The organism is Mesorhizobium sp. GW821-FHT07A06 (genome assembly GCF_059419085.1).
Genome location: NZ_JBWKRC010000007.1, coordinates 228,395 through 283,793, shown reverse-complemented (window position 1 = coordinate 283,793; position 55,399 = coordinate 228,395). Strand labels below are relative to the sequence as shown.

Below are 55,399 nucleotides of genomic sequence, written 5' to 3'. Positions count from 1 at the left end.
AATTGCGTGAGTCGGTGGGCGATTGCGCTTGTGCAGGCGTCGACCGGCGAATATATAGGCGCCAAATTTGGGGCAGTTTGGGTGAGTCGAATGAACGACATCGTTACCGCCGATTACGTACCCTCCGAAGACGAGCCGTTCATGAACGAACGGCAGAAATCCTACTTCCGCCTAAAGCTCGTCACCTGGAAAAATGACATACTGCGCGAAGCGCGCGAAACTCTCGAAATCCTTCAGCAAGAAAACGCCAACCACCCTGACCTCGCCGACCGCGCCTCTTCGGAAACCGACCGCGCCATCGAGCTCAGGGCCCGCGATCGCCAGCGCAAGTTGATCTCAAAGATCGATTCGGCGCTGCAGCGCATCGATGAAGGCACTTACGGCTATTGCGAGGAAACCGGCGAGCCTATCGCGCTGAAGCGGCTTGATGCGCGTCCGATCGCCACCTTGTCGATCGAGGCGCAGGAACGACATGAGCGCCGCGAAAAAGTCTATCGCGACGACTGACATATTGTTTCGGGGCTGCGGTTCCGGGCAGTTACAACGAAGTTGAAAATCAAAATGGCCGGGTTTCCCGGCCATTTTTCGTTGGTGCTTGGCTGGGCCAAAACCGGGCGACAGCGTACTCGAACTCGGCCAGGTGGCCGGCCGGCTCAGGCGCTTGTCATCTCTTCTGGCTTGAAAGTTCGCCCAGAAGCTTGGTCATTTCATCGTCGAGCGATTGCGGCGCCTTGGCTGCCGGTTTGCCCGCCGGGCCGCCGGAGCGGGGCTGGTCCAGCGAAACCTCGAGTTCCTTCATCAGCGTGTCATCGATGCTGTCCTGCCTTGGCGGCGGCGGCGGTGGCACGTGCCTGACGGCGTTGGCGGAGCCGTAGGCAGGCAGTGGCGTGACGTTGGCCGACTGATAGGTTTGCGCCGCCGGCTTCGGTGCGGGCGTCTGGGCTGGCGGTGGCGCCGCCGGGCGCTGGCGGGCAGGCGGTGCGGCAGTCATCGGCGGCGGAGGCGGTGTGGGACGTGCCGGTGCGGGAGCCGGCTTAGGCGGATGCGATTTTGTTGCCGGGGCCGTGGCGGCCGGGACGGGCTGCAGGCCGCCATCTCCGGTCAGCGCCGGGCGGCGAGGCGCAGCCAAGCGGATGTCGCGTTCGACGACGACATCGGTCGGGCCGCCGATCAGCAGCAGATGCTCGATGTCGTCGCGGCGCACCAACACCAGCCGTCGATGGCTGTCGACAGCCGTGGCGTCCATGACGGCAAGCCGGGTCTTGCGGTTCCGTCCACCGGCGACAAACGTACCGAAGGTCAGGTTGCGCACGAGCCTGATGATGACGAGTACGATGACCAGCAGGATGAGCGCCGCGAAAGTCCATAGGAGTGCCGCCGCATAACCAGGGCCCGCCACGCTATCCAGCCACTGCATTGGTTTCCCCTGATCGGTTTGGAAAGTGACGCGACACTAGACCGTTGCGGCTGGCCACCGCAAGTTGCCTTTCACGCATCGTGAACAGCTTGAAACACTCTACGGCCGGCAGGCATCATTTTTATCTGACATTTGCCGCCCGGGCCTTTTCCGGACTAGGAGAATGTGATTCAACCGGCTAAAGCGCGTCGCGCTGAAACGGATTCATGCGACGCGCTTCAGGTCCTTGTGTTTCATGCGTGTCGTTTTCCCAAAACCGAAGTCATTTTTGGGCGACATGCATTAGGGGCGGGTGTCGGAACAGCGGACTTCACGAGCAGGGGGCATATGGCCAAGGAAGCGCGCGGCGATTTCTATCCGGTACCGATCGTCGACCAGAACACGCGACCGGGCGCGGTCACCCGGCTCATCATCTTCATCGTCGTTCTGACGGGGGCGGCGATCGTCTTCGGGCTGTTCCGCGAGCGCCTCGGCGATCCGTTCCTGCTCGGCATGCTGGGCGTGCTGGCAATGATCGGCGTCGGCTTCCTGTTCGCGACGGCGATCGGCTTCGTACAGGTCACGCCGCGCTCGACCGGCGATGAGCTGTCCAAGGCTTTCGTCGATTCCATGTCGCAAGGCCTGCTGGTGACGGACACCAAGGGCCGCGTCGTCTACGCCAACCGGGCCTATGCCGACATGACCGGAGCCTCCTCGGCCGCCGACCTGAAGACGGTCGAAGGGCTGCTTTCGGATGTTCCCGAGGCTTCGGTGACCATTTACCGACTGGCCTCCGGCCTGCGTGACGGCCAGCCCGGCGACGGCGAGTTCCGGCTCGCGCAATCGATCCGGCCCGGCGCCGAACCGGGTGCCCGCTGGTACAGGGCGCGCGCCCGAACCTTCAGCGTTCCGGGCCAGCGGCTGCCGATGCTGGCCTGGCAACTCGCCGATATTTCGCAGGAACGGGCCGAGCAGGAGCGTTTCTTCCTCGACCTGCAGAAGGCCATCGACCATCTCGATCATGCCCCGGCCGGCTTCTTTTCCGCCGACCAGGACGGCCGCGTCACCTATATCAACGCCACGCTCGCGGAGTGGCTCGGCATTGATCTCGCCAGTTTCACGCCGGGCGCCGTGACCTTGCCGGATATCGTTGCCGGTGATGGCATGGCGCTGGTGCGCTCGGTCAAGGCCGATCCCGGCACGACGCGCAACGCGGTCATCGATCTCGACCTGACAACGATGACGGGAGAGGCGCTCCCGGTGCGTTTCATGCATCGCGTTTCGGCCAGCCGCGAAGGTGTCGGCGGCCCGACGCGCACGATCGTGCTTAACCGCACGCAAGGCGAGGATGCGTCGGCCGATCTGCGCGCTTCGGAAGTGCGCTTCACCCGCTTCTTCAATTCTACGCCGATGGCCATCGCGGGTGTCGATGCCAGCGGGCGCATCCTGCGCACCAATGCGCCCTTCCTGTCGCTGTTTTCCTCGGTCGTCGACCGGGACGCCGTGGATCGCCGCGTGCGGCTCGATACGGTGATCCATGAGCGCGACCGGCCGGCCTTTGCCGCCGCATTCGAGAAAGCCCGCCAGCGGCAGGCCGACATCGAGCCGATCGACACCGTGCTGCCCGGCAACGAAGAGCGGCATATCCGGTTTTACGTCAACGCCGTCGCCGACGGCACCGGCGGCGAGGGCGCCGAGGAATCGGCCATCGTCTACGCCGTCGAGACGACCGAGCAGAAGGCACTCGAAGGGCAGATGGCGCAGAGCCAGAAGATGCAGGCGGTTGGCCAGCTCGCCGGCGGTATCGCCCACGATTTCAACAATGTGCTGACCGCCATCATCATGGCGTCGGACCTGCTCCTGACCAATCACCGGCCGTCGGATCCGTCCTTCCCCGACATCATGAACATCAAGCAGAACGCCAACCGGGCCGCTTCGCTGGTCAGGCAGTTGCTGGCCTTCTCGCGCAAGCAGACGCTGCGGCCGGAGGTGCTGAACCTGACTGACGTGCTTGCCGATCTCAGGATGCTGCTTGCCCGCCTCGTCGGCAATGACATCAAGCTGAAGGTCGACCACGGCCGCGACCTGTGGCCGGTCAAGGTCGATATCGGCCAGTTCGAGCAGGTGGTGGTCAATTTGGCGGTCAATGCGCGCGACGCGATGCCGGCCGGCGGCGATCTCACCGTGCGCACCCGCAACGTGACCGCCGAGGAGTGCAAGACCTTCTCCTACCGCGAACTCGCCGCGGCCGACTACGTCGTGGTCGAAGTCGAGGATACCGGCAGCGGCATCGCGCCTGATGTGCTGAAGAAGATCTTCGAGCCGTTCTTCACCACCAAGGAGGTCGGCAAGGGCACGGGCCTTGGCTTGTCCATGGTCTACGGCATCATCAAGCAGACCGGCGGCTTCATTTTCTGCGATTCCGAAGTCGGCAAGGGGTCGACCTTCCGCATCTTCCTGCCGCGTCACATCGCGGAGGCAAAAAAAGCAGCCGAGCCCGGGGAGGCGCCGAGCGCCGCGCCGGTCAAGCCGGTCGACAGCACCAAGGACCTGTCCGGGTCGGCCACGGTGCTGCTGGTCGAGGACGAGGACGCCGTGCGCATGGGCGGCGTGCGGGCCCTGACCTCGCGCGGCTATACCGTGCACGAGGCATCATCCGGCGTCGAGGCGCTGGAAGTGTTCGAAGCGCTGGGCGGCAAGGTCGACATCGTCGTCTCGGACGTGGTGATGCCCGAAATGGACGGGCCGACCCTGCTTGGTGAATTGCGCAAGCGCCAGCCCGACATCAAGTTCGTCTTCGTGTCGGGATATGCCGAGGACGCATTCGCCAGGAACCTGCCGGCCGAGGCGCATTTCGGCTTCCTGCCGAAGCCGTTCTCGCTCAAGCAACTGGCAACGATCGTCAAGGACATGCTTGAGTCCTAGAACGCGTCTGTAAGGGATCCGTGCGCCGCGCTTCTGGTCTTTGCTTTTGTGCATGGCGTTCGCCCGAACGGAGGTCGCTTTTAGGCGGCATGCATCAGGCGCTTCCGCTTCTCTGCCCTTGTGCGACGCCCTCACAACGCCATGATTGCGGGTGAAGGAGCGAGCGGGGCTTGGGGAGCAACTGTTGACGCCACACATCGAGGCACACAGCGGCGATTACGCCGATATGGTGCTGTTACCGGGTGATCCGCAGCGCGCCGAATGGATGGCGCGGACATTTCTGGAAGCACCACGCTGCGTCAATAGCAGGCGGGGTGCTCTCGGCTTTACCGGCCTGTTTCGCGGCCAGCCCATCAGCATTCAGGCGACGGGTATCGGTGTTTCATCATTCCTGATTTATGCTCAGGAATTACTTGACTATTATGGCGCCAGAACGCTGATCCGCACCGGCACCTGCGGTAGCCTGAGCGCCAAGGCAAAGCTGCGCAGTCTTGTCATTTCGCAATCGGTTCGGCCCGAAAGCGCTCAAAGCGGTCAAGTCTTCGGCCTTTACGGAACCGCTGCCGGTCCGGATCCGACGCTGCTGGCCCGTGCCTTGGCCAAGGCGGCCGAACTCGGCATCGAACATCACGCCGGCCTGACACTTTGCAGCGACATCTTCCACCACCCGGACGGGCGCACCCGATTTGCGGAGGCCCAGGCGGCAGGAGCGCTGGCGGTGGATATGGAAACCAGCGCGCTTTACCGAATAGCCAGGCATTTCGGGGCCAGTGCACTGTCGATCTGCACGGTGGTCGACAATATCGAGACCGGTGAGCTGACCGACTATTCAGAACGTCAGCAGCTTTTTACGGACATGACCCGGCTGGCGCTCGAAATCGCTGGGGAGGGCCGCTAAAGCAATTCACCATTTCACGGAAACGGCGAACTGCTCCAACTATTTGTTTTCGCGCAATTCCGGACGGAGAACCGTTTCCTGGAATTGCTCTAGGCCGCTTCTCGATTAGGCGCCATCCGCTCGTCCAGGTCGGGCCGGTGGCCGCGCAGATAGAGCGCGCAGGTGGTGCGCAGCATGGACGCGAAATTGGGGATTTCGCCGTTGATCTCGATGGCTTCGTCGTACAACTTCGAGATGAATTTGGGCGTCGTCAGGTTCTGGCTTTCGGCGATTTCGTCAAGCAGGGCCCAGAACGTCGCCTCGAGCTGGATGCTGGTCGAATGTCCATCAATGCGGATCGACCGGTTGATCTGGCGATAGCCTTCCGGATCCTGTGCGGCAAAGACTCTGCACATCGTTACCTCCCGTTTTTGTTGGTCTTGGGTGCCGACTCGGTGGCCGACGCCTTTTTTGACACTGCCTGCGGTTTCATCTTCGACCGGACGGCCGACAACGGCAATCGGACTTTCGTCCTTAGATGAAGCGACATTACCGTTTTTCCTATCCTACACGTGGTAATCGGCTGCCACCACCTTTCTTCGCCGGCGCGCATAATCACTTCTAAAGCATGAAAGCTGCGGAGTCTGATTTGGCGAAGGCGATCCACACCATGATCCGGGTTCTCGACGAGGCCCGGTCCATCGATTTCTACACCAAGGCCTTCAGCCTTGAGGTCGCCCAGCGACTGGATTTTGAGACGTTCACGCTGATCTATCTCAGCAATGCCGATACCCCCTTCGAAGTGGAATTGACCGTCAACAAGGGGCGGCAGGAGCCTTATGCGCTTGGCGACGGCTATGGTCACCTCGCGGTGTCGGTCGCCGATCTCGACGGCGAACACGATCGGCTCGGCGCGCTCGGCCTCAATCCGAAGAAGATCGTCGAGTTCAACCATGACGGGTCGCGCATCGCCCGGTTCTTCTTCATCGAGGATCCCGACGGTTACAAGATCGAGGTCCTGCAGCGTGGAGGGCGCTTCCAATAGGGGACAACCAGCCGCGCGCACCGCTCGGCGCCAGCAACGGCACCCTCAAGGGGTGCGAACAGCAAGCAGGGAGGAAACTATGGTCACGATTTATGAGAGGAAGCCCGGCCTGTCACGGCGCGAGCTTCTCAAGCGCGGCGGCGTCGGTGCGCTGCTTGTCATTTCAGGCAGCGCCATCATCAGCCCGGAGCACGCCTGGGGCCTGGAAACCTCGGCGCTGAAGCCCGAGACGATGGCGACGCTGATCCAGGTCGCTCGCGACATCTATCCGCACGACCAGGTGCCGGACAAATATTACGCCATCGCCGTCAAGGGCCATGACGAGACAGCCGCCAAGGATCCCGCTCACAAGGAACTGATCGAGAAAGGCATTGCCGAACTCGACCAGAAGGCCGGCAAGGGCGGTTATCGTGGGCTCGGCTGGGAAGAGCAGCGTGTGGCGCTGCTCACCGAAATAGAGAAGACGCCTTTCTTCCAGGCGGTGCGCGGCGGCCTCGTCGTCAGTCTCTACAACCAGAAAGAGGTGTGGCCGATCTTCGGCTATGAGGGCGAGTCCTACTCCAAGGGCGGCTACATCGCGCGCGGTTTCAACGACATCGAGTGGCTCTGAGCCACTCTGTCCGCAACCGCTTTTTGACCGATCTCATGGGAGGAAACCATGGCAGCACAATTTGATCTCAAGAACGACGGCGTGGTCGTCATCATCGGCTCTGGCGCCGGGGGCGGCACGCTCGGCAACGAACTGGCCCAGAAGGGCATAGACGTCGTCATCCTCGAGGCGGGCGCCCGTCACGAGTATGAGGACTTCATCAACGACGAATGGGATTCGTTCGCCCAACTGGCCTGGAAGGACAAGCGCACCACATCGGGCGACTGGCGCGTGGCGAAGGATTTTCCCAACCTGCCGGCCTGGATCGTCAAATCGGTCGGCGGCTCGACGACGCACTGGGCCGGAGCCTCGCTGCGTTTCCAGGAGCACGAGTTCAAGACGGCGACCACCTACGGCAAGGTGAAGGGCGCGAACCTCCTAGATTGGCCGGTGACGCTGGCCGAAATGGAGCCGTACTACGCCAAGGCGGAAGCCAAGATGGGCGTCACGGGCACCAATGACTGGCCGCGCCTGCCGGGCAACAACAACTTCAAGGTTCTCAAGGCGGGCGCCGACAAGCTCGGCTACAAGGAATGCCATACCGGCAACATGGCGATCAACTCCGTCGAGCGCGACGACCGCAATTCCTGCCAGCAGACCGGCTTCTGCTTCCAGGGCTGCAAATGGGGCGCCAAATGGTCGACGCTCTACACCGAAATCCCCAAGGGCGAGGCGACAGGCCACCTCGAAGTCCGGCCGAACGCCATGGTGATCAAGATCAACCATGATGCTTCGGGAAAGGTGACCGGCGTCGTCTACGCCGACAAGGACGGCAAGCTGCAGGAGCAGAAGGCCCGCATCGTCGCGGTGGCCGGTAACTCGATCGAAAGCCCGCGCCTGCTGCTCAATTCCGAATCGAGCAAATTCCCGCATGGCCTGGCCAACTCCTCGGGGCAGGTGGGCAAGAACTACATGCGCCACACCACGGGCTCGGTCTACGCGATCTTCGACAAACCGGTGCACATGTATCGCGGCACCACCATGGCCGGCATCATCCGCGACGAGGCGCGGCATGATCCGTCACGTGGCTTCGTCGGCGGCTATGAGTTCGAGACGCTGTCGCTCGGCCTGCCGTTCATGGCGGCGTTCCTCAACCCAGGCGGCTGGGGACGCTCCTTCACCACGGCGCTCGACCATTATGACCACATGGCCGGCTTGTGGATCGTCGGCGAAGACATGCCGCGCGAGGAAAACCGCATCACGCTGCATGCCGACGAAAAAGACGAGCATGGCATGCCGATCGCCGACGTGCATTTCGATGACCATCCCAACGACACGGCGATGCGCGACCACGCCTACAAGCAGGCCTCGGCGCTCTACGCGGCGGTCGGCGCAACGCGCACCTTCCCGACACCGCCCTATCCTTCGACGCATAATCTTGGCACCAACCGGATGAGCGAGAAGGCGGCCGATGGTGTCGTCAACAAGCACGGCCAAACGCACGACATCAAGAACCTGTTCGTGTCGGACGGCAGCCAGTTCACGACGGGTGCCGCGGAGAACCCGACCTTGACCATCGTGTCGCTGGCGATCCGCCAGGCCGACTACATCGCCGCCCAGATGTCGGCCAAGACGATCTAACCTCCCGACTGCCTGCTGGCGCGGAACCTGACTGGGTTCCGCGCCTTTTTTGGTGAGCCTGAACCTTATGCCCCGACCGGCTGGCCGTCCTTGCGGCGGATGGCGACCACCGATGGCCTCGGCGGCTGGCCGTCCCGGAAATCCGGCCACAGGGACTGCGCCTTGTCGAGCGTTTCGGCATCCTCGGAGGGATGCTGCACCGAAAGGAACAGCGTCGTGCCATCTGGCGTGAAGCAAGGGCCGGTCGCTTCCGCGCCATGCGGGCAGGTGAACAAAAGCTTCGGCAGGCCGCGCGCCGCGCCTTCCGTGTCGACGCCATAGACGCCGTCCGGCAGGCCGAAATCATTGGCGCCGTCGGTCGCCACCCAGAGCCGGCCGGCCGGGTCGAAGGTAATGTTGTCAGGGCAGACGAACCAGCCATTGTCCGACGTCTCGGGATGGAAGGTTGCGCCGACTTTGGTGTCCTTTGGATTGCCGCAGAGCACGAACAGGTCCCAGGCGTATTTGTCGGCGGTATGGTCGGCCTCGGCGCCGCGGCCCCCGGGCGGGATCAGCTCGACGATATGACCCCAGAGGTTTTCGGGCCGCGTGTTGGCCGGATTGACCTTGGATTCGTCTCGCTTCTTGTTCTTGGTCATGACGGCGTACACGCGGCCGGTGACCGGATTGGTCTCGATGTCCTCCGGCCGGTCCATCGGGGTCGCGCCGAGCGCGTCCGCCGCCAGCCGTGTCTTCAACAGCACCTCGGCCTGGTCGGCGAAGCCGTTCTCGGCGGTGAGCTTGCCCTGACCATGAACCAGCGGCAGCCATGTCAGCGAGCCATCGGCGTCGTAACGGGCGACCGAGAGCACGCCATCGTCCAGAAGGCCGTTGCCGGAGGCGGGGTTCGCCTTGTCGTAAGCCTTGTTCGAGACGTAGCGGTACATGTATTCGAAATAGTCATCGTCGCCCATGTAGACGACGATGCGGCCGTCCTTGTTGAGGACGACCGTGGAGGCCTCATGCGACATGCGGCCAAGGGCCGTGCGCTTCACCGGCTTCGATTGGGGATCATAAGGGTCGATCTCGACCACCCAGTCGAAGCGGTTCGGCTCGTTCGGCTCCTTGTCGATGTTGAAGCGGTCATGGAAACGGCCACGGCCATAGATATCGGAGCCATCAAAGCCATAGCGGTCGAGAATGTCGGCGGTCGGTGCCTTCTTCGGATCGCCGCCGAACAGGTCGGAAACGCCTTCCTCGCAAGTCAGCACGGTGCCCCAGGGGGTAAAGCCGCCGCTGCAATTGTAGCTGGTGCCGAGCACTTTCGTACCGGTCGCGTCGGCGGACGTCCTGAGTAGCGCGTGGCCGGCTGCGGGCCCGGAAACGGTCATCTCGGTGTTGGCCGTGATGCGGCGATTGAGCGGACTGTCCTCGACGGTTTGCCACTTGCCGTCCTTGAACATGACCTCGACGATCGAGTGGCCCATCGCCGCCAGGCCGAGATCGACCTGCTCCTTGCTCATCGTCTTGCCGGCGTCGTCCTCGGTCACGCCGGGAAACATGACATTGGGCGAGATGTATTCGTTGTTGACGCAAAGCAGGCCGTGATCGGAATTCACCGAGCCCTTGGGCAGCGGCAGGAAGGCGATGTAATCGCAATTGTAGCCGAAACGCTTTTCCTGCTCGGCGGCCGCGACCGTGCTGCCGTCGAAATCCGGCAGGCCGGCGACGAGCGGATCGCCCCAGCGCGCGACGATTGTTGTTTCATAGCCATCGGCGGCGGCATGGGTCTTGTCATAGACCCGCTTCAGTTCGGGAAAGCCCAGTGTGGAAAGCGCGGCGGCATGTGTTTCGCCGGCGAACAACGAGCCGACAAAGCTGCCGCCGGCGATCAACGCGCCGGAAGCGATGCCGCCTTTGAGGAGCGTGCGGCGCGAGACGCGCTCGGCGATGATTTCGCGAATGACAGGGGAGGATGAAAACGGGAAGTTGGCCATGTGTCTGCCTCTCGATGTGGATGGGTGACGGCGCACCGCTGCCTATCCAGCTTCGGCAACATCCAGATGACATGAGAAGGGCGGGCAGGGCCTGCAGACCGCACCCGCCAAGGCCTACGGATTGCCTCCCTTGGTGCAGGTCGATGCCGTGAAGGCGCCATCGGGCTGCTTCATGATGATGTCGAAGGAAGGTGGGCTCTCGCCGTCCAGCGTTGCCTGGGTCAGCGACAGCGAGTTGCCGCCCGCCGTATAGCCGCCGAGCGGACCCAGCCAGGAGATGACGCCGTTTGCATCCATCTGGTAGTTGTAGCCCTGCTGGGCGGTCCCGAAGGTGACCGGGCCTGTGTAGACATTGCCCTTGATGGTGATGTCGCCGAGGTTGAGGAACATGCCGAGCAGGTAGACCTCGCAGTGATAGGTGCCATCGGGCATCTTGCCGTCGCTGAAGTCGGCCCGTGCGATCCCGGTCGCTGCCGCCAGAAGCATCATGCCGATGAAAATGCGATAAATCAGGGACGCCATGACGTTGCTCGGTTGAGACGCGAGCTTGCCCCATTTTTGGGCCGTACCGCAACATTTGTCGTCCGCGTCCCGCGTGCGGAGATCAAAATCTAGGCATTTGCTAAAATTGGACAAAAATTAGGCAGACGCCTGGTGCGTTGCGCAAATTTCCCTCAACCAATTTTTAACCGGCTCTCTTTTGTTTGTTTCACCTAATATAATAACAATCTGATAATATTCGTCTATTTGCCGTTTTTCAGAATCCGCGCAGCGGTTGGCATGGGGGTTGCATTGTAGTGTTGCGGTGCAATCAACCAGCTTGGGAGTCTTCCGTATGAGGGGTAATTTCTCGACAATAACAAAAATGTTCTCGGCAAGCGTGGTCGCCGCAGGCCTGCTGATGTCGGCGCCCGCCAAGGCGGCGGAGGACACGATCAAGGTCGGCATTCTCCATTCGCTGTCGGGGACCATGGCGATTTCGGAGACGACGCTGAAGGATGCCATGCTGATGCTCATCGACGAGCAGAACGCCAAGGGCGGCCTGCTCGGCAAGAAGCTTGAAGCCGTTGTCGTCGATCCGGCATCCAACTGGCCGCTGTTCGCCGAAAAGGCACGCGAGCTGATTTCGAAGGACAAGGTCGCGGCTGTGTTCGGCTGCTGGACCTCGGTGTCGCGCAAGTCGGTGCTGCCGGTGTTCTCCGAACTCGACAACATCCTGTTCTATCCCGTCCAGTATGAGGGCGAGGAAAGCGAGCGCAACGTGTTCTACACCGGTGCGGCTCCGAACCAGCAGGCCATTCCGGCCGTCGACTATCTGATGAGCGCGGATGGCGGCTCGGTGAAGCGCTGGGTGCTCGAGGGCACCGACTACGTCTATCCGCGCACCACCAACAAGATCCTAGAAGCCTATCTGAAGTCCAAGGGCGTCGCGGCCGAGGACATCATGGTCAACTACACGCCGTTCGGTTTCTCGGATTGGCAGACGGAGGTCTCGGCGATCAAGAAGTTCGGTTCGGCCGGAAAGAAGACCGCCGTCGTCTCGACCGTCAACGGCGACGCCAACGTGCCGTTCTACAAGGAACTCGGCAACCAGGGCATCAAGGCCGAGGACATCCCGGTCATGGCCTTCTCGGTCGGTGAGGAAGAACTTGCCGGTCTAGACACCAAGCCGCTGGTCGGCCATCTCGCCGCTTGGAACTATTTCGAGAGCGTCAACACGCCTGAGAACAAGAAGTTCATCGCCGACTGGCACAAGTTCATCAAGAACAACAAGCGCACCACCAACGACCCGATGGAAGCACACTATATCGGCTTCAACATGTGGGTGAAGGCAGTCCAGAAGGCCGGCACCACCGATCCGGACAAGGTCATCGACGCCATGATCGGCGTTTCGGTGCCGAACCTGACCGGCGGCTATTCGACGATGATGCCGAACCACCACATCACCAAGCCGGTGCTGATCGGTGAAATCCAGGCCAATGGCCAGTTCGAAACAGTTTCGAAGACGCCGGGCCTGGTGATGGGCGACGAATGGTCCGACTACCTGCCCGACTCCAAGGACCTGATTTCCGATTGGCGCGCGCCGCTGAGCTGCGGCAACTTCAACGTCAAAACCGGCAAGTGCGGCGGCAAAGGCACGAACTGATCCTCCCGGGCTGGGCCTCCGGGTCCATGCCCAAGACCGCGCGCGTCCGGACTGTTTCCTCCACTGTCCGGACGCCCATTCAACCTTCAAGGGTCACCAAGAGCCGATGAAGATTTTCCATGCGATGGGCCTGGCGCTCTTGTTCCTGTTGGCGACGCTGTCGTCTTCGGGCGCTGCGGAAGCCGATCTGCGTGCCATTATCGCCAAGTTCGCGACAGTAACGGACTTTTCCGAGACGGGAGCCGTCGTTCAAGAGTTGACAGCCACCGGCGACCCGGCTGTAGAACGGCCGCTTGCTGCATTGGCGGACGGCAATCTTTACTTTCGCACGGCCGACTCGATGGTGTTTGTCGGCGAGGAAGGCGACGAGAACGTCAAGCTTTTCGATCCGCTGAGCGGCGAGGCAGCAGGAGAGGCCTCCGCGGACGACATCACCAAGATCAGCGTCAACAACACGTTGCGCCGCGCCATCCGTGATGCATTGGGCACGCTGACGCTTGGTTCCAAGGATCCGGCTGTGCGCATTGCCGCAGCCGACACTATGTTCAAGACACCCGATGCTGCCAACATCGAGCCGCTCGACGCGGCGATCGCCAGTGAAAGCGTGGCGAGCGTCAAGGCTTTGCTCGAGCAGGCCCGTGCCGCGTCCATACTGGTTTCAGACAAGCCCGATGCAGACAAGTTGGCGGCCATCGCGCTGATCGGCGCGCGCGGCGACCGTAACGCGGTTTCGCTTCTCACTTCCGTCGAGGCCAACGCCTCGGGAGCAGTGAAGGAAGCGGCGACGGCCGCGATCGCCAGCATCAATTCCACGCTGGCTTTCTGGGATGCCGGCCAGAACATCTGGTACGGCATTTCGCTGGGCTCGGTGCTGCTGCTCGCCGCGATCGGGCTCGCCATCACCTTCGGCGTGATGGGCGTCATCAACATGGCGCATGGCGAAATGGTGATGCTGGGTGCCTATACCACCTTCGTCGTCCAGCAGGTGATCCGCACATCCTTTCCCGGCCTGTTCGACTGGTCGCTGGTGATCGCACTGCCGCTTGCCTTCCTCGTCGCCGCACTGGTTGGTCTCGCCATAGAACGCGGCGTCATCCGCTTCCTTTACGGCCGACCGCTGGAGACGCTGCTGGCGACATGGGGCGTGTCGCTGATCCTGCAGCAGGCGGTGCGCTCGATCTTCGGGCCGACCAACCAGGAGGTCGGCACTCCATCCTGGATGTCGGGTTCGTTCTATGTCGGTCAGTTGGCCATCACCTGGAACCGTCTGTGGATCCTCGTTTTCGCGCTCACCGTGTTCGGCGTGTTGCTCTACGTGATGAAACGCACGCCCTGGGGCCTCCAGATGCGGGCCGTCACCGCCAACCGCCGCATGGCCGCCTCGATGGGCATCAGAACGCCATGGGTCGACGCGCTGACTTTCGCGCTGGGATCCGGCATTGCCGGCATCGCCGGCGTCGCGCTAAGCCAGATCGACAATGTCTCGCCCAATCTCGGCCGCGGCTACATCATCGACAGTTTCATGGTCGTCGTCTTCGGCGGTGTCGGCAATCTGTGGGGCACGCTGGTCGGCGCCTTCTCACTCGGCATCGTCAACAAGTTCCTCGAGCCCTATGCCGGCGCGGTGCTCGGCAAGATCGTCGTGCTGGTGCTGATCATCCTGTTCATCCAGAAGCGGCCGCGCGGCCTGTTCGCGCTCAAGGGCAGGGCGGTGGAAGCATGATCACGGGACGCTTCTTCGCCGCAGGCGCGGACCGCCGCATCGCCATCACCATTTTCGTCCTGTTGGCGGCGGCCATCATCGTGCCGCTGCTCAACCTGGCTGTTTCTCCGGCAAGCGCGTTCTACATTCCGCCCTATATCGTGGCGCTGACCGGCAAATATCTCTGCTATGCGCTGCTGGCGCTCTCGCTCGACCTGGTCTGGGGCTATTGCGGCATCCTCTCGCTTGGCCATGGTGCCTTCTTCGCGCTCGGCGGCTACGCGATGGGCATGTACCTGATGCGCCAGATCGGCTCGCGCGGCGTCTACGGCAACCCGATCCTGCCGGATTTCATGGTGTTCCTGAACTACAAGGAATTGCCCTGGTTCTGGCATGGCTTCGACCATTTCTGGTTCGCCGCGCTCATGGTGCTTGCCGTGCCCGGCCTGCTTGCCTTCGTCTTCGGCTGGTTCGCCTTCCGCAGCCGCGTGACCGGCGTCTATCTCTCGATCATCACCCAGGCGATGACCTATGCGCTGCTGCTGGCCTTCTTCCGCAACGATATGGGTTTCGGCGGCAATAACGGGCTGACCGATTTCAAGGATATTCTGGGCTTCAACGTGCAGGCCGATGCGACCCGTTCGGCTCTTTTCGCCGTCAGTGCGGTGATGCTGGCGCTCGCCGTGTTCGTCACCTGGGCCATCGTCGGTTCCAAATACGGCAAGCTCCTGATGGCGGTGCGCGACGCCGAGAGCCGCACGCGCTTCCTCGGCTGGCGGGCGGAGAACGTGAAACTGTTTGCCTTCACGGTCTCGGCCGTCATGGCCGGCATTGCCGGCGCGCTCTACGTGCCGCAGGTCGGCATCATCAATCCCGGCGAGTTCGAACCGTCCAATTCGATCGAGGTGGTGATCTGGGCGGCCGTCGGCGGGCGCGGCACCATCGTCGGGCCGATCATCGGCGCGCTGCTGGTCAATGCCGGCAAATCCTGGTTCACCGGCGTGCTGCCGGAACTCTGGCTGTTTGCGCTGGGCGGGCTGTTCGTCGCCGTCACGCTGCTCCTGCCGAAGGGTATCGTCGGCATGTGGGATTCCTGGCGTGGCAACGCCAGGGCGCTGCGGGCGGCGTCGCTGGCCGAGGAGGCCGGCACCGATGGCGACCCGGCGACAGCCAAGATCGGTCGCAGCGCGGCGACAAAGCCCGGCGACTGGTCGTCGTCCGGCCCCGAACCGCAGCCGGCGGAGTAAGCGATGTCGAAGTCGAACACCATCCTTTATCTCGACGGCGTCTCGGTCTCCTTCGACGGTTTTCGCGCCATCAACAACCTGTCTCTTGTGCTCGACAAGGGCGAGATGCGTGCCATCATCGGCCCCAATGGCGCCGGCAAGACGACGATGATGGACATCGTGACCGGCAAGACGCGGCCTGACGAAGGCGAAGTGTTCTTCGACGGCCAGGTGGATCTCACAAGGCATGACGAGGCCGAGATAGCCATGATGGGCATCGGCCGCAAATTCCAGAAGCCGACCGTCTTCGAGAGCCATACGATCGAGGAAAATCTGATGCTGGCGCTGAAGGGGCCGCGTTCGATCTTCCCGGCGCTGTTCCACCGCCGCTCCGCCGCCGAGGCGCGCCAGATCGATGATATTCTTGGCATCATACGGCTGGGCGACAAACGCAACGAACTGGCGGCCAACCTCAGTCACGGCCAGAAGCAGTGGCTGGAGATCGGCATGCTCTTGGCACAGGATCCGAAGCTGCTTCTGGTCGACGAACCGGTGGCCGGGATGACCGACGCCGAGACCGAGGAGACCGCGCGGCTGCTCAAGGATATTGCGCGCGACCATTCGGTCATTGTCGTCGAGCATGACATGCATTTCGTGCGCGAACTCGGCGTCAAGGTGACCTGCCTGCATGAGGGCTCCGTGCTCTCGGAAGGCACGCTCGATTTTGTCTCGGCCGACGAGCGTGTCGTCGAAGTCTATCTGGGGAGGTAAGGTAAGCATGGTCTGGCGGGTTCAATTCCATCGCTTCGATTTGGCCTTTCTGCGGTTCTGGAAAAGGCGCTGAGACATGCTCGAGGTTTCAAACGCCACGCTTCACTACGGTGCCGCCCAGGCGTTGCGTGGTGTCTCGCTGAAGGCGGGCGCCGGCAAGATCACCTGCGTGCTCGGCCGCAATGGCGTCGGCAAGACCAGTTTGATGAGATCGATCGTTGGCCATCATCGGCTGACGAGCGGAAGCGTTGCCTTCGAGGGGAAGGCGCTCGACCGGAGCGCGGCGTATGACCGCGCCCGGTCGGGCATCGCATTCGTACCGCAGGGCAGGGAGATCTTTCCCCTGCTCACGGTGCGGGAGAACCTGGAATCGGGTTTTGCGCCATTGAAGCGCGCCGACCGCAACGTGCCGGCGCATGTCTTCGAGCTGTTTCCGGTGCTGAAGCAGATGCTTGGCCGCCGTGGCGGCGATCTTTCCGGCGGCCAGCAGCAGCAACTCGCCATCGGCAGGGCGCTGGTGATGCGGCCGAAGCTTCTGGTGCTGGATGAGCCGACGGAAGGGATACAACCGTCGATCATCAAGGATATCGGCCGCGCCATACGCTACCTGCGCGACCAGGCCGGCATCGCGGTTCTGCTGGTCGAACAGTATCTCGACTTCTGTCGCGAGCTCGCCGACGAGGTCAACATCATGGATCGTGGCCTGATCGTCCACACCGGCCCGGCGGAAGATTTGGACCGGGCCGATGTCCGCAAATTTCTCACGGTCTAGAATCGGTACTGGACTTCAGTTTCTGGTCCGAATTCCTTGGCAAATCCAATATTTCTTTCATCCGGCCATTCGCGTCTCTGGTGCATCAGGGACTGCATGCTAGTCTTTTTCTTGGCTTTGTGAGTCGGCCGCTTCCGTACCAGTCTGGTTATCGCAGATCGAGGGCGCGGCGAAGGCCGGGCAAGTTCCACGCAAGCAAGGCTTCCTAGCTTCCCTCCTGCGATCTTTGTCGTTCAACGCGTTTGGGCACACAGGCTAAGGGACAGCCATGGAACGTTACGTCGAGGACTATCAGAAACGGCGGCTTACCGAACGCGTCGATATCATCGCCGCCATCAACATCCTGAGGTCGCAGGGCTGCGAATACGACGACCTGATCGAGGAGATCACCAAGGTCTTCTATGTCGACCTCGATGCCTTCAATGAGATCGTCATGGCGGCATAAGATCCGCCTTTGCCTATCCACAACCACAGGCTCGGTATTGGTACGCGCGGTCAGCCCGCGCGTCGGAGTGGCGAGGCCGTGACGCGGTTGCGGCCGCCACGCTTGGCGTCGTAGAGCGCCTTGTCGGCGGCGCTGAGCACCTTGTCGAAGCTGAGGCCTTCCTTGCTGCCGAATGCAAAGCCGGCACTGACCGTGCAGGTCAGGGAACCGTTTTCGGTCTCAATCAAGCGCGTCGCGAAAGCGGTCCGGATGCGCTCTGCGGTTTCTTCAACCGTCTCCGGCAGAGTGCGCTTCAACACCAGCGCGAATTCCTCGCCGCCCATGCGCGCCGCCACGTCGGCCTGGCGAAGATTGCCGGCGAGTTCCCCGGCGAAAACTTTCAACACCTCGTCACCCGCCGCGTGGCCGTATTCGTCGTTGATCGCCTTGAAGTTGTCGAGGTCGAAGACGACCACAGCGGTAAAGGCGCCGACCGGGACATTGCCATGCAGGTCGAACAGGGCGCGCCGGTTGAGCAGCCCGGTCAAGGGATCGGTCAGGGCATCACGGCGGTGGTGCCTCGCCAGACGACCCTGATTGAGCGCAAGCGACAGGGCACCGATCCCCGTCATGCTGGCGATGACCACGATGAGGCTCAGTTCCTCCGCCCAGTTGCTCGGCGCGTGCCCCAGGACCAGTTTTCCATCCCAGGCAAGAACCATGGCGCAGAGCGCGAAAGACGTGGCGGTGGCCGAATAGAGCGCGGTGATGCCGATCGTCAGGGCAGGAGCCTCGTTCCGGCACCTCCAATATTCGAATGCGGTAGCAAACAGAAGCAAGGCCGCGAAGGAGTTCTCGAATATGAAGCCCAGCCCGTCATAGCCCAGCGCCATGGGAGGCAGCGTCACCACCAGCGAAAGACAACCCAACAGCGTTCGCCCGACCGGTGAATCGCCCGTTCTGAACTGATAGGCAGCGCCCAGCATGGTTGAAAAGCCGATCAGCAGGAAACCCAGCGCGGCGAGGCCGAGCAGCCGCCCGGGCATGTCGATATAGGCGTCATAGAAGAAGATATCGCCGACCACGAACACGAGGCTGATTGCCCATGTCAGCAGGAAACGCTCGGAGCGAGCGGTTAGCCACATGCCGAACAATGTCAGGCTAAGGCAGGCCGCGGAGAACCCGACAGCTAGCAGAAGCGAAGTGTAGTCCAGCGACATGCCCCTCTTTCCTTGCCGGCGGCGGTTCCATCTCTGCGGCTTGGCGTCGCCGCATTCATGCAGCAAGGAAGTGTCGATAAGGTTACGATGGGGGCGAAGATGCCATCAAAAGGCGCTTTGCCAAGCGCAAAACGCATGGGTTGCGCCTACGGCATGCGGCCTGTTGCTCGTCAGTCCGCCACGCGTTTCATCAGCGCCATCGCCCCAAAAGGCGCGCGCACCTTGCCCTCGGTGATGAAGTAGACGAACACGTCGCGCGGCTGGACCGGAGCGTCGGTGGCGGGGTCGGCACGCCGCAAATCGGCCGGCTGCCTTCCTTCCGCCCAGATCCTTGCACGTGCCGTCCATTCATCGAGCGCCTTCGGCGTATAGCAGTCGGGATTGTCGTCCGAGCCGGTCTGCAGCCGGACGTAAATGAAATCGCCGGTCACATCGGCGATATCAGGATATTTGGCATGGTCGGCATAGACGATCGCCGCTTTGTATTTGCGCGCGAGCGCGGGGAATTCCGGCACGATGAAACTGTCATTGCGCACTTCGAGTGCATGGCGAAGGGCGACACCATCCTGCTTTTCCGGCAGCAGTTTCAAAAAGGCTTCGAAATCGTCCGGATCGAATTTCTTGGTTGGCGCGAACTGCCACAGGATTGGACCGAGCTTGTCGCCGAGCGCGGCAACGCCGGAACCCAGGAAGCGCATCATCGATTCACCGGCTTCGCCCAGCACACGCCGGTTTGTGACGAAGCGGTTGCCTTTCAGCGAATAGACAAAGCCGTCCGGCGCCTCGCTGGCCCACTTGACGAAGGTCGGCTCCTTGAAGCTGGAATAATAGGTGCCGTTGACCTCGATGCTCGGCACCTGCCGGCTGGCGTATTGCAACTGCTTGGCCTTCGAAAGCTTGTCCGGATAGAAGGACGTGTCCCAGGGCTCGAAGGTCCAGCCGCCCATGCCGGAGCGGATTGTTCCCGATTTGCTCATTGTGGTCCTCCCGATTGCAGAAGTCTGGCCAAATTCAGAAAAATCAGACCGTCGTGGTTTCGTCGACCGGTTTTGCCATGTCGACCAGTACCCATCCTGGCCTGTAAGGGTTGGGCCGGCGACCCGTTTCGCGATAGCCGTAAGCGAGATAGAGCGCGATGTTCCGTTCCATTTTCGCATTGGTGTAGAGCCGTATCTCCGGCAGGCCCCACAAGCGCGTCTGCTCGTCGGCGTGTCTCAGCAATGCGATACCGAACCCCTTGCCCTGGAAGGCGGGCGACACAGCGACGGAGAAGATCATCGCGTGATCCTCATGCCGCTCCAGCGTGATCACTCCGGCAAGTTCGCCGCCGCTCTCCAGCAGCCAGACCTCGCCGTTGGCGATGCGCGGCGCATAGTCCTCGGTCACCGGGATCGGCGGCGCGTCGAGTATCGCGTTGTAGGGAGCGTAGGCTGCTTCCGTCAGCTTGACGATCGCGGCGAGATCTTCGGAGCGCGCAAGCCTCATGATTGATCCATTCCAGCGGCAGCGGCGATCATCTTTTTCATGCCGGCAGCCATAGCCGCGACCGTGGCGCGGCTGGTTTCGCCCAGGCCATGGCGCTCGGCGATCCAGTGCGGATCATTGTAGGACAGCCAGATCTTGCCGTCCTCATCCTCCCAGGCCAGCGCCTTCACCGGCAGGTCGATGCCGGCAAGTTGCCTGTCCTGCATCAGTGGTGTGCCGCCTCTGGGGTTGCCGAAAATCAGCAACTCTGTCGGCCGCAGCGAGGCGCCGACATCGCGTGCGCCGGCTGCATGATCGATGCGAGTGAACACATGCAGTCCGGATCGCTCGATCGCCTCGGCGAGGCGATCGATGGTTTCGGTCACGCCAAAACGGCTCTGGGCCGTGATGAGACCATCCTCCGCCATCACTCAGCCGCTTCGCGCTTGCCTCCGGGGCGCCGCTCCAGCAATTCCTTGAGGAATTGGCCGGTGTAGCTGCGCTTCTCGCGCACGATCGCTTCCGGCGTGCCCGAGGCAACCAGTTCGCCGCCGCCGTCGCCGCCTTCGGGACCGAGATCGAGCACCCAGTCGGCGGTCTTGATCACTTCGAGATTGTGCTCGATGACCACCACCGTATTGCCTTGGTCGACCAGTTCATGCAGCACTTCCAGCAGCTTGGCGACGTCGTGGAAATGCAGGCCGGTGGTCGGCTCGTCGAGAATGTAAAGCGTCTTGCCGGTCGCCTTGCGCGACAATTCCTTGGCCAGCTTGATGCGCTGCGCTTCACCGCCCGAAAGCGTCGTCGCCTGCTGGCCGATATGGATGTAGCCGAGGCCGACCTGCTTCAGCGTGTCGAGCTTGTCGCGCACACCGGGCACGGCGGCAAAGAAATCGACACCTTCCTCGACCGTCATGTCGAGCACGTCCGCGATCGACTTGCCCTTGAACAGGACATCGAGCGTTTCGCGGTTGTAGCGCTTGCCGTGGCAGACATCGCAGGTGACGTAGACGTCGGGCAGGAAGTGCATCTCGATCTTGATGACGCCGTCGCCTTGGCAGGCCTCGCAGCGGCCGCCCTTGACGTTGAAGGAGAAGCGGCCGGGCTGGTAGCCGCGCGCCTTGGCCTCCGGCAGGCCGGCGAACCAGTCGCGGATCGGCGTGAAGGCGCCGGTATAGGTGGCGGGGTTCGAACGCGGTGTCCGCCCGATCGGCGACTGGTCGATGTCGATGACCTTGTCGAGGAATTCGAGGCCCTCGATGCGATCATGCTCGGCCGGATGCTCGCGCGAACCCATGATGCGGCGCGAGGCCGCCTTGAACAGCGTCTCGATCAGGAAGGTCGACTTGCCGCCGCCCGACACGCCGGTGACGGCGGTGAAGGTGCCGAGCGGGATTTCAGCGGTGACGTTCTTCAGATTGTTGCCGCGCGCGCCGACGATCTTCAGGCGCCGGTTTTTTTTCGCCTCACGCCGAACACCAGGGGTGGCGACCTCAAGCGCGCCCGACAGATACTTGCCGGTGATCGAATTGGGGTTGGCCATCACCTGCTGCGGCGTGCCTTGGGCGATGATCTCGCCGCCATGGATGCCGGCCGCCGGTCCCATGTCGACGACATAGTCGGCATGCAGGATGGCGTCCTCGTCATGCTCGACGACGATCACCGTGTTGCCGATGTCGCGCAGGTGCTTCAACGTATCGAGCAGGCGCGTGTTGTCGCGCTGGTGCAGGCCGATCGATGGCTCGTCCAGCACATAAAGCACGCCGGTGAGGCCGGAACCGATCTGCGACGCCAGCCGGATACGCTGGCTCTCGCCGCCCGACAGCGTGCCGGAATTGCGCGACAGCGTCAGATAGTCGAGCCCGACATCGTTGAGGAAGCGGAGCCGTTCACGAATTTCCTTCAGCACCCTGACCGCGATCTCGTTCTGCTTATCGTTGAGCTGGGCCGGCAGGTCGGTGAACCACTGGTCGGCCTTGCGGATCGACTGTTCGGTGACTTCGCCGATATGCTTGCCGCCGATCTTCACCGCCAGCGCCTCGGGCTTCAGCCGATAGCCTTTGCACACGGGGCAGGGCGTCGCCGACATGAAGCGCTCGATCTCCTCGCGCATCCAGGCGGATTCGGTCTCCTTCCAGCGACGTTCAAGATTGGGAATGACGCCTTCGAAGGTCTTGGTGGTCTTGTAGGAGCGCAGCCCGTCATCATACTGGAAAGTAACTTCCCGCTCGCCGGTGCCGCGCAGGATCGCGTCCTGTGCTTCCGCGCTCAAATCCTTGAACTTGTCGCCGAGCTTGAAGCCGTAAGCTTTGCCCAAGGCCTCCAGCGTCTGCACGTAATAGGGCGAGGTCGACTTCGCCCACGGGCTGACGGCGCCGTCGCGCAGCGACACGTTCTCATCGGGTACGACGAGATTGGGATCGATGGCGCGCTGGCTGCCGAGGCCATCGCAGGTCGGGCAGGCGCCGAACGGATTGTTGAACGAGAACAGGCGCGGCTCGATCTCGGGAATGGTGAAGCCCGACACCGGACAGGCGAATTTTTCCGAGAACAGGATGCGCTCATGCGTCTCGTTCTTCGACTTGTTCACCGAATCCTCGCCGGTCTGGCTGGAATCGAGCGGCTTGTCGGCGAACTCCGCCACCGCCAGCCCCTCGGCGAGCTTCAACGCTGTTTCGATGGAGTCCGCGAGGCGGGTTGCCAGATCGCCACGCACCACGATGCGGTCGACGACGACGTCGATGTCGTGCTTGTATTTTTTATCGAGCGCCGGAACATCGGCGATCTCGTAGAAGACGCCGTCGACCTTGACGCGCTGAAACCCCTTCTTCTGCAGTTCCAGGAGTTCCTTGCGGTACTCGCCCTTGCGGCCGCGCACGATCGGCGCCAGCAGGAACAGGCGCGTGCCTTCCTCGAGCGCCAACACCCGGTCGACCATCTGGCTGACCGTCTGGCTCTCGATCGGCAGGCCGGTGGCCGGCGAATAGGGCACGCCGACACGGGCAAACAGCAGGCGCATATAGTCGTAGATCTCGGTGACGGTACCGACCGTCGAGCGCGGATTCTTCGAGGTGGTCTTCTGCTCGATGGAGATGGCAGGCGACAGGCCGTCGATCTGGTCGACATCCGGCTTCTGCATCATTTCGAGGAATTGCCTGGCATAGGCCGACAGGCTCTCGACATAGCGGCGCTGGCCTTCGGCATAGATGGTGTCGAAGGCGAGCGACGATTTGCCCGAGCCGGACAGGCCGGTCATGACGATCAGACTGTCACGCGGCAGGTCGAGATCGACGTTCTTGAGATTGTGTTCGCGCGCCCCGCGAATGGAAAGGAATTTATGGTCGGCCATCGCCGGTCGCCGCCTCAGATCTGGAATTCGTGGGATTGGCGGGATTTTCCCGGCCATCCCCTATGTAGGTGTTTTTGCCGCCACGTCGAGAGACGCCACAATTCCCGACAGAAGTCGTTTAACCGCCTTTCGCGCGAACGGGCAAGCGGAAAGAACAAAGGCTGAACACGCTCCTGACAAAGCTGTGCAGAAACTGACCGGGACGTAACCTCCCTTCGATCACATTTTTCCGTAACCGGATATTGATGGTTGACGCAGCCCGCTCACGGGAGCAGTCTCGTGCAGTCAGCGAAGCCGGCCGTCTTTCGATGGCCTCGCCGCCCCAAGGCGGCCTGCGAGACGCCGCAGGCATTTGCGATTTGCGCTTCGCGACGGCAATGTCGCAACGGACACAGGAGCGGAGCATGACGCCACCGGATAGTCCCCAAGGGCTCCACGTCTCGTTGGAGCCGCGGCAGGCATAAGTGCCAGGGTTTAGCGTTTGCGCCACCCGGCAAACCGTGACTTGCCGTATTCCCTAAAGATCAGAGACTGCCAGTCGGATCGTCGGCTGACGCCGCGAAGCATCCGAAATCAAACGCCGGCAGTATACTCCCGGCAAAAAATGGATTTGAGATCCAGAAAAGCCCCGTCCGTTTGCCCAAGGCACGGCGGGGCTGTTCTTTTGAGGAAATGGCTGAACTGGCCCTGGCGGAGGGCTGCTCACCTCGGGGGCTTAAACCCACCCGTGGCCATATCGACCGTGATGCTGCCGGAAATCCTGACATCGGTATCGCCGATCTTGAACGTGCCGTTCCCGTTGCTGGGGAACGCATCGTCCGGTTCCGGCTGGGGAGCCGGCTTGGCGATGCGATAATCGCCGGCCACGCCGGGCAGGGCGCCTTTCTTTGCCTGCGCTAAGCCGTCGTCGGCGAGTGCCATGCCGCTCACCAGGCTGGCGAAAGTGAACACCACGGCGGCGATGACGCGATGCGACGTCCTGGGCGAATAAGTGTCGATCATCCCCGGATTATAGGGACGAGCCGTCCCCGGAACCAGACCGGTGTCGTCAAATCTTCGACATGTGGCGGGACTCCGATCTGGCTTGCGCTTACGCCGCCTTTTTGCGCGTATCGAAAACGTGGTCGACAATGCCCCATGCCTGGGCCTCGCGGGCGGTCATGAAATGGTCGCGGTCCAGCGTGCGTTCGACCTCCTCATAGCTGCGGCCGCAATGCTGGGCATAGAGTTCAGCCATATGGCGTTTGGTCTTGCCGATCCGCTCGGCATGGCGCTGTATGTCGGAAGCCTGGCCCTGGAAGCCGCCCAGCGGCTGATGCAGAAGGATGGTGGCGTTCGGCAGCGCGATGCGGCGTCCCGGCGTGCCCGCCATCAGCAGGAACGAACCCATCGAGGCGGCAAAACCCATGCACACGGTCGATACCGGGCAGCTGACATATTGCATCGTGTCGTAGATGGCAAAGCCGCTGGTCACCACGCCGCCCGGCGAGTTGATGTAGAGCGAGATCTCCTTGTCGGGATTGTCCGACTCCAGCGACAAGAGCTGCGCGCAGACCAGCGCCGAGACGTCGTCGTTGATCTCGCCATTGATGAAGACGATGCGCTCGCGCAGGAGCCGCGAGAAAATGTCGAAGGCGCGTTCGCCGCGGCTCGATTGCTCGATCACCATCGGCACCAGACTGGCAATACCACTCATTTTCTTCTCTGATTTCCGTGTTCAGGCCGCACGCGGCACAAGGCGCGGTGTGTTCGCCGCGATGGGCTTTGCGGCCCCGCGCAGCCCGAGCGAAAGCCGGCAGCCGGCACCCGCCATGACAACGGCAGGCATCGCCTTGCGGGAAAATCCGTCATGGACGATGCGCAGATGCGTGCCGCCGGAAACTGTTCGGGCGAGCGTGAAGGTGACGACGCTGTCGAGTGGATCCTGGCGCGCGGCGCCGCCCGCCTGCTCTCGCCAGGAATAGCGCAGCAGGCGTTCGGGCTCGGCGTCAAGGATTTCGCACTCGATCACAGCGTCCGTCGCGGCGAAGGCAAAACGGTTGCCGATTTCCGGCGTGATGTCGTTGGGCATCATCCAGGCGGCGAGCAGTTCCGGCACCGTCAGCGCTCGCCAAACCTTTTCCGGCGGCTCCGCAAGGTCGTATTCGAACTCGAGCACATCCGAGGCGGCTTCGCTTTGGCTTTCGGCGTTCATTGATCCGACTTCCTTCACTGATCCATGTCCTTCAAAACCGTCTTCAACCTTTCGATGCGCTCCGGCCAGAAGGTCCGGTAGCGTTCGATCCAGGAGAGCAAGGGGGCAAGCCCCTGCGGATCGGCGCGGTAATAGGCGTTGCGGCCGGCCCGCCGCTCGACCACGAGGCCGGCGCCGCGCAGCACCGCCAGATGCTGCGAGACGGCCGGCTGCGACACAGTCAGGCCGCTGCGCAATTCCGACACGCTCATCTCGCTCGTCGCGAGGCGCTCGAAGACGGCGCGGCGTGTCGGGTCGGCCAGGGCGCGGAAAATCTCTGCTTCGATCATGAGAAAAGCATAAGTCGATACTTATTGATTTGGCAAGCGCTGTTTTGAAACCCATATGAAAGCTCCGGGCATTGCTGCCATTCCTTGACAATCAGCAGCAGTGCATATAGGAACGAAAAGGGAACAAAAACCTTGTGGGAAAAGCCAGCCTTAGCAGGCGGCGGACGTGCGCAGCCTGTAAGGTGCTGCGACAAAAATTTGTTTCGGATGAGCGCGGAGAAAAAACATGGCGGGTAGCGTCAACAAGGTCATTCTGGTCGGCAATCTTGGCGCGGATCCGGAAATCCGTCGCCTGAACTCGGGCGAGCCGGTCGTGAACATCCGCATCGCCACGTCGGAGAGCTGGCGCGACAAGAATTCCGGCGAGCGCAAGGAAAAGACCGAGTGGCACAATGTCGTCATCTTCAATGAGGGCATCGCCAAGGTGGCCGAGCAGTATCTGAAGAAGGGCATGAAGGTCTATGTCGAGGGCCAGCTGCAGACCCGCAAATGGCAGGACCAGACCGGCGCCGACAAGTACACGACGGAAGTCGTGCTGCAGAAATTCCGTGGCGAACTGCAGATGCTCGATGCGCGCGGCCAGGGCGAGGGCGGCCAGGTCGGCGGTTATTCCGGTGGCGGCAGCAGCCGTGGTTCCGATTTCGGCCAGTCCGGCCCGAACGAAAGCTTCAACCGTGGCGGCGGCGCCCCCAGGGGCGGCGGTGGCGGCGGTTCGTCGCGCGAGCTGGATGACGAGATCCCGTTCTGATCGAAAGCAATGCCGAACGGCGGACGTCGCCAGATGGCTGACGTCACGTGATCGATACGCCCCGAGGGTCCTGATGGACTTTCGGGGTTTTGCGTTGTTGATTGGCCTGACAGCAGGCGCGATCTGGGACTGAAAGGATAGGACGGTGAAGGCACGGGTAAAGTGGGTCGAGGAGCGCACCTTCGTCGGTGAGTCCGGCAGCGGTCACAAGCTGGTGCTGGGAACGGCATTCGGACCTGAAGGCAAGACTCCGGGGCCGAGCCCGATGGAACTGGTGCTGATCGGCACCGGCGGCTGTTCGGCCTATGATGTCGTGCACATCCTGGAAAAGGGCCGTGAGGCGGTTGAGGACTGCGTGGTCGAGCTCGATGCCGACCGGGCCGAGACCGAGCCAAAGGTGTTCACGCGCATCCACATGCATTTCATCGTCAAGGGCAGGGCGCTCTCGCCTGACAAGGTCAAGCGGGCGATCGACCTGTCGATCGAAAAATACTGCTCGGCCTCGGCGATGATGGCCAAGACGGCCATGATCACGCATGATTTCGAGGTTGTAGACACGTCGGCGAAGTAAGGCAGTAGGGGGCTGCCGCTCATCCCGCCATCAATGCCTTGATGCCGTCGGCCACGAACTGCACGGCCAGCGCGGCCAGGATGACGCCGAGCAGGCGGGTCAGGATCGAGCGGCCGGTCTGGCCGAGGATGCGGTCGATGCGTTCAGACAGCACGAACACCAGATAGGTGATGGCCAGGCAGACGAAGATGATGCCGACGAGTGCTGCCTGCGCGGCAAAGCCCTGAAACGAGCCGGAGAGCAGCACGGTCGCCGAAATCGCGCCGGGGCCTGCGATCAGCGGGATCGCCAGCGGGAAGGCGGCGATGTTGTGGATCATGTCCTTGGTGATGGCGACGTCGCCGATCTTCTCCTTGCGGTCCTGGCGACGCTCGAACACCATTTCGAAGGCGATGAAGAAGAGCAGAAAACCGCCGGCAACGCGGAAGGCCGGCAGGGTGATGCCGAACACCGACAGGATGGAGGCGCCCGCAACCGCGAACAGCGCCATCACCAGGAAGCCGATGACCGAGGCACGCACCGAAACCTGCTGGCGCTCCTCGCGGTTCATGCCGCGTGTCACGGCGAGGAACAATGGCGCCAGCCCGGGCGGATCGATGGTCACGAGAATGGTGACGAAGGCATTGAACAGGCTGTCGAAACTCGGCATCGCTGATCCCTCCCGCCGGGCCGAGCCCGCTCCACATTGGTAGAGCAAAGCCCGGCCGGTGGAAACAGTCAGGACCGCGAAAGCACGGGCTCCCGGCAAGGCTAGCCGGCGGCGTCGCAATAGGCCTTCAGGCGATAGCCGTCCGGGTCCACGACAAAGGCGGCATAGTAATTTTCACCATAGTCGGCGCGCAGACCCGGACCGCCATTGTCGCTTCCGCCTTCGCGCAACGCACCGGTATGGAAGGCATCGACGCTGGCCCGCGTTGGCGCGGCGAAGCAGAAATGCAGGCCGGATTTTCCATCCGCCGGCACCGGCCGTGCCGCCTCGTTGACCCATAGCGCGACGCTGTGGGCGCCATAACCGAGCGAACCCGGTGACTGGCTGAGACAGCTGTAGCCGAGAGGCGTCAGCGCTGCATCATAGAAGCGCTTCGAGGCATTGCTGTCGCGAACGCCGATCGAAATATGGTCGAACATGGTTTTCTCCATTGGTACAACGCGTTGCGGCGTCATCTTGCAGATTGACGGCGCGCCAAGAACTCGACTTCGAGGTGCCAGTCCGCGCCGTCGTGCGAGCGCTCGCCGAGCCATCGAAAGGAGTTCTCGGTGATCCGCGAAAAACTCCAGCACACCGAGGAGCCGGTGCCGTCGGCGCCGAGCTGCACGATCGTGTCGCCCTCGGCACGGCCGAGCTGGCGGCTGAAATACGTGTTGCGTGGATCGCTCCAGAAGATGTGCCAGGCGTCCGCGCCGGGATCATAGACCCGCAGCGTCGTGCCGTAGAATGTCCACTTGCCCAGGGAAGGCTGGGAACCGCTGTTCCGCGCGGGCAGGATCCAGACATCCTGGATGGCGCGGCCTTCCAGCACCCAGCCGAAATGCACCTCGCCGCGTCCGGTCAGCACGGTGCCGTCCTCGAGGTGGCGTGAGGCGTCGAAGGTCCAGGCGCCGACGAAGCGGCCGTAAAGGTTCAGTTTTTCGGCAGGCCCGACCATCGGTCCGGGACTGTGCAAGGCTTCGGCGAAGGGGTCGAACATGGCTGCGGCCTCTTTCTGTCAGGAGACCTGGAGGAGTAGGCGCTGACGGGGTTCTGGGCTTGGGAAAAATTGCTATATTTCGGCCATGACGGCGACGACCCGCACTCTTGCATCCGGACCCGGCTGGCACGTCGCGGACGTGATCTGCACGGCCGGTGCCGACGACCGGCCGTTCGAGGAGGCCCATCAGGATTTCTGCGTCGCGGCGGTCACCAGCGGCACGTTCGGCTACCGCGCGCGGCAAGGCACCGCCATGCTGTCGCCCGGCGCATTGCTGCTCGGCAATTCCGGTACATGCTATGAATGCGGGCACGAGCATGGCAGCGGCGACCGTTGCCTCTCGTTCCATTTCGGGCCGGCCTATATGGAACGGATCGTCGCCAACGTGCCGGGCGCCCGAACCCTCACCTTCGAGGCGCCGCGCCTGCCGCTCTTGCCGGCCTTGGCACCGCTGCTGGCCGAGGCGGAAGCCGCGCGCGACATGGCCGATAAGGATGCCTTCGAGGAACTTTCCCTGCGCTTCGCGGGTGCCGCCGTGGCCACGGTTTCCGGCGCCACGCCTGTCCTGCGCACGCCAAGCCGCCGCGATCAGAAACGAGTGGCGGAAGCGGTGCGGCGGATCGAGCTGGATGCCGACGGGCCGGTTTCGCTGTCCGCACTGGCGGATGGGGCAGCGACCAGTCCCTATCATTTCCTGCGCATTTTCCGGCAGGTTGCCGGCATGACGCCCTACCAGTTCCTGCTCAAGACCCGGCTGCACCGGGCGGCGGTGCGGCTGCGCCTGTCGGACGATGCGATCTCGGCGATAGCCTTCGACGCCGGTTTCAACGACCTGTCTACTTTCAACCGCCGGTTTCGACGCGTCATGGGCGAGACGCCACGCGATTATCGCGCCCGCCGGTCAGACAGCACCGGCATGCGGGTGCCTCGACGGAGACAAGCTCAATCCGAGGTCGGTCCGCACCAGCCCGGCAGATAGTCCGCGTCCTTGCCCTTGGCGAGCGTCAACGCCTCCTTCATCGCCTTGTCGAAATTCTTCGCAACCGCATTGCGATCGATGCGCCGGCGAAGGAAATCCGCCCAGATGAATTCGCTGAACGGCGTCGTGTCCTTGGCGAAGCCGCCTTGCCGGCGCAACTCGCCGGCCATGCTTCTATAGGGATCATCGATCAACTCGCCGATTGTCTTTGGAATTGCCGAGTAGTCGCGGCGGCGGCCGTTCTCATCGAACGGGTGCATCCAGCCCCTGTTGTCGAGCACGAAAAGAAACGCGTCCTTGTCAAGCGCGGACAGGTCGCTGATCACGGTCACAAGCACGTCCTTGACGCCTTCTTCGAGCAGGGCGCGAGCGAGGTGATGGTGATCGGTGACGTAGTTTCGATTTTTGGGACCCAATACGACGGGCACCATGTGTCTGCCGAGAAAAGCGCCGGTCTTCTTCTTGGCGTCCTGTTCCCGGATCATCTGGCGTTTCAACGCAACTTCCCGCATGCCGACCGTTATCTGCGTCGGCCGCAAGTCCTCGACGGGAACCGGCGTGACAATGGGTTCTCGGGGGTCGATCATGGCACTCCATCCTGTTCTTGCTGCTGCTGCTGTTGCCCCGGACCAAGTGATTTGATCGCCGCGTCGACGCTGTGGAATATGTGTTTCGTGCCGACCATTTCAGCGATGCCGAACCGCGCCAGGGCCGCCTGGGCGCGCAGCGATTCCAGACGCGCGATTGCAAAGACCGCGCCCGCCTTGCGGCAATGAAGGATGGTGTCGATCAGGGCCTGGGCGGCGGTGTAGTCGATTTCGACGATGTTGCTGGCCTCCAGCACGACCAGTTTCACTGTTTCGTTCCTGGCATCGACGAGATCGCAAAGGCCGCGCTTGAAACGGTCGGCATTGACGAAGGACAGCGGCGCCTGGAAGGCCGCGACCAGAACGCCTGGGAGCTGCTCGCCGGCACCTGGCTTGCCGGGCGGCCACCAGACGGAAGTCCCTGGCACTTGTTCGAGCTCGATCGGCTGCGTCTGGGTTGCGCTCCAGATCCCGTGCAACAGCGACAGGCCGATGCCGACTGCCACGCCGGTCTCGATCGGTAACACGACGATCGCCGCCATCGTGATCAGGATCAAGGCGAATTCGACCGGCGCCTGCCGGTAGACGCTGGCAAACACCTTCCATCGCAGTATGTGCTGGGCAACGAACATCAGGACGCCGGCAAGGGCTGCCTGTGGAACATTGGCGAGCAGACTGCCGCCGAAAGCGCCGAGCGCCAGCACGATGGCCGCGGCAATGAGGCCGGACAGTTGCGAGCGGCCGCCCGACTGGGAAACGATTGCCGTGCGCGGCGGGCTGGCGTTGACGGCAAAGGCGCCGAACAGGCCGGACGCGATGCTGCCGGCGCCGGCGCCGACAAAATCGCGGTTGACGTCGGGTGCATCGTCCGGTTGCGAGGCAAAGGAACGCGAGGTGGCGGCCGTCTGCACCATGACGACGATGGCGATCAGCAGAGCCAGCGGAACGAGCGCCTGCACATCTTTGAGGCCGGCCTCCGGCAAGTAGGCTCGCGGCAGACCGTTTGGCAGCGCGCCAAGCACCTCGACGCCGCGATCCCCGAGGTCGAAGGCGACGACCGCAAGCGTGGCAAGCACCATGCCGATCAGGGCGCCAGGGATGCGGGCGCTGATCCGTTCCGAGCAGAACACGATCGCGAACACGCCGAGGCCGAGCCCGAGGGCCCAGGGATTGGTGAGATGGAGACTGCCGGCAATCTCGCCGATACGCCGCAAGGTCTCACCGCTCTCGGCAGGCAGGCCGAGCAGCCCTGGCATTTGCGAGACGATGATGTGGACGGCGATGCCGGCCAAAAAGCCAGTTGTGACCGGCACCGAGAGGAGATCGGCGATCCAGCCGAGGCGAAAGATGCCGCTCAGCGTCACGATCGCCCCGACCATCAAGGCCAGCATGGCTGCCAGGGCCAGATAATGCGGCGAGCCGGATGTGGCGAGCAGCGCCAGGCTGCCGGCAAACAGTGGCGTGATGGTCGAATCCGCTCCAACCGAGAGGTGGCGATTGGCGCCAAACAGGGCAAACGCCACCGAACCGGCGACAAAAGCGAAGAACCCGACCTCGGGAGCAAAGCCGCCGAGCCGGGCCGTTGCCATCTGCTCGGGAATGGCGATCGCGGCCAGTGTCAAACCCGCGACCAGATCGCCATTGAGATCCCGAGGCTGCCAGCCGCTCAACGCTCGCAAAGGCAGCCAGCGGCTCCGATTCATCGTACTTGCGGCTTTCGCTTGGGGAAATCGGTCCATTGCCGGCTTTTGCCTTGTGGCGGCGAAAAGCGTTGTGGCCATATCGTCGCAATCAGCGGTATCCTTTTGAAATTACCACCAAAAATGACACTGGAAAAGTGCCGCTAACATTGGAGTTTCGGCTGCGCTTCCTATATAAGCGGTCAGTGATTCCTGATTAGATTGTGATCCGATTTGACCGACCAAAAGACACCGCGCGGCGCCGACGGCGGCCCTACCGGCATCGAGCCCATCTCCATCATCGAGGAGATGCAGAGCTCGTATCTCTCGTACGCCATGAGCGTGATCGTCAGCCGTGCGCTGCCCGATGTGCGCGATGGCCTGAAGCCTGTCCATCGCCGCATCCTCTACGCGGCGCATGAGAGCGGCTACCACTGGAACCGCAAATATGTGAAGTCGGCGCGCCCGGTGGCCGACGTGATGGGTAAATACCATCCGCATGGCGACGCCTCGATCTATGATGCCTTGGTACGCATGGCGCAGGATTGGTCGCTGCGCGTGCCGCTGATCGACGGGCAGGGCAATTTCGGCTCGATCGACGGCGATCCGCCGGCGGCGATGCGCTACACCGAGTCGCGGCTGACCAAGGTCGCGCATGAACTGCTGGAGGATATCGACAAGGACACCGTCGATTTCCAGGACACTTATGATGCCTCGGACACCGAGCCGAAGGTCCTGCCGGCGCGCTTTCCCAATCTGCTGGTCAATGGCTCCGGCGGTATCGCCGTCGGCATGGCCACCAACATCCCGCCGCACAATCTTGGCGAAGTCTGCAATGGCGCCATCGCCGTCATCGACAATCCGGCGATTGACCTGCCGGCACTGATGGAGATCATTCCGGGCCCTGATTTCCCGACCGGCGGCATCGTGCTCGGCCGTTCCGGCATCTACAGCGCCTATTCGACTGGCCGTGGCTCCATCGTGATGCGCGGCAAGGTCAACATCGAGCAGCGCGGCAATGACCGTGAATCGATCATCATAACCGAGGTTCCCTACCAGGTGAACAAGGCCTCGATGATCGAGAAGATGGCCGAGCTGGTGCGCGACAAGCGCATCGAGGGCATTTCCGACATCCGTGACGAAAGCGACCGCCAGGGCTATCGCGTCGTCATCGAGCTGAAGCGCGACGCCGTCGCCGATGTCATCCTCAACCAGCTTTACCGGTTCACGCCGCTGCAGTCTTCTTTCGGCGCCAATATGGTGGCGCTGAATGGCGGCAAGCCGGAACTGCTGACCCTGACCGACATGCTGAAGGCGTTCGTCTCCTTCCGCGAAGAGGTCATCACAAGGCGGACGAAATTCCTGCTGCGCAAGGCGCGCGACCGCGCCCATGTGCTGGTTGGTCTCGCCATCGCCGTTGCCAATATCGACGAGGTCATCAAGCTGATCCGCACCGCGCCGGATCCGCAGACGGCGCGCGAGCAGTTGATGGAGCGGCGCTGGCCCGCGGGTGATGTCGAATCGCTGATTCTTCTGATCGACGATCCGCGCCACCGCATCAACGAGGACGGGACCTACAATCTCTCCGAGGAGCAGGCGCGCGCCATTCTTGAGTTGCGCCTGCAGCGCCTGACCGCGCTCGGCCGCGATGAAATCGCCGACGAGTTGAACACGATCGGCGACGAGATCAAGGACTACCTCGACATCCTGTCGTCGCGCGCGCGTGTCCAGCAGATCGTCAAGGACGAACTCGCCGCAGTGCGCGACGAGTTCGGTACGCCACGCCGCACCGAACTCACCGACGGCGGCGCGGACATGGAAGACGAGGACCTGATCCAGCGTGAGGACATGGTCGTGACGGTGAGCCACTCCGGCTACATCAAGCGCGTGCCGCTGTCGCTGTACCGGGCGCAGCGCCGCGGCGGCAAGGGCCGCTCCGGCATGTCGACCAAGGAAGAGGATTTCGTCACCCGGCTGTTCGTGGCCAACACGCATACGCCGGTGCTGTTCTTCTCTTCACGCGGCATCGTCTACAAGGAAAAGGTCTGGCGGCTGCCGATCGGCAATCCGCAATCACGCGGCAAGGCGCTGATCAACATGCTTCCGCTGGAGCAGGGCGAGCGCATCACCACGATCATGCCGCTGCCCGAGGACGAAACGAGCTGGGGCGAACTCGACGTGATGTTCGCCACCACGCGCGGCACCGTGCGCCGCAACAAGCTGTCCGATTTCGTCCAGGTCAACCGCAATGGCAAGATCGCCATGAAACTGGAGGAGGAAGGCGACGAGATCCTCGGCGTCGAGACCTGCACCGACAATGACGACGTGCTTTTGACCGCGAGTTCCGGCCAGTGCATCCGCTTCTCGGTCGGCGACGTGCGCGTGTTCCAGAGCCGCAACTCTGTCGGCGTGCGCGGCATCACCATGGCCGAGACCGACCGCATCATCTCCATGTCGGTGATCGAGAGTGTCGATGCGTCGCCGGCCGAACGCGCCGCCTATCTCAAGCGGGCAGCAGCCGAACGGCGGCTTGCCGCCGGTATCGCGGCCGGCGAAGAGGAAGAAATCGCGCTGACCAATGAAGAGGTCGGCGAGGAGACGGAGCTTTCCGACGAGCGCTACGAGTTCCTCAAGGCGCACGAGCAGTACGTGCTGACGGTTACCGAATACGGCTACGGCAAGCGCTCGTCTTCCTACGATTTCCGTCTGACCGGACGCGGTGGCAAGGGCATCCGGGCCACCGACGTGTCGAAGGCGGCGGAGATCGGCCGGCTGGTGGCGACCTTCCCGGTCGGGAATGACGACCAGATCATGCTGGTGTCGGATGGCGGGACCGTCATCCGGGTGCCGGTCAACGGCATCCGTTTCGCCAGCCGCGCCACCAAGGGCGTGACCATCTTCAATACGGCTGAGGGTGAAAAGGTGGTTTCTGTCGAGCGGATCTCGGAGCCGCAAGCGGACGAGGAGAGCGAAGAGGCCGTCGAGGGTGGCGTGGAGTCCGGTCCGGTGACGGCTACTGGCTCGGATGGTGCCGAGTAAGTCCTGGACCGGTTTTTGACATAGCAACGCCGGCCCATTGGCCGGCGCGGCAGGAAGTCTGGAATGACTTAGTAGTGACGATACGGCTTGCGCGGGCCGAAGCCTTCGAAGCGCTTGACGGTTGCCTTGACGCGGACGCGTTGTGCCTCTTGATGCAGCCCGAAAACGGTGGCGATCAGCATGGCGACGGTCATTGCGGTGGCGAGCATGTAGATCAGCATTTGCGTGTTCTCCTGCGCCTTACAACGGATAGATGGGATTTTGGTTTCATCTTATTAAGGTGCAATCTAATGAACGCTGCGTGAAGGCTTGGTGATCAGCTTGTTCATCTGTCGTTCATGCGCCGGAAAAGGTTCACGGCCCGCCCGCCATCGGATTTGCCTTTGTGAGAGAGGCTCGCTAGAGCCTGTTCCATCTTGGTGGACTGAAGATGGAACAGGCTCAAGCTTTCATTTGAGCATGATCTCCAGGACAAACGAAAAACCGTTTGTCCGCAAAAACCGGTTTCCACTTTTTGGGATCATGCATTAGAAGCTCCGCCATGACCGAACGCATCGCCCTTTATGCCGGCTCCTTCGACCCGCTGACCAACGGCCATCTCGATGTGCTGAAGGCGTCGCTGGCGGTTGCCGACATCGTCTATGCCGCGATTGGCATTCATCCCGGCAAGAAGCCGCTGTTCTCCTTCGAGGAACGGGTCCAGTTGATCGAAGCCGCCACGAAAGCCGAATTTGGCAGCGATGGCGCCCGCATCCGGGTGGTCGCCTTCGACGGGCTTGTCATCGATGCCGCGAGGAAGCAGGGCGCCTCGATCATGATCCGCGGGCTACGCGACGGTACCGATCTCGACTACGAGATGCAGATGGCCGGCATGAACGAGACCATGGCGCCTGAATTGCAGACGGTCTTTCTGCCCGCCAGCCCGTCGGTGCGCACCATTACCGCCACACTTGTACGGCAGATAGCCTCGATGGGCGGCAACATCCGCCCCTTCGTGCCGGCGGCAGTTGCTGGCGCGCTCACCGCCAAATTCGCGAAATAAGCCTCGGAGAAAACACATGCAGCTGAAAAGGCTCGCCTCGTTCCTTGTCGTGCTCGCCGGTCTTTTGACCGCTTCCGTTTCCGCCTATGCCGCCGATCCCGAAAACACCATGATCATCACGCTGAAGGACGGCGACGTCACGATCGCGCTGCGGCCCGACCTGGCGCCCAAGCATGTCGCGCAGATCAAGAAGCTCGTGCGTGACCATGCCTATGACAATGTCGCCTTCCACCGCGTGATCGACGGCTTCATGGCGCAGACCGGCGACGTCAAGTTCGGCAACATGAAGAAGGGTTTCAACTCGCAGGCCGTCGGCACCGGCGGTTCGGACCTGCCGGACCTGCCTGCCGAGTTCTCTCAGACCGAGCACTACAAGCGCGGCGTGGTCGGCATGGCCCGCTCGCAGGATCCGAACTCCGCCAATTCGCAGTTCTTCATCATGTTCGCGCCGGCGCCGCCGCTCGACGGCCAGTACACCATCGTCGGCAACGTCGTCAGCGGCATGGAACTGGTGGACAAGATCAAGAAGGGTGACGAGGCCGACAACGGTACGGTTACCGACCCGGACCGGATGATCAAGGTGCGCATCGCCGCGGACAAATAATTCTGTTTTTTGAGAAAAAGGATATCTGACATGGCTGAGATCAAGGACCGCGAGAACGCGCTCATCCTGGAAACGACCAAGGGCAAGGTCGTCATCGAACTTTTCCCCGACCTGGCTCCGGGCCATGTCGCTCGCATCAAGGAACTGGCCAGGGAAGGCGCTTACGACGGCGTGGTCTTCCACCGCGTCATCGACGGCTTCATGGCGCAGACAGGCGACGTGAAGTTCGGCAATTCGAACAAGCCGACCTTTGCTCCTTCGCGCGCGGGCATGGGCGGTTCCGACAAGCCGGACCTGAAGGCTGAGTTCTCCAACGCCAACCATGGCCGCGGCACCTGCTCGATGGCGCGTGCGCAGAACCCGAACTCTGCCAATTCGCAGTTCTTCATCTGCTTCGACGATGCCGCTTTCCTCAACCGCCAGTATACGGTCTGGGGCCAGGTCATCGAAGGCATGGACAATGTCGACAAGATCAAGCGCGGCGAGCCGGTTGTCGATCCCGACAAGATCGTGTCGCTGAAGGTCGCGGCGGACGTCAAGTAAGGCGAGACGACAATGATGGGCGTCGTCTGGTCGCTTCTCGGCATCCTGTCCGGCGCCTTCATTGCCATTCAGGCCCCGATCAATTCGCAGCTGGCGCGCGGCCTGGGTCTCCCGGTCGCGGCCGCTGCCTTCTCGTTCCTGTCGGGCGCCATCGTGCTCGGGATCATCTCCGTCACGGTGGTGAAGCTGCAAGGAATCTCGCTCGACTGGAAGGCGCCGGCGCCGTGGCTGTTCGTTGCCGGCGGCATGCTCGGCGGATTCTATGTCACGCTCTCCACTATTCTCACGCCGCGCATCGGGGCCGCCGCCTTGATGGCGTTCCTCGTGGCCGGCCAGCTGCTGGCCGGCATGCTTATCGATCGCGTCGGCTTCCTGGGCGTCGCGGTGCGCGAGATCTCGCTAGGCCGGGTCGCCGGCGCGGTGCTGCTGCTGGTCGGGGCGCTGCTCGTCCGGCTCTACTGATGCGCGTCGATCTCTTCGACTTCGACCTGCCGGAAGAGCGCATTGCGCTCCGCCCGGCGGAGCCGCGCGACAGCGCCAAGATGCTGGTGGTCAAGCCGGGCGAAGCGCTTGAAGACCGGGCGGTTGGCGACCTGCCATCCCTACTCAGGGCCGGCGATGTGCTGGTGTTCAACGACACCAAGGTCATTCCGGCGCAGCTCAAAGGCGTCAGGCGGCGCGGCGAAGCGGCGGCGCAAGTCGAAGCGACACTGCATATGCGGGTGGCGCCCGATCGTTGGCTAGCCTTCATGCGGCCAGGCAAGCGTATCGCCGCCGGCGACCGCATCCATTTCGGTCATGACGGCAATTCCTGTTTCCTCGGCCAGCTCGACGCCACCGTGATCGAGAAGGGCGAGGGCGGCGAGGCGCTGCTTGGCTTCGACCTGTCAGGGCCTTTCCTCGACGAAGCGCTGCAGGCCGTCGGCCACATCCCGCTGCCTCCCTACATCGCCTCGAAGCGCGACGACGACGAGCGCGACCGCGCCGACTACCAGACCATCTATGCAAGGGAGGAAGGCGCGGTCGCCGCCCCTACCGCAGGCCTGCATTTCACGCCGGAGCTTTTCGCGGCTCTCGACGCCAGGGGTGTCGAACGCCACTTCGTGACCTTGCATGTCGGCGCCGGCACGTTCCTGCCGGTGAAGGCCGACGACACCGCCGACCACAAGATGCATGCCGAGATCGGTTCGGTCAGTGAAGCGACTGCCGACGCGCTTAACGCTGCCAAGGCGAGGGGCGGGCGCATCATTGCCGTTGGCACGACCTCGCTACGCCTGCTGGAGAGTGCCGCGCGTGAAGATGGCACGGTGCCAGCGTGGTCCGGTCCGACCGACATCTTCATCACGCCCGGCTACCGCTTTCGCACGGCCGACATGCTGATGACCAATTTCCATCTGCCGCGCTCGACGCTGTTCATGCTGGTTTCGGCCTTCAGCGGTCTCGACACGATGCGTGGCGCCTATGCGCATGCCATTGCGAACCGGTACAGGTTCTACTCCTATGGAGACGCAAGCCTGCTTTTTCGAGCGGAGATGAGCGATGGACGATGATCTGCAAGCCCTCGATCGCGAAGGCCTGATCGCCGAAGTGAAAAAGCTGCGCGCCGGCATTCGCGCGCATCGCGACACGTCAGGCCATGATCTCTGCTGGCATCACCCGGATCTGTGGGACCTGCTGCCTGAAAAGACCGCGCCATCGATCGCCGTGCCGCCCTGGCCAAAATTCATGCGCGGCTGCGTGCAATACCGCCAGTCGCTCGACAGGCAGGCGCCTGAAGCGGCGGTTCATGACAAGGAATTCAATGGCTAAGCCGTTCAGCTTCAAGGTTCTGGCGACCGACGGCAAGGCGCGGCGCGGTGTCATCGACATGCCGCGTGGCGAAATTCGCACGCCGGCCTTCATGCCCGTCGGCACCGGCGGCACCGTCAAGGCCATGTATATGGAACAGGTGCGCGGCGTCGGCGCCGACATCATCCTGGGCAACACCTATCACCTGATGCTGCGGCCGGGCGCCGAGCGCGTGGCGCGGCTCGGCGGCCTGCACGAATTCGCCCGCTGGCCGCATCCGATCCTGACCGACAGCGGCGGTTTTCAGGTGATGTCACTGTCGAAGCTGAGGAAACTGACCGAGAAAGGCGTCACCTTCCGCTCACATATCGATGGCGCAGCCTACGAGATGTCGCCGGAGCGTTCGATCGAGATTCAAGGCCTGCTTGATTCCGATATCCAGATGCAGCTCGACGAATGCACGGCGCTGCCAGCTGAGTTGAAGGAGATCGAGCGCGCCATGGAGCTGTCGCTGCGCTGGGCCGAGCGCTGCAAGGTGGCGTTCGGCGACCAGCCCGGAAAGGCGATGTTCGGCATCGTGCAGGGGGGCGACAACGCGGCGCTGCGCGTGCGTTCGGCGCAGGCGCTGAGCGCGATGGATCTCAAGGGCTATGCGGTCGGCGGCTTGGCCGTCGGCGAGCCGCAAGCGGTGATGCTCGAGATGCTCGACATCACCTGTCCGGAGCTGCCTGATGACAAGCCGCGCTATCTCATGGGTGTCGGTACGCCCGACGATATCCTGAAATCGGTGGCGCGCGGCATCGACATGTTCGATTGCGTCATGCCGACACGGGCCGGCCGGCACGGCCTTGCCTATACAAGGCGCGGCAAGGTCAATCTGCGCAACGCGCGCCATGCGGACGACCCGCGCCCGCTGGACGAGGAAAGCGACTGCCCGGCAGCGCGGGATTATTCGCGTGCCTATCTGCATCATCTCGTGCGCTCGCAGGAGGCGCTTGGCGCGATGCTGCTCACCTGGAACAATCTTTCCTACTACCAGAAGCTGATGCAGGAGATCCGCGCCGGGATCGAGACCGGGAGCTTCGAGACGCGTGGGGCCGAGATCACGGAGGGCTGGGCGAGGGGCGACATCCCCGTCCTGTAAAACCTCAGGTGCTCAGCGAATTCGACGCGCGCAGGCTGCAGCCGGTAATCTGGAACGTGCCGTCGGGCTGCTGCTGCAGTGTGTAGACAGCCTCGTAGTCCTTGCCGTCGGGGCCGACGATGAGCACCTGCTGTACAATTGAACCCGGGCCCGTCTGTTCGACCTTGCCGAAGGCATAGGACTGTGGCTTGCGCACCGGCGGGTAGCCATTGGTCACCATGTTCATGAAGGCATCGATGGTCGGGAACACCTGCTTCACGTTCGGGGCGGCGAAGCTGTAGGCCTTGGCGCCATCATCGGCGAGGAGGGCCTTCAACTGACCATCGATGACAGCCTGGCCAGCCCTGATTTCGGCATCGCCGGCAAAGGCCGAGGATATGAAGATGAATGGAATGACTGCGAATGCGAAAAAAGCGCGACGCATGGCTTGTCTCCGTCGTTCCTCGGAATGGTCCCTCGAGAATGATATCTGAAGACCCACGGTAACATACGCTTGGCGATGCATCCCGGTTTCACCGATTGCGAATATTCGCCACCGGAATGTCATGCCCGTTGCGGGGCTGCGCGAGGCCGTGGCCAGTGCCCGTGTCGGCCAAGTACGGATTCCAATGCTTGAAAGGCCGCCTCCAGTCTGCCAGAAGGGCCGCTTGGACTTGGACGTTTAGCGGGACGAAGCCATGAAGGCGTTTTTCGTGCAGATCAAATGCGAGCTGGGCAAATCCTATGAAGTTGCCAGCGCGCTTGCCGATGCCGAGATCGCCTCGGAGATTTACTCCACTGCCGGCAATTACGATCTGCTTGCCAAATTCTATGTCGACGATGAGGAAGATGTCGGCCACTTCGTCAACGAGAAGGTGCAGATTCTCCCGGGCATCAAGGACACGTTCACGGTCGTCACGTTTCGTGCCTTCTAGCCGGGAATGCATTTGCCCGGGCGCGAGGCAAAGCCTGATCAAGGCCGTATTTCAGCTGCCTCAATTTTAGGCAGGCGCGACATACTGATCGCCCGGACCTCCCAAATCACCGATTGCGCTTGATTTTCTCCGGCGACGCCAGTGAAATGGCGTCACAGGGGAGTATGCGATTGGCAGCGTTCGATGAAATGCTTCCGGAAGTCTCCGGATTGAGAAGACCGTATTCGGCTTACGATCGCTGGCTGAAGGAGCAGGATCCGGCCAGGCTTACTGAGAAGATGCAGGACGCCGAACGCGTCTTCCGCAAAACCGGAATCACCTTTGCCGTCTACGGCGAGCAAGAGGCGTCCGAGAGACTTATTCCCTTCGACATCGTTCCGCGCATCATTTCGGGCAATGAGTGGCGACGCCTGACGCAAGGCATCGAGCAGCGCGTGCAGGCGCTGAACGCCTTCCTCGACGACATATACCATCGCCAGGAGATCCTGCGCGCTGGCCGTGTCCCCAGGGACCTCATCGCCAGGAACGAGGCTTTCCTGCCGGAGATGATCGGGGTGCGGCCGCCGGCCGGCGTCTACACCCATATCATTGGCGTCGATATCGTGCGCATCAGCGAGGACGAATTCTACGTGCTGGAGGACAATGCACGCACGCCGTCGGGTGTCTCCTACATGCTGGAGAACCGCGAGACGATGATGCAGCTGTTCCCAGAGCTGTTCCAGAAGATCAAGGTGCGGCCGGTCGAGAACTACCCGCAGCTGCTGCGCCAGTCGCTGGCGGCGGTGCGGCCGCAGAGCACCAAGGGCGCGCCGACCATCGCGGTGCTGACACCAGGCAGTTTCAACTCGGCCTATTTCGAGCACGCCTTCCTTGCCGACCAGATGGGCGTGCAACTGGTCGAGGGGCAGGATCTGCGCGTCGTCGACGGCCATGTCGCGATGCGCACGACCGAGGGCTACAAGCAGATCGACGTGCTTTACCGCCGCGTCGACGATTCCTTCCTCGACCCGCTGACCTTTCGGCCGGATTCGGCCCTCGGCATACCGGGCATCATGGATGTCTACCGCGCCGGCAACATCACCATTGCGAATGCGCCGGGCACCGGTATCGCCGACGACAAGGCGATCTATTCCTACATGCCCGAGATCGTCGAATTCTACACAGGCCGCAAGGCGATCCTCGGCAACATCCCCACGTGGCGCTGTTCCGAGCCGGACAGCCTGAAATATGTGCTCGAGCACATCCATGAGCTGGTGATCAAGGAAGTGCACGGGTCCGGCGGCTACGGCATGCTGGTCGGCCCGGCGGCGACCAAGAAGGAATGCGAGGCGTTCGCCAAGAAACTGGCCGCGAAGCCTTCGAACTATATCGCCCAGCCGACACTGGCGCTGTCGACCTGCCCGATCCTGACCGACAAGGGGCTGGCACCGCGCCACGTCGATCTCAGGCCCTACGTGCTGGTTTCCGACCGCATCCAGATCGTGCCCGGTGGCCTGACGCGCGTGGCGTTGAAGGAAGGCTCGCTGGTGGTCAATTCCTCGCAGGGCGGCGGAACGAAAGATACCTGGGTGTTGGATGACTGAGTGAGTAGGGAATAGTCAGTAGGCAGTAGTGAAATTAAGGGGACGGGAAATGCCATATTCCATTGAGATTCAATCGCTTACTATTCCCTACTCACGATTCCGTACTCACTAGCCCGAAGGGCCTCACATGCTTTTAGGCCGGACCGCCAACGGGCTCTACTGGATGAACCGCTACATAGAGCGGGCCGAAAACATGGCGCGGCTGGTCGATGCCGGGCTGCGCATGGCGCTGACGCGCACGCAAAGCGCGTCGGAGGAATGGAATTCGGTGCTGCTCAGCGCCGGCTCCGACGTCGCCTTCCAGCAGAAGTATTCTGACTATACGGCGGCCGATGTCGCCGATTTCCTGCTGCGCGACACCTCGAACCCGTCGAGCACGATGTCGTCGATCGAGACGGCCCGCAACAATGCCCGCATGGTGCGCACCGCGCTGACGCGCGAGACCTGGGAAAGCATCAACGAAGCCTGGATGTCACTGAAGCGGATGCTGGCCAGGCCGATCGACGAGCGTGACCTGCCAAGCGTCCTCGACGCGATCAAACGCGAGACGGCGCTGATCCGCGGCTCGTTCTACGGCACCATGCTGCGCAACGAGATCTTCGATTTCTCGCAACTCGGCACCTATGTCGAGCGCGCCGACAACACGGCACGCATCCTCGATGTGAAATATTACGTGCTGTTGCCGTCGATCTCCTGGGTCGGCTCGACGCTCGACAACTATCAGTGGGAATCGATCCTGCGCTCGGTGTCGGCGCATCGCTCCTATCGCTGGGTCTACGACGCCGACTACAAGCCGACCAATATCGCCGACTACCTGATCCTCAACGTACGCATGCCGCGTTCGCTGACTTTCTGCTACCGCTTCCTGTCTGAACATCTGAAGTTCCTCGGCGACGATTACGGCGAGCGTCACGCCTGCCACGCAACGGCGGAGAAGACGCAGACCATGCTGAGGGCAGGGTCGATCAAGGACATTTTTGATGCCGGCCTGCATGAGTTCCTGGCCAACTTCATTCGCGACAATACCAGGCTCGGCGACGAGATCGCGCAGGATTACCGGTTTTATTGAGGAAGCCATGAGGCTCAAGATCACGCACCGGACCGAATACCGTTACGACGCGCCGGTGCAATATCTGCTGCAGCGGCTGCGGCTGCTTCCGGTGAGCGGGCAGACACAGACGGTCCTGTCATGGGCGCTGAAGGTCGAGGGCGCGCGCGAGGAAGTGCGATTTACCGACCACTATGGCAACGATACCCGACTGCTGAGCGTCGAGGGTGACCATGACTTCATCACGGTCGAGGCGTCTGGCGAGGTGGTGACGCGCGACACGTCAGGCGTTAGCGGGCCGCATCACGGCTTCGCGCCGCTGTGGTTGTTTGCCCAGGAGACACCGCTGACCACCATAGGCGGTGGCATTCGCGATCTTGCCGAAGCGGTCGGCGCGGGCACCGATATCGAGAGGCTGCATCGGCTGATGGCAATGATCGGCGAGCGCGTCGCCTACACGCCCGGCACCACCAATGCGACGACACCGGCTGAAGAGGCGCTGGCGCTGAAAACCGGGGTTTGCCAGGACCACAGCCATATCTTTGCCGCCACCGCGCGCGCCATGGGTTTTCCCTCGCGCTACATCAGCGGATATCTGATGATGGATGCCGTCGAACAAGCGGCAAGCCATGCCTGGGCCGAAGCGCATGTCCCGGGCCTCGGCTGGGTCGCCTTCGACCCCGCCAACGGTATTTCTCCCGATGAACGCTATGTGAAGGTGGCCACCGGCCGCGACTATCGCGATGCCTCGCCGGTATCGGGAATTCGGCTGGGGCAGGCGGAAGAACAGCTTGCGGTCACCGTCACGGTGGAGCAGTAATCCCGCAAGGATTAGTGCCAAGAAGAGATTCCATGACCTATTGCGTCGGCCTGAAGATCGATCGCGGGCTCGTGTTCATGTCGGACACGCGCACCAATGCCGGCATGGATTCGATCTCGACCTTCAAGAAGATGCATGTATGGGAGCAGCCCGGCGAACGCGTCATCGTGCTTATGTCGGCCGGCAATCTGGCGACGACACAGGCCGTGGTCAGCCTGCTCGACGAACGTACGAAGGCGGTCGGCGATCGTCACGAGAAGCTCCTGGACACGCCATCCATGTACCAGGCGGTGCGGCTGGTCGGCGACACGGTCAAGGAGGTGATCGCGCATTCCTCGCCCGCCGGCGAGAAAGCCGATTCCTATTTCAATGCCTCCTTCATCCTTGGCGGACAGATCAAGGGCAGTCCGCCGCGGCTGTTCATGATCTATCCCGAGGGCAATTTCATCGAGTCGACCGACGACACGCCGTTCTTTCAGATCGGCGAGACCAAATACGGCAAGCCGATCATCATTCGCGCCTATGAGCGGACCATGAGCCTGGCCGAGACGGTGAAGCTGCTCCTGGTGTCGTTCGATTCGACGCTGAAATCGAACCTGTCGGTTGGCTTGCCGCTCGACCTTCTGTTCCTTGAGAAGGATACTTTCAAGGTTGGCCTGAAGAAGCGGATCGGTCAGGACGACCAGTATTACCGCACGATCTCCGATGGCTGGTCGAATGCGTTGAAGACGGCTTTTGCCAGCCTGCCGGATTTCCCGGGATAATGCATGTCGCCCAAAGCGCCCCCGGTTCTAGGCGAACGACATGCATGAAAACAAGGACCCAAAGCGCATCGCCGTCGATCCGATCAAATGCAATGCGCTTCGGGGCGCGGCGCGGCAGGCGACAGCTGTTGCATCTTTTGCATGTTAACTAGCGTGGAATCGAGAGCCGGACCAAGGTGCCGGCGATCATGTCGGGAGGACAGGATGAACACCGACGAGTTCCGGCAATGGTCGCAGCGTGCCGCCGACTGGGGTGCCGACTATCGCAATTCATTGCGCGAGCGGCGGGTGCGGCCGCTGGTCGATCCAGGCGACATTTTCAGGAGCATCGAAGCCACTCCGCCCGAAGACGCCGAACCGATGGACAGGATCTTCGCCGACTTCGAGGAGAAGATCGTGCCGGGGATGACGCATTGGCAGCATCCGCGCTTCTTCGCCTATTTCCCGGCCAACGCGGCGCCGGTCTCGGTGGTGGCCGAGTATCTGGTGTCGGCAATGGCCGCGCAATGCATGCTTTGGCAGACGTCGCCGGCCGCGACCGAACTCGAAACACGCACCGTGGACTGGATGCGCCAGGCGCTCGGCCTGCCCGAGGGGTTCTCCGGCGTGATCCAGGATTCAGCCTCGTCGGCGACACTCAATGCCGTGCTGACCATGCGCGAGCGGGCGCTGGATTGGCAAGGCAACCGACAGGGCCTGGCCGGGCAGGCACGGCTGCGCGTCTATTCCTCGAATCAGGTGCACACTTCGATCGACCGCGCGATATGGGTTTCGGGCATCGGCGAGGACAATTTGGTGCGCATTCCTGTCAGCGGCCGTTTCCGCTCCATGGATACAGCGGCTCTGGAAGCGGCAATTGTCGCTGATCGTGCGGCCGGAATGCTGCCCGCCGGCATCATAGGCAGCGTCGGTGGAACCAGCATCGGCGGCACGGACGATATCGCCGCGATCGCCGGTGTGGCGCGCCGGCATGGGCTCTATCTGCATGTCGATGCCGCCTGGGCCGGGTCGGCAATGATCTGCCCGGAGTATCGCCATTTCTGGGCCGGAGCCGAACACGCGGATTCTGTCGTCTTCAACCCGCACAAATGGCTTGGCGCACAGTTTGACTGCTCCATCCAGTTCTTGCGACAGCCGGAAGACCTGGTGCGTACGCTGGCGATCAAGCCCGAATTCCTCAAGACGCACGGACGTGACGGCATCATCAACTATTCCGAATGGTCGGTGCCGCTCGGCCGGCGCTTCCGCGCCTTGAAATTGTGGTTCCTGCTGCGCGCCCACGGGCTGCAAAACCTGCGCGCCATGATCCGCAACCATGTCGCGTGGAGCGAGGGGCTTGCCGCACGGCTGGCGGGAGAGCCGGATTTCGAGATCGTCAGCGAACCGATGCTGTCGCTGTTTTCGTTCCGGCACAAAACGACTTCAAGCGCTGATGCCGACGAGCATAATCTGCGGCTGGTCAATGCGATCAACGACGACGGCCGTATCTACCTGACGCAGACGAGGGTCGACGGCCAGGTGGCAATACGGTTCCAGGTCGGCCAATTCGAAACGACCGCTGGTGACGTCGACGCGGCTTTTGCCGTCATCACCGAAATCGCGAGGAATAGCGCGATCCAGCCTTGATGGCGTTGCGTTTCGGCTTTGCCTTGGCGATCAGGTGATTTCTGTTAGCCGGCTTATGCCTTTTCATGGCTTTCGCTTTCGTTTATAGACAAGAAAAACGAAAACGGGAGCTTGCCTTATGTATCTGTCTCCGCGCCATGCCGAGATCATCCAGATGGCCAAGGACCATGGCCGTGTGCTGGTCGACGACCTGGCCACTCATTTCAATGTGACGCCGCAGACCATTCGCAAGGATCTCAACGATCTATGCGACCAGCGGCTGCTTTCGCGCATCCATGGCGGCGCCTTGTTCCCTTCCGGGATCGAGAACATGGAGTATGAGGCGAGGCGCAAGATCGCGGCGGACGAGAAGGAAGCGATCGGCCGCGCCGCGGCAAGGCTGATTCCCGACAATGCCTCGCTGTTCATCAATATCGGAACCACGACGGAGGCGGTCAGCAAGGCGTTGCTTGATCACAGCGGCCTCATGGTCATCACCAATAACATCAATGTTGCCAACAGGATGCGCATATATCCTTCGATCGAGGTGGTGATCGCCGGCGGTGTCGTGCGCGGCTCGGACGGCGGCGTCGTCGGCGAAGCCGCGGTCGATTTCATCCGGCAGTTCAAGGTCGACTACGCCGTCATCGGCGCTTCGGCCATCGACCACGACGGCGCCTTGCTCGATTTCGATTTTCGCGAGGTGAAGGTGGCGCAGGCGATCATTGCCAATGCCAGGCACGTCATCCTGGTCTCCGACCAGACCAAGTTCGAGCGCACCGCGCCGGTGCGTATCGGCCACCTGTCACAGGTCAACACCTTCATCACCGACCGTTGCGACATCGCATCGGTACGCAAGATCTGCCAGGAGGCGGAAGTTCAACTGATCGAGACGTCGCTTGGCTGAGGCTGATCACGGCCGCCTCACGATGTCGTGATATTTCGTTTGACATTCGTTATCAGTTCGAAATAATTCCGCCACGGTTTCGCAAAAGACCAAAAATGGTGCAATGCGAAATCGTGGAGGCTTTAAGTGGACACAACTTCAGTCCGGGATATTTTCGTAATCGGCGGCGGCATCAATGGCTGCGGTATAGCCCGCGATGCCGTGGGGCGCGGGTTTTCGGTTTTTCTCGCCGAGATGAACGACCTCGCCTCCGGAACCTCCTCCGGTTCGACCAAGCTGATCCATGGCGGCCTGCGTTACCTCGAATTCTACGAATTCCGCCTGGTGCGCGAGGCGCTGATGGAGCGTGAGGTTCTGTGGAAGAACGCGCCGCACATCATCTGGCCGATGCGTTTCGTGCTGCCGTATGCCAAGGGCCTGCGCCCCGCCTGGCTGATCCGGCTCGGCCTGTTCCTTTACGACCACATTGGTGGCCGTAAATTACTGCCGGCGACCAGAACCCTCGACATGGCGAGCGACCCGGCGGGAAAGCCTTTGAAGCCGCTGTTCAAAAAGGCTTTCGAATATTCCGACGGCTGGGTGAACGATGCGCGCCTGGTGGCGCTCAACGCACGCGATGCCGCTGATCGTGGCGCGACAATTCGAACCCGTACGAAGGTTGTCGGCGCGCATCGCGAAGACGGCCTTTGGACAATCAAGGTCCAGAATCTTCAGAACGGCGAGATCGAGGAGGTCAAGGCCCGGCTGCTGGTCAATGCCGCCGGACCATGGGTCGATCACGTGCTTTCCGGCGTCGTCGGCCTGAACGATGTGCACAATGTCCGTCTTGTGCAGGGCAGCCATATCGTCATAGCCAAGAAATTCGACGATCCGCGCGCCTATTTCTTCCAGAACAAGGATGGCCGCATCATCTTCGCCATTCCCTACGAGGAAGAGTTCACGCTGATCGGCACCACCGACCGGGATTATCCCGGCGATCCGCATGACGTGAAGATCAGCGATACCGAGATCGATTATCTTTGCGCGGCGGCCAGCGAGTATTTCGCGCAACCTGTCAAGCGCTCGGATATTGTCTGGACCTATTCGGCGGTGCGTCCGCTCTATGATGACGGCGCTTCCAAGGCGCAGGAAGCAACGCGTGACTACGTGCTGAAGGCCGAAGGCGGCGAGGGCGAAGCGCCGATCGTCAATGCTTTCGGCGGCAAGATCACCACCTACCGCCGGCTGTCTGAATCGATGCTGGAGAAGATCGAGGGTTTTCTCGGCAAGCGCGGCAAGCCCTGGACGTCGGACGCGCCGCTGCCGGGCGGCGATTTCCCGGCCACCGGTTTCGATGCGCAGGTGGCCAAGCTGAAGACTGCCTATCCATTCCTCGATGCGCGCCTCGCCAGGCGGCTGACGCGGCTCTACGGGACGCGCGCTCAGGTTCTGCTCGGACTTGCCAAGTCAAATGCCGAGCTCGGCCGCGATTTCGGTGGCGACCTCTACGAGGCCGAGGTTCGCTATCTCGTTGAAAACGAATGGGCCATCACCGCCGAGGATGTGTTGTGGCGCCGGACCAAGCGCGGCCTGCATCTCGCCCGCGAGCAGGTCGCGGCCCTCGATGAATTCATGCGCGGCATAAGCCGCCGGCATGTCGTGGCCGCCGAATGAGGAGATTTTGAGCTGATGCGGAAAGCCTGGGAGGAGGCGTCATGCTTGAACTGAGGAACGTCACCAAGACAGTCGGTGCGGTAGAGCACATACACGACGTGTCGCTGACCCTTCAGCACGGCTCGCTCAACGTGCTGCTTGGACCGACGCTTTCCGGCAAGACCAGCCTGATGCGGCTGATGGCCGGCCTCGATGCGCCGACCTCCGGTTCGGTCTGGTTCGATGGCCATGATGTCACGGGCACACCGGTGCAGAAGCGCAAGATCGCCATGGTCTACCAGCAGTTCATCAATTATCCGGCGATGACTGTCTATGAGAACATCGCCTCGCCTCTGAGGGTGGCCGGCGTCGAGCACGGCAAGATCGACAGCCAGGTGCGCGAGGCCGCCGCGCTTCTCAAGCTGACGCCCTATCTCGACCGCACACCGCTCAACCTGTCGGGCGGCCAGCAGCAGCGCACGGCGCTGGCGCGCGCCATCGTCAAGAATGCCAGCCTGGTGCTGCTCGACGAACCACTCGCCAATCTCGACTACAAGCTGCGCGAGGAGTTGCGGGCCGAACTGCCGAGGATTTTTGCCGCCGCCGGCACCATCTTCGTCTATGCCACCACGGAGCCGCACGAGGCGCTGCTGCTCGGCGGCAACACGGCTACGCTGTCGGAAGGCCGCATCACCCAGTTCGGGCCGACAATCGACGTCTTCCGCAGGCCGGTCGACCTGGTGACGGCCAGGACCTTCGCCGATCCGCCGCTCAACACCATCGTGCTGGCCAAGAAAGGCGCCGACTTCCTGCTCGAAGGCGGGGTGAAGCTGCCGGTGCCATCCGAACTCGTCGGCATCGCCGACGGCAACTACACGATCGGCTTCCAGCCGCACCATCTTTCACTCGAACGGCCCAATGCCTCGGCGGTGCCGGTGCGGGCAAAGGTCACCATCACCGAGATTACCGGGTCCGAGAGCTTCATCCATCTCGATTTCGCCGATGTGCGCTGGGTGATGCTGGCGCACGGCATCCGCGATTTCGAGACCGACGCGGTGGTCGAGGTGTTCATCGACCCGCGACACATCATGGTCTTCGACGAGTACGGCCGCGCCGTGGCCGCGCCGAAGCTTGCGGCTTGAGGAGGGCGATATGGCGCGCATCGACGTCAACCATGTCAGGCATTCCTACCTGCCGAACCCGCGGAAGGATGCCGATTTCGCGCTGCGGGAAGTGCACCACACTTTCGAGGATGGTGGCGCCTATGCGCTGCTCGGCCCGTCCGGCTGCGGCAAGACCACGCTTCTCAACATCATTTCGGGGCTGCTTCATCCCTCGCACGGCCAGTTGCTGTTCAACGGCAGGGACGTGACCAATCTGTCGACGCAGGAGCGCAACATCGCGCAGGTGTTCCAGTTCCCGGTCATCTACGACACCATGACCGTCTACGACAATCTGGCCTTCCCGCTGCGCAATCGCGGCGTGCCGGAGGCCGATGTCGACCGCAAGGTGCGCGAGACGCTGGAGATGATCGACCTGGCGTCGTGGGCGAAGAAGAAGGCGAGGGGCCTGACCGCCGACCAGAAGCAGAAGATCTCGCTCGGCCGCGGGCTGGTGCGCTCCGATGTCAACGCCATCCTGTTCGACGAGCCGCTGACGGTCATCGACCCGCACATGAAATGGGTGCTGCGCTCGCAGTTGAAGCAGCTGCATCGGCGCTTCGGCTACACCATGGTCTACGTCACCCATGACCAGACCGAGGCGTTGACCTTCGCCGACCAGGTTGTGGTCATGTATGATGGCGGTATCGTCCAGATCGGCACGCCGGCGGAACTCTTCGAGCGGCCGCGCCACACTTTTGTTGGCTATTTCATCGGCTCGCCCGGCATGAACGTCATGCCGGTGGCGATCGACGGCAAGACGGCGACGCTCGGCTCCCAGCGGATCGAATTGCCGGGCGCACCCAAAGCGGCCGGCGGTGCCGTCGAACTCGGCATCCGTCCCGAATATGTGCGTCTCGGCCGCGACGGCATGGCTGTTTCAATCAGCAAGGTCGAGGATCTGGGTCGTCACAAGGTGGTGCGCGCCAAATTGGAGGGGCGCGACATCGCCGCCGTCATCGGCGAGGACGAGGCCGTTCCGGCCGAACCGAAGGTGCGGTTCGAGCCTGCGGGCATCAACATCTATGCCGATTCCTGGCGTGTCGAGATGGGGGCATAGATGGACAAGACCTGGAACAACAAGGCCTGGTTCCTGGTGCTGCCGGTGCTGGTGCTGGTGGCGTTCTCGGCCGTCATCCCGCTGATGACCGTCGTCAATTATTCGGTGCAGGACACGTTCGGCAACAACGTCTTCTTCTGGGCCGGCACGGAGTGGTTCGAGGAACTGCTGCATTCCAGCCGCTTCTGGGAGGCGATGAGCCGCAACCTCATCTTCTCCTTCATCATCCTCGCCATCCAGGTGCCGCTTGGCATCTTCATCGCGCTCAACATGCCGAAGAAGGGCTGGGGGGTGCCGGTCTGCCTGGTGCTGATGGCGCTGCCGCTGCTGGTGCCGTGGAACGTCGTCGGCACCATCTGGCAGGTGTTCGGGCGCAACGATATTGGCCTGCTCGGCTACTACGTCAATGCGCTCGGCATCGACTACAATTACGTGCAGGATCCGTTCGACGCCTGGGTGACGATCATCGTCATGGATGTCTGGCACTGGACGAGCCTCGTCGTGCTGCTCTGCTATGCCGGTCTGGTCTCTATCCCGGACGCCTTCTACCAGGCGGCCAAGATCGACGGCGCGTCGCGCTGGGCGGTGTTCCGCTACATCCAACTGCCGAAGATGCAGCGGGTGCTTTTGATCGCGGTGCTGCTGCGCTTCATGGACAGTTTCATGATCTATACCGAGCCTTTCGTCGTCACCGGCGGCGGGCCGGGCAACTCGACGACTTTCCTGTCGATCGACCTGGTCAAGACGGCGCTCGGCCAGTTCGACCTCGGTCCGGCGGCCGCCATGTCGCTGGTCTACTTCCTCATCATCCTTTTGTTGTCATGGGTGTTCTACACCGTGATGACCAATTACGACGCGGAGCGCTGAGATGGCCGGCGCCAATGAACGAACCGAGCGCAATGCGATGAACGGGGCAGCCGCCGCGGAAGGTCTGGCCAGTTCGCTGTCGCAGAGCGAACTCGACAGGCGCATGCGCCGCCGCGGCGAGGAATCGCGCTGGTGGTGGATCGTGCCGACGCTCTACATCTTCGTGCTGTTGCTGCCGATCTACTGGCTCATCAATATGAGCTTCAAGACCAATGCGGAGATCGTCAATTCGCTGACGCTCTATCCGCACGCGCCAACCATCGCCAACTATGTCACGATCTTCACGCAGAAGGCCTGGTATTCCGGCTATATCAACTCGATCACCTATGTCGTCATGAACATGGTGATTTCGGTGTCCGTGGCCTTGCCGGCGGCCTACGCCTTCTCGCGCTACCGCTTCCTTGGCGACAAGCATCTGTTCTTCTGGCTGCTCACCAACCGCATGGCGCCGCCGGCGGTGTTCGCGTTGCCGTTCTTCCAGCTCTACTCCGCGTTCGGCCTGATCGACACGCATATCGCGGTGGCGCTGGCGCACTGCCTGTTCAACGTGCCGCTGGCGGTGTGGATCCTCGAAGGCTTCATGTCCGGGGTGCCGAAGGAGATCGACGAGACCGCCTATATCGATGGCTATTCCTTCCCGCGCTTCTTCATAAAGATATTCATGCCGCTGATCGCCAGCGGCATCGGTGTCGCCTGCTTCTTCTGCTTCATGTTCTCGTGGGTCGAACTGCTGATCGCCCGCACACTGACCACGACCGACGCCAAACCCATCGCGGCGACCATGACCCGCACAGTGTCGGCATCGGGCATGGACTGGGGGCTGCTGGCCGCCGCCGGTGTGCTGACGCTGATCCCCGGCGCGCTCGTGATCTGGTTTGTGCGAAACTACATCGCCAAGGGCTTTGCCCTGGGGAGGGTTTGACCATGAATCTCGACTTCTCCTGGATGGCATGGACCTGGCCGACGGCCGCCTTCTTCATCGTCATCGCGCTGCTGCTGGTCGGCATGGGGGTCTGGGAATACGCGTCGCCCGGCGGCAATCCGCGTGTCGGCGTGCTGCGCTTCGAGACGACGCGCGGCGATCGCCTCTTCGTTTCGCTGCTTGGCAGCGCCTTTATCCATCTCGCTTGGCTGGGTCTGATTGGGCCCAGCCTGTGGTGGGCTCTCGCTCTCTCCGTGGTCTACGCCATCGGCGTGTTCCGCTACGTATAGAGGGGGAAACTGTTGGAGCGGCCGCGTGCTGGCGACCGCTCCAGATCGCACTTGAACCTTGAAAAGTGGAGGAAACACAATGCGACGGCAATTCCTAACATCAACGACTGCCCTTGTGCTATTGCTCGGTGTGGGCAACGCCTATGCCGGCATGGATGAGGCAAAAGCCTTTTTGGACAAGGAGATAGGCGACGTTTCATCTCTATCACGCGCCGATCAAGAAAAAGAGATGCAGTGGTTTATCGACGCCGCCAAGCCGTTTGCCGGCATGGAAATCAAGGTCGTGTCGGAAACGCTGACGACGCACCAGTACGAGTCGCAGGTGCTGGCTCCGGCCTTCGCCGCCATCACCGGCATCAAGGTCACGCATGACGTCATCCAGGAGGGCGACGTCGTCGAGAAGATCCAGACCCAGATGCAGACCGGCCAGAACCTTTATGACGGCTGGGTCAACGACTCCGACCTGATCGGCACCCATTGGCGCTATCAGCAGGTGCGCAACCTGACCGACTGGATGGCCAATGAAGGCAAGGATGTAACCAATCCGGGCCTCGATCTGAAGGATTTCATCGGCTCCTCCTTCACCACTGCGCCGGACAAGAAGCTCTACCAGCTTCCCGACCAGCAGTTCGCCAACCTCTACTGGTTCCGTTACGACTGGTTCAACGACGAGAAGAACAAGGCCGATTTCAAGGCCAAGTACGGCTACGACCTCGGCGTGCCGGTCAACTGGTCGGCCTATGAGGACATCGCGGAATTCTTCACCGGCCGCGATGTCGGCGGCAAGAAGGTCTATGGCCACATGGACTACGGCAAGAAGGATCCCTCGCTGGGCTGGCGCTTCACCGACGCCTGGCTGTCGATGGCCGGTAACGGCGACAAGGGCATCCCGAACGGCCTGCCGGTCGACGAATGGGGCATCAAGGTCAACGAGAAATCGCAGCCGGTCGGCTCCTGCACGGCGCGCGGCGGCGACACCAACGGCCCGGCGGCGGTCTATTCGATCCAGAAATACCTCGACTGGCTGAAAGCCTATGCGCCGCAGGAAGCGCAAGGCATGACCTTCTCCGAATCGGGTCCGGTTCCGGCGCAGGGCAACATCGCCCAGCAGATCTTCTGGTACACCGCCTTCACCGCCGACATGGTCAAGCCCGGCCTGCCGGTGATGAATGACGACGGTACGCCGAAGTGGCGCATGGCGCCGTCGCCGCATGGCGTCTACTGGAAGGACGGCATGAAGCTCGGCTACCAGGACGTCGGTTCGTGGACGCTGATGAAGTCGACGCCTGAAGACCGGGCGAAGGCTGCCTGGCTCTACGCCCAGTTCGTGACCTCGAAGTCCGTGGACGTGAAGAAGAGCCATGTCGGC

57 protein-coding genes (1 of these 57 only partly in view) are annotated in these 55,399 nt (G+C 62.2%); 37 read left to right on the top strand and 20 right to left on the bottom strand.

All coding sequences use genetic code 11. The features are described 5' to 3' along the window. Positions 1 to 90 precede the first annotated feature (90 nt). Entirely contained in the window at positions 91 to 507 is a 417-nt protein-coding gene (gene dksA, locus AC07SZ_RS23280) for an RNA polymerase-binding protein DksA (protein ID WP_006202025.1), read from the top strand. Positions 508 to 664: 157 nt separating this feature from the next. Here dksA and AC07SZ_RS23275 read toward each other — a convergent pair whose 3' ends face one another. Then, a complete protein-coding gene (locus tag AC07SZ_RS23275) occupies positions 665 to 1,417 on the bottom strand; it encodes a hypothetical protein (RefSeq protein WP_494916034.1) in 753 nt (250 codons plus the stop codon). Positions 1,418 to 1,744: 327 nt separating this feature from the next. On the opposite strand from AC07SZ_RS23275, the gene cckA reads away from it, so the two are divergent. Together cckA and AC07SZ_RS23265 are read left to right on the top strand one after the other, a co-directional pair. Further along, a complete protein-coding gene (cckA, locus tag AC07SZ_RS23270) occupies positions 1,745 to 4,321 on the top strand; it encodes a cell cycle histidine kinase CckA (protein ID WP_056576735.1) in 2,577 nt (858 codons plus the stop codon). Between the two features lie 184 nt (positions 4,322 to 4,505). After that, on the top strand, positions 4,506 to 5,219 hold the full coding sequence (locus tag AC07SZ_RS23265) for a purine-nucleoside phosphorylase (RefSeq protein ID WP_494916032.1): 714 nt from the start codon (positions 4,506 to 4,508) through the stop codon (positions 5,217 to 5,219). Positions 5,220 to 5,308: 89 nt separating this feature from the next. Here the strand turns inward: AC07SZ_RS23265 and AC07SZ_RS23260 are convergent, their stop codons facing one another. Beyond that, a complete protein-coding gene (locus AC07SZ_RS23260; protein WP_056576742.1) occupies positions 5,309 to 5,614 on the bottom strand; it encodes a ribbon-helix-helix domain-containing protein in 306 nt (101 codons plus the stop codon). Between the two features lie 233 nt (positions 5,615 to 5,847). Here AC07SZ_RS23260 and AC07SZ_RS23255 point away from each other — a divergent pair, with 233 nt between their 5' ends. The 3 genes from AC07SZ_RS23255 to AC07SZ_RS23245 all read left to right on the top strand — a co-directional run bounded on the left by AC07SZ_RS23255 (position 5,848) and on the right by AC07SZ_RS23245 (position 8,473). Continuing rightward, positions 5,848 to 6,243 carry a VOC family protein gene (locus AC07SZ_RS23255; protein WP_056576747.1) on the top strand — a complete coding sequence of 132 codons (396 nt, stop codon included), beginning with the start codon at positions 5,848 to 5,850 and terminating at the stop codon, positions 6,241 to 6,243. Positions 6,244 to 6,322: 79 nt separating this feature from the next. After that, positions 6,323 to 6,853, top strand: a complete 531-nt coding sequence (locus AC07SZ_RS23250; protein WP_056576750.1) for a twin-arginine translocation pathway signal — start codon at positions 6,323 to 6,325, stop codon at positions 6,851 to 6,853. Between the two features lie 48 nt (positions 6,854 to 6,901). Next, positions 6,902 to 8,473 (top strand): GMC family oxidoreductase, encoded by a 1,572-nt coding sequence (locus tag AC07SZ_RS23245; protein WP_056576753.1) that lies wholly within the window; start codon positions 6,902 to 6,904, stop codon positions 8,471 to 8,473. Positions 8,474 to 8,538: 65 nt separating this feature from the next. On the opposite strand, the gene AC07SZ_RS23240 is transcribed toward AC07SZ_RS23245, so the two are convergent. Then, positions 8,539 to 10,449 carry a PhoX family protein gene (locus AC07SZ_RS23240; protein WP_056576756.1) on the bottom strand — a complete coding sequence of 637 codons (1,911 nt, stop codon included), beginning with the start codon at positions 10,447 to 10,449 and terminating at the stop codon, positions 8,539 to 8,541. A gap of 114 nt (positions 10,450 to 10,563) precedes the next feature. After that, positions 10,564 to 10,971, bottom strand: coding sequence for a hypothetical protein (locus AC07SZ_RS23235; protein WP_494916031.1), 408 nt, complete (start codon positions 10,969 to 10,971; stop codon positions 10,564 to 10,566). A gap of 343 nt (positions 10,972 to 11,314) precedes the next feature. Between AC07SZ_RS23235 and urtA the strand changes: the two genes are divergently transcribed. The 6 genes from urtA (at position 11,315) to AC07SZ_RS23205 (ending at position 17,511) form a co-directional block, all read left to right on the top strand. After that, a complete protein-coding gene (urtA, locus tag AC07SZ_RS23230) occupies positions 11,315 to 12,595 on the top strand; it encodes an urea ABC transporter substrate-binding protein (RefSeq protein WP_494916094.1) in 1,281 nt (426 codons plus the stop codon). A 106-nt stretch (positions 12,596 to 12,701) separates the two neighbouring features. Then, entirely contained in the window at positions 12,702 to 14,318 is a 1,617-nt protein-coding gene (gene urtB / locus AC07SZ_RS23225) for an urea ABC transporter permease subunit UrtB (RefSeq protein WP_494916029.1), read from the top strand. Continuing rightward, on the top strand, positions 14,315 to 15,544 hold the full coding sequence (gene urtC / locus AC07SZ_RS23220; RefSeq protein ID WP_494916028.1) for an urea ABC transporter permease subunit UrtC: 1,230 nt from the start codon (positions 14,315 to 14,317) through the stop codon (positions 15,542 to 15,544). Before urtB ends, urtC begins: the two co-directional genes overlap by 4 nt. A gap of 3 nt (positions 15,545 to 15,547) precedes the next feature. Then, positions 15,548 to 16,294, top strand: a complete 747-nt coding sequence (gene urtD, locus AC07SZ_RS23215) for an urea ABC transporter ATP-binding protein UrtD (RefSeq protein WP_056576773.1) — start codon at positions 15,548 to 15,550, stop codon at positions 16,292 to 16,294. Between the two features lie 76 nt (positions 16,295 to 16,370). Continuing rightward, positions 16,371 to 17,066 carry an urea ABC transporter ATP-binding subunit UrtE gene (gene urtE / locus AC07SZ_RS23210; protein ID WP_056576776.1) on the top strand — a complete coding sequence of 232 codons (696 nt, stop codon included), beginning with the start codon at positions 16,371 to 16,373 and terminating at the stop codon, positions 17,064 to 17,066. Positions 17,067 to 17,334: 268 nt separating this feature from the next. Continuing rightward, on the top strand, positions 17,335 to 17,511 hold the full coding sequence (locus AC07SZ_RS23205; RefSeq protein WP_081294751.1) for a hypothetical protein: 177 nt from the start codon (positions 17,335 to 17,337) through the stop codon (positions 17,509 to 17,511). A gap of 50 nt (positions 17,512 to 17,561) precedes the next feature. On the opposite strand, the gene AC07SZ_RS23200 is transcribed toward AC07SZ_RS23205, so the two are convergent. The 9 genes from AC07SZ_RS23200 to AC07SZ_RS23160 all read right to left on the bottom strand — a co-directional run bounded on the left by AC07SZ_RS23200 (position 17,562) and on the right by AC07SZ_RS23160 (position 26,046). Beyond that, positions 17,562 to 18,710, bottom strand: a complete 1,149-nt coding sequence (locus AC07SZ_RS23200) for a GGDEF domain-containing protein (RefSeq protein ID WP_494916027.1) — start codon at positions 18,708 to 18,710, stop codon at positions 17,562 to 17,564. A gap of 170 nt (positions 18,711 to 18,880) precedes the next feature. Further along, the gene (locus AC07SZ_RS23195; protein WP_494916026.1) at positions 18,881 to 19,687 is read right to left on the bottom strand and encodes a DUF72 domain-containing protein; all 807 of its coding nucleotides are present in this window, start codon (positions 19,685 to 19,687) and stop codon (positions 18,881 to 18,883) included. 43 nt (positions 19,688 to 19,730) lie between these two features. Then, positions 19,731 to 20,195 (bottom strand): GNAT family N-acetyltransferase, encoded by a 465-nt coding sequence (locus tag AC07SZ_RS23190; protein ID WP_494916024.1) that lies wholly within the window; start codon positions 20,193 to 20,195, stop codon positions 19,731 to 19,733. Then, positions 20,192 to 20,602, bottom strand: coding sequence for a DUF302 domain-containing protein (locus AC07SZ_RS23185; RefSeq protein ID WP_494916023.1), 411 nt, complete (start codon positions 20,600 to 20,602; stop codon positions 20,192 to 20,194). The genes AC07SZ_RS23190 and AC07SZ_RS23185 overlap by 4 nt, the downstream gene beginning before the upstream one ends. Further along, positions 20,602 to 23,523, bottom strand: coding sequence for an excinuclease ABC subunit UvrA (gene uvrA, locus AC07SZ_RS23180; protein ID WP_056576787.1), 2,922 nt, complete (start codon positions 23,521 to 23,523; stop codon positions 20,602 to 20,604). The genes AC07SZ_RS23185 and uvrA overlap by 1 nt, the downstream gene beginning before the upstream one ends. Before the next feature lie 702 nt (positions 23,524 to 24,225). Next, positions 24,226 to 24,525 carry a hypothetical protein gene (locus AC07SZ_RS23175; protein ID WP_056576790.1) on the bottom strand — a complete coding sequence of 100 codons (300 nt, stop codon included), beginning with the start codon at positions 24,523 to 24,525 and terminating at the stop codon, positions 24,226 to 24,228. A gap of 88 nt (positions 24,526 to 24,613) precedes the next feature. After that, on the bottom strand, positions 24,614 to 25,219 hold the full coding sequence (locus AC07SZ_RS23170) for an ATP-dependent Clp protease proteolytic subunit (protein WP_056576793.1): 606 nt from the start codon (positions 25,217 to 25,219) through the stop codon (positions 24,614 to 24,616). Positions 25,220 to 25,240: 21 nt separating this feature from the next. Next, on the bottom strand, positions 25,241 to 25,717 hold the full coding sequence (locus AC07SZ_RS23165) for an SRPBCC family protein (RefSeq protein WP_056576796.1): 477 nt from the start codon (positions 25,715 to 25,717) through the stop codon (positions 25,241 to 25,243). A 14-nt stretch (positions 25,718 to 25,731) separates the two neighbouring features. Further along, the gene (locus tag AC07SZ_RS23160; protein WP_015317709.1) at positions 25,732 to 26,046 is read right to left on the bottom strand and encodes an ArsR/SmtB family transcription factor; all 315 of its coding nucleotides are present in this window, start codon (positions 26,044 to 26,046) and stop codon (positions 25,732 to 25,734) included. A gap of 226 nt (positions 26,047 to 26,272) precedes the next feature. On the opposite strand from AC07SZ_RS23160, the gene AC07SZ_RS23155 reads away from it, so the two are divergent. Continuing rightward, positions 26,273 to 26,794, top strand: a complete 522-nt coding sequence (locus AC07SZ_RS23155; RefSeq protein ID WP_056576800.1) for a single-stranded DNA-binding protein — start codon at positions 26,273 to 26,275, stop codon at positions 26,792 to 26,794. Positions 26,795 to 26,939: 145 nt separating this feature from the next. Continuing rightward, positions 26,940 to 27,365 carry an OsmC family protein gene (locus AC07SZ_RS23150; protein ID WP_065005094.1) on the top strand — a complete coding sequence of 142 codons (426 nt, stop codon included), beginning with the start codon at positions 26,940 to 26,942 and terminating at the stop codon, positions 27,363 to 27,365. A 19-nt stretch (positions 27,366 to 27,384) separates the two neighbouring features. Here the strand turns inward: AC07SZ_RS23150 and AC07SZ_RS23145 are convergent, their stop codons facing one another. From AC07SZ_RS23145 to AC07SZ_RS23135, 3 genes are all read right to left on the bottom strand, one after another. After that, a complete protein-coding gene (locus AC07SZ_RS23145; RefSeq protein ID WP_010909625.1) occupies positions 27,385 to 28,014 on the bottom strand; it encodes a MarC family protein in 630 nt (209 codons plus the stop codon). A 101-nt stretch (positions 28,015 to 28,115) separates the two neighbouring features. Continuing rightward, a complete protein-coding gene (locus tag AC07SZ_RS23140; protein WP_494916021.1) occupies positions 28,116 to 28,493 on the bottom strand; it encodes a VOC family protein in 378 nt (125 codons plus the stop codon). A gap of 32 nt (positions 28,494 to 28,525) precedes the next feature. Continuing rightward, entirely contained in the window at positions 28,526 to 29,053 is a 528-nt protein-coding gene (locus tag AC07SZ_RS23135; RefSeq protein ID WP_494916020.1) for a hypothetical protein, read from the bottom strand. Between the two features lie 85 nt (positions 29,054 to 29,138). Here AC07SZ_RS23135 and AC07SZ_RS23130 point away from each other — a divergent pair, with 85 nt between their 5' ends. Beyond that, entirely contained in the window at positions 29,139 to 30,032 is an 894-nt protein-coding gene (locus AC07SZ_RS23130; RefSeq protein ID WP_494916019.1) for a helix-turn-helix transcriptional regulator, read from the top strand. Here the strand turns inward: AC07SZ_RS23130 and AC07SZ_RS23125 are convergent. Next, positions 29,996 to 30,619: a ParB-like protein gene (locus AC07SZ_RS23125; RefSeq protein ID WP_056576814.1), complete on the bottom strand. Its 624-nt coding sequence runs from the start codon at positions 30,617 to 30,619 to the stop codon at positions 29,996 to 29,998. The two genes, AC07SZ_RS23130 and AC07SZ_RS23125, sit on opposite strands and share 37 nt — an antisense overlap. After that, positions 30,616 to 32,322: a SulP family inorganic anion transporter gene (locus tag AC07SZ_RS23120; RefSeq protein WP_494916018.1), complete on the bottom strand. Its 1,707-nt coding sequence runs from the start codon at positions 32,320 to 32,322 to the stop codon at positions 30,616 to 30,618. The genes AC07SZ_RS23125 and AC07SZ_RS23120 overlap by 4 nt, the downstream gene beginning before the upstream one ends. A 210-nt stretch (positions 32,323 to 32,532) precedes the next feature. On the opposite strand from AC07SZ_RS23120, the gene gyrA reads away from it, so the two are divergent. Continuing rightward, positions 32,533 to 35,337, top strand: coding sequence for a DNA gyrase subunit A (gyrA, locus tag AC07SZ_RS23115; protein ID WP_494916016.1), 2,805 nt, complete (start codon positions 32,533 to 32,535; stop codon positions 35,335 to 35,337). Between the two features lie 68 nt (positions 35,338 to 35,405). Here the strand turns inward: gyrA and AC07SZ_RS23110 are convergent, their stop codons facing one another. Next, positions 35,406 to 35,558, bottom strand: a complete 153-nt coding sequence (locus AC07SZ_RS23110; RefSeq protein WP_081294748.1) for a hypothetical protein — start codon at positions 35,556 to 35,558, stop codon at positions 35,406 to 35,408. 320 nt (positions 35,559 to 35,878) lie between these two features. Between AC07SZ_RS23110 and coaD the strand changes: the two genes are divergently transcribed. From coaD to tgt, 7 genes are all read left to right on the top strand, one after another. Further along, positions 35,879 to 36,379, top strand: a complete 501-nt coding sequence (gene coaD, locus AC07SZ_RS23105; RefSeq protein ID WP_056576824.1) for a pantetheine-phosphate adenylyltransferase — start codon at positions 35,879 to 35,881, stop codon at positions 36,377 to 36,379. A gap of 109 nt (positions 36,380 to 36,488) precedes the next feature. Continuing rightward, positions 36,489 to 36,983 carry a peptidylprolyl isomerase gene (locus AC07SZ_RS23100; protein WP_413814140.1) on the top strand — a complete coding sequence of 165 codons (495 nt, stop codon included), beginning with the start codon at positions 36,489 to 36,491 and terminating at the stop codon, positions 36,981 to 36,983. A 30-nt stretch (positions 36,984 to 37,013) separates the two neighbouring features. Next, positions 37,014 to 37,526 carry a peptidylprolyl isomerase gene (locus AC07SZ_RS23095; protein WP_056576829.1) on the top strand — a complete coding sequence of 171 codons (513 nt, stop codon included), beginning with the start codon at positions 37,014 to 37,016 and terminating at the stop codon, positions 37,524 to 37,526. Between the two features lie 12 nt (positions 37,527 to 37,538). Next, positions 37,539 to 37,988, top strand: a complete 450-nt coding sequence (locus AC07SZ_RS23090; protein WP_056576832.1) for a DMT family transporter — start codon at positions 37,539 to 37,541, stop codon at positions 37,986 to 37,988. Then, positions 37,988 to 39,076: a tRNA preQ1(34) S-adenosylmethionine ribosyltransferase-isomerase QueA gene (queA, locus tag AC07SZ_RS23085; RefSeq protein ID WP_494916015.1), complete on the top strand. Its 1,089-nt coding sequence runs from the start codon at positions 37,988 to 37,990 to the stop codon at positions 39,074 to 39,076. The genes AC07SZ_RS23090 and queA overlap by 1 nt, the downstream gene beginning before the upstream one ends. Continuing rightward, positions 39,066 to 39,335 (top strand): hypothetical protein, encoded by a 270-nt coding sequence (locus tag AC07SZ_RS23080; protein ID WP_494916014.1) that lies wholly within the window; start codon positions 39,066 to 39,068, stop codon positions 39,333 to 39,335. Before queA ends, AC07SZ_RS23080 begins: the two co-directional genes overlap by 11 nt. Then, positions 39,328 to 40,458, top strand: a complete 1,131-nt coding sequence (gene tgt / locus AC07SZ_RS23075) for a tRNA guanosine(34) transglycosylase Tgt (RefSeq protein WP_494916013.1) — start codon at positions 39,328 to 39,330, stop codon at positions 40,456 to 40,458. The genes AC07SZ_RS23080 and tgt overlap by 8 nt, the downstream gene beginning before the upstream one ends. A gap of 4 nt (positions 40,459 to 40,462) precedes the next feature. Here the strand turns inward: tgt and AC07SZ_RS23070 are convergent, their stop codons facing one another. Further along, complete coding sequence (locus AC07SZ_RS23070) at positions 40,463 to 40,882, bottom strand: DUF4864 domain-containing protein (protein WP_494916011.1); 420 nt, start codon at positions 40,880 to 40,882, stop codon at positions 40,463 to 40,465. A 253-nt stretch (positions 40,883 to 41,135) separates the two neighbouring features. Here AC07SZ_RS23070 and AC07SZ_RS23065 point away from each other — a divergent pair, with 253 nt between their 5' ends. From AC07SZ_RS23065 to AC07SZ_RS23000, 14 genes are all read left to right on the top strand, one after another. Continuing rightward, positions 41,136 to 41,372, top strand: a complete 237-nt coding sequence (locus tag AC07SZ_RS23065) for an Lrp/AsnC family transcriptional regulator (protein ID WP_010909609.1) — start codon at positions 41,136 to 41,138, stop codon at positions 41,370 to 41,372. Positions 41,373 to 41,542: 170 nt separating this feature from the next. Continuing rightward, entirely contained in the window at positions 41,543 to 42,955 is a 1,413-nt protein-coding gene (locus tag AC07SZ_RS23060; protein ID WP_056576849.1) for a circularly permuted type 2 ATP-grasp protein, read from the top strand. 127 nt (positions 42,956 to 43,082) lie between these two features. Next, positions 43,083 to 44,024: an alpha-E domain-containing protein gene (locus AC07SZ_RS23055; RefSeq protein ID WP_056576852.1), complete on the top strand. Its 942-nt coding sequence runs from the start codon at positions 43,083 to 43,085 to the stop codon at positions 44,022 to 44,024. A gap of 7 nt (positions 44,025 to 44,031) precedes the next feature. Continuing rightward, the gene (locus AC07SZ_RS23050; protein ID WP_056576855.1) at positions 44,032 to 44,823 is read left to right on the top strand and encodes a transglutaminase family protein; all 792 of its coding nucleotides are present in this window, start codon (positions 44,032 to 44,034) and stop codon (positions 44,821 to 44,823) included. Positions 44,824 to 44,855: 32 nt separating this feature from the next. After that, complete coding sequence (locus AC07SZ_RS23045; RefSeq protein ID WP_056576858.1) at positions 44,856 to 45,587, top strand: proteasome-type protease; 732 nt, start codon at positions 44,856 to 44,858, stop codon at positions 45,585 to 45,587. Positions 45,588 to 45,791: 204 nt separating this feature from the next. After that, positions 45,792 to 47,213, top strand: a complete 1,422-nt coding sequence (locus AC07SZ_RS23040; RefSeq protein WP_494916009.1) for a pyridoxal phosphate-dependent decarboxylase family protein — start codon at positions 45,792 to 45,794, stop codon at positions 47,211 to 47,213. A 118-nt stretch (positions 47,214 to 47,331) separates the two neighbouring features. Continuing rightward, the gene (locus AC07SZ_RS23035) at positions 47,332 to 48,099 is read left to right on the top strand and encodes a DeoR/GlpR family DNA-binding transcription regulator (protein WP_172350404.1); all 768 of its coding nucleotides are present in this window, start codon (positions 47,332 to 47,334) and stop codon (positions 48,097 to 48,099) included. 126 nt (positions 48,100 to 48,225) lie between these two features. Beyond that, entirely contained in the window at positions 48,226 to 49,752 is a 1,527-nt protein-coding gene (gene glpD, locus AC07SZ_RS23030) for a glycerol-3-phosphate dehydrogenase (RefSeq protein ID WP_494916008.1), read from the top strand. A 41-nt stretch (positions 49,753 to 49,793) separates the two neighbouring features. Next, positions 49,794 to 50,873 carry an ABC transporter ATP-binding protein gene (locus AC07SZ_RS23025; RefSeq protein WP_056576869.1) on the top strand — a complete coding sequence of 360 codons (1,080 nt, stop codon included), beginning with the start codon at positions 49,794 to 49,796 and terminating at the stop codon, positions 50,871 to 50,873. Between the two features lie 10 nt (positions 50,874 to 50,883). Continuing rightward, positions 50,884 to 51,951 carry an ABC transporter ATP-binding protein gene (locus AC07SZ_RS23020; protein ID WP_056576872.1) on the top strand — a complete coding sequence of 356 codons (1,068 nt, stop codon included), beginning with the start codon at positions 50,884 to 50,886 and terminating at the stop codon, positions 51,949 to 51,951. After that, positions 51,952 to 52,818, top strand: a complete 867-nt coding sequence (locus AC07SZ_RS23015) for a carbohydrate ABC transporter permease (RefSeq protein WP_056576874.1) — start codon at positions 51,952 to 51,954, stop codon at positions 52,816 to 52,818. It begins immediately after the preceding gene. Position 52,819: 1 nt separating this feature from the next. After that, the gene (locus tag AC07SZ_RS23010) at positions 52,820 to 53,740 is read left to right on the top strand and encodes a carbohydrate ABC transporter permease (RefSeq protein ID WP_056576877.1); all 921 of its coding nucleotides are present in this window, start codon (positions 52,820 to 52,822) and stop codon (positions 53,738 to 53,740) included. Between the two features lie 2 nt (positions 53,741 to 53,742). Next, on the top strand, positions 53,743 to 54,030 hold the full coding sequence (locus AC07SZ_RS23005) for a DUF2160 domain-containing protein (protein WP_056576880.1): 288 nt from the start codon (positions 53,743 to 53,745) through the stop codon (positions 54,028 to 54,030). A gap of 79 nt (positions 54,031 to 54,109) precedes the next feature. After that, positions 54,110 to 55,399, top strand: the 5' portion of a protein-coding gene (locus AC07SZ_RS23000) for an ABC transporter substrate-binding protein (RefSeq protein WP_494916005.1). 435 nt of this gene lie beyond the right edge of the window; 1,290 of the gene's 1,725 nt are visible here — the first part of the coding sequence; its start codon is at positions 54,110 to 54,112; its stop codon lies off the right edge, out of view.

Excerpts from the sequence above, each read along its gene's own strand:
- AC07SZ_RS23260 (WP_056576742.1), bottom strand. The coding sequence starts at position 5,614 with ATGTGCAGAGTCTTTGCCGCACAGGATCCGGAAGGCTATCGCCAGATC.
- urtA (WP_494916094.1), top strand. The coding sequence starts at position 11,315 with ATGTTCTCGGCAAGCGTGGTCGCCGCAGGCCTGCTGATGTCGGCGCCC.
- AC07SZ_RS23120 (WP_494916018.1), bottom strand. The coding sequence starts at position 32,322 with ATGAATCGGAGCCGCTGGCTGCCTTTGCGAGCGTTGAGCGGCTGGCAG.
- AC07SZ_RS23015 (WP_056576874.1), top strand. The coding sequence starts at position 51,952 with ATGGACAAGACCTGGAACAACAAGGCCTGGTTCCTGGTGCTGCCGGTG.
- AC07SZ_RS23040 (WP_494916009.1), top strand. The coding sequence starts at position 45,792 with ATGAACACCGACGAGTTCCGGCAATGGTCGCAGCGTGCCGCCGACTGG.
- AC07SZ_RS23140 (WP_494916021.1), bottom strand. The coding sequence starts at position 28,493 with ATGTTCGACCATATTTCGATCGGCGTTCGCGACAGCAATGCCTCGAAG.
- AC07SZ_RS23185 (WP_494916023.1), bottom strand. The coding sequence starts at position 20,602 with ATGGCGGAGGATGGTCTCATCACGGCCCAGAGCCGTTTTGGCGTGACC.
- AC07SZ_RS23190 (WP_494916024.1), bottom strand. The coding sequence starts at position 20,195 with ATGAGGCTTGCGCGCTCCGAAGATCTCGCCGCGATCGTCAAGCTGACG.
- AC07SZ_RS23090 (WP_056576832.1), top strand. The coding sequence starts at position 37,539 with ATGATGGGCGTCGTCTGGTCGCTTCTCGGCATCCTGTCCGGCGCCTTC.
- AC07SZ_RS23035 (WP_172350404.1), top strand. The coding sequence starts at position 47,332 with ATGTATCTGTCTCCGCGCCATGCCGAGATCATCCAGATGGCCAAGGAC.
- AC07SZ_RS23165 (WP_056576796.1), bottom strand. The coding sequence starts at position 25,717 with ATGAACGCCGAAAGCCAAAGCGAAGCCGCCTCGGATGTGCTCGAGTTC.
- AC07SZ_RS23095 (WP_056576829.1), top strand. The coding sequence starts at position 37,014 with ATGGCTGAGATCAAGGACCGCGAGAACGCGCTCATCCTGGAAACGACC.
- AC07SZ_RS23240 (WP_056576756.1), bottom strand. The coding sequence starts at position 10,449 with ATGGCCAACTTCCCGTTTTCATCCTCCCCTGTCATTCGCGAAATCATC.
- urtC (WP_494916028.1), top strand. The coding sequence starts at position 14,315 with ATGATCACGGGACGCTTCTTCGCCGCAGGCGCGGACCGCCGCATCGCC.
- AC07SZ_RS23160 (WP_015317709.1), bottom strand. The coding sequence starts at position 26,046 with ATGATCGAAGCAGAGATTTTCCGCGCCCTGGCCGACCCGACACGCCGC.
- AC07SZ_RS23080 (WP_494916014.1), top strand. The coding sequence starts at position 39,066 with ATGGACGATGATCTGCAAGCCCTCGATCGCGAAGGCCTGATCGCCGAA.
- urtD (WP_056576773.1), top strand. The coding sequence starts at position 15,548 with ATGTCGAAGTCGAACACCATCCTTTATCTCGACGGCGTCTCGGTCTCC.
- AC07SZ_RS23195 (WP_494916026.1), bottom strand. The coding sequence starts at position 19,687 with ATGAGCAAATCGGGAACAATCCGCTCCGGCATGGGCGGCTGGACCTTC.
- queA (WP_494916015.1), top strand. The coding sequence starts at position 37,988 with ATGCGCGTCGATCTCTTCGACTTCGACCTGCCGGAAGAGCGCATTGCG.
- AC07SZ_RS23245 (WP_056576753.1), top strand. The coding sequence starts at position 6,902 with ATGGCAGCACAATTTGATCTCAAGAACGACGGCGTGGTCGTCATCATC.
- uvrA (WP_056576787.1), bottom strand. The coding sequence starts at position 23,523 with ATGGCCGACCATAAATTCCTTTCCATTCGCGGGGCGCGCGAACACAAT.
- AC07SZ_RS23100 (WP_413814140.1), top strand. The coding sequence starts at position 36,489 with ATGATCATCACGCTGAAGGACGGCGACGTCACGATCGCGCTGCGGCCC.
- AC07SZ_RS23005 (WP_056576880.1), top strand. The coding sequence starts at position 53,743 with ATGAATCTCGACTTCTCCTGGATGGCATGGACCTGGCCGACGGCCGCC.
- AC07SZ_RS23200 (WP_494916027.1), bottom strand. The coding sequence starts at position 18,710 with ATGTCGCTGGACTACACTTCGCTTCTGCTAGCTGTCGGGTTCTCCGCG.
- AC07SZ_RS23135 (WP_494916020.1), bottom strand. The coding sequence starts at position 29,053 with ATGTTCGACCCCTTCGCCGAAGCCTTGCACAGTCCCGGACCGATGGTC.
- AC07SZ_RS23065 (WP_010909609.1), top strand. The coding sequence starts at position 41,136 with ATGAAGGCGTTTTTCGTGCAGATCAAATGCGAGCTGGGCAAATCCTAT.
- AC07SZ_RS23145 (WP_010909625.1), bottom strand. The coding sequence starts at position 28,014 with ATGCCGAGTTTCGACAGCCTGTTCAATGCCTTCGTCACCATTCTCGTG.
- AC07SZ_RS23170 (WP_056576793.1), bottom strand. The coding sequence starts at position 25,219 with ATGAGTGGTATTGCCAGTCTGGTGCCGATGGTGATCGAGCAATCGAGC.
- coaD (WP_056576824.1), top strand. The coding sequence starts at position 35,879 with ATGACCGAACGCATCGCCCTTTATGCCGGCTCCTTCGACCCGCTGACC.
- AC07SZ_RS23020 (WP_056576872.1), top strand. The coding sequence starts at position 50,884 with ATGGCGCGCATCGACGTCAACCATGTCAGGCATTCCTACCTGCCGAAC.
- AC07SZ_RS23250 (WP_056576750.1), top strand. The coding sequence starts at position 6,323 with ATGGTCACGATTTATGAGAGGAAGCCCGGCCTGTCACGGCGCGAGCTT.
- AC07SZ_RS23010 (WP_056576877.1), top strand. The coding sequence starts at position 52,820 with ATGGCCGGCGCCAATGAACGAACCGAGCGCAATGCGATGAACGGGGCA.
- AC07SZ_RS23025 (WP_056576869.1), top strand. The coding sequence starts at position 49,794 with ATGCTTGAACTGAGGAACGTCACCAAGACAGTCGGTGCGGTAGAGCAC.
- AC07SZ_RS23235 (WP_494916031.1), bottom strand. The coding sequence starts at position 10,971 with ATGGCGTCCCTGATTTATCGCATTTTCATCGGCATGATGCTTCTGGCG.
- AC07SZ_RS23055 (WP_056576852.1), top strand. The coding sequence starts at position 43,083 with ATGCTTTTAGGCCGGACCGCCAACGGGCTCTACTGGATGAACCGCTAC.
- AC07SZ_RS23275 (WP_494916034.1), bottom strand. The coding sequence starts at position 1,417 with ATGCAGTGGCTGGATAGCGTGGCGGGCCCTGGTTATGCGGCGGCACTC.
- urtB (WP_494916029.1), top strand. The coding sequence starts at position 12,702 with ATGAAGATTTTCCATGCGATGGGCCTGGCGCTCTTGTTCCTGTTGGCG.
- AC07SZ_RS23130 (WP_494916019.1), top strand. The coding sequence starts at position 29,139 with ATGACGGCGACGACCCGCACTCTTGCATCCGGACCCGGCTGGCACGTC.
- AC07SZ_RS23110 (WP_081294748.1), bottom strand. The coding sequence starts at position 35,558 with ATGCTGATCTACATGCTCGCCACCGCAATGACCGTCGCCATGCTGATC.
- AC07SZ_RS23125 (WP_056576814.1), bottom strand. The coding sequence starts at position 30,619 with ATGATCGACCCCCGAGAACCCATTGTCACGCCGGTTCCCGTCGAGGAC.
- tgt (WP_494916013.1), top strand. The coding sequence starts at position 39,328 with ATGGCTAAGCCGTTCAGCTTCAAGGTTCTGGCGACCGACGGCAAGGCG.
- AC07SZ_RS23155 (WP_056576800.1), top strand. The coding sequence starts at position 26,273 with ATGGCGGGTAGCGTCAACAAGGTCATTCTGGTCGGCAATCTTGGCGCG.
- AC07SZ_RS23050 (WP_056576855.1), top strand. The coding sequence starts at position 44,032 with ATGAGGCTCAAGATCACGCACCGGACCGAATACCGTTACGACGCGCCG.
- urtE (WP_056576776.1), top strand. The coding sequence starts at position 16,371 with ATGCTCGAGGTTTCAAACGCCACGCTTCACTACGGTGCCGCCCAGGCG.
- AC07SZ_RS23205 (WP_081294751.1), top strand. The coding sequence starts at position 17,335 with ATGGAACGTTACGTCGAGGACTATCAGAAACGGCGGCTTACCGAACGC.
- dksA (WP_006202025.1), top strand. The coding sequence starts at position 91 with ATGAACGACATCGTTACCGCCGATTACGTACCCTCCGAAGACGAGCCG.
- AC07SZ_RS23070 (WP_494916011.1), bottom strand. The coding sequence starts at position 40,882 with ATGCGTCGCGCTTTTTTCGCATTCGCAGTCATTCCATTCATCTTCATA.
- AC07SZ_RS23045 (WP_056576858.1), top strand. The coding sequence starts at position 44,856 with ATGACCTATTGCGTCGGCCTGAAGATCGATCGCGGGCTCGTGTTCATG.
- AC07SZ_RS23175 (WP_056576790.1), bottom strand. The coding sequence starts at position 24,525 with ATGATCGACACTTATTCGCCCAGGACGTCGCATCGCGTCATCGCCGCC.
- cckA (WP_056576735.1), top strand. The coding sequence starts at position 1,745 with ATGGCCAAGGAAGCGCGCGGCGATTTCTATCCGGTACCGATCGTCGAC.